Origin of the sequence: Mesorhizobium delmotii (assembly GCF_900149755.1) — a bacterium.
Lineage (GTDB): Bacteria > Pseudomonadota > Alphaproteobacteria > Rhizobiales > Rhizobiaceae > Mesorhizobium > Mesorhizobium delmotii.
Map to the genome: position 1 here is coordinate 120,841 of NZ_FUIG01000070.1, position 57,671 is coordinate 178,511.

At 61.2% G+C, this 57,671-nt stretch carries 50 protein-coding genes, 1 tRNA gene and 1 pseudogene (1 of these 52 running past the window's edge); 21 read left to right on the plus strand and 31 right to left on the minus strand.

Features of this window, described 5'->3' with window-relative positions:
• The 3 genes from BQ8482_RS38825 to BQ8482_RS33285 all read left to right on the plus strand — a co-directional run.
• The coding region (locus tag BQ8482_RS38825; RefSeq protein WP_208867937.1) for a hypothetical protein at positions 1–260 on the plus strand (260 nt) is incomplete at its 5' end.
• An 834-nt stretch (positions 261–1,094) separates the two neighbouring features.
• On the plus strand, positions 1,095–3,914 hold the full coding sequence (locus BQ8482_RS37910) for a hypothetical protein (protein WP_133254884.1): 2,820 nt from the start codon (positions 1,095–1,097) through the stop codon (positions 3,912–3,914).
• Positions 3,915–4,526: 612 nt separating this feature from the next.
• Positions 4,527–6,359 (plus strand): M64 family metallopeptidase, encoded by a 1,833-nt coding sequence (locus BQ8482_RS33285; protein WP_123151441.1) that lies wholly within the window; start codon positions 4,527–4,529, stop codon positions 6,357–6,359.
• Between the two features lie 356 nt (positions 6,360–6,715).
• On the opposite strand, the gene BQ8482_RS33290 is transcribed toward BQ8482_RS33285, so the two are convergent.
• A complete protein-coding gene (locus tag BQ8482_RS33290; protein ID WP_165848820.1) occupies positions 6,716–7,780 on the minus strand; it encodes a glycosyltransferase in 1,065 nt (354 codons plus the stop codon).
• Complete coding sequence (locus tag BQ8482_RS33295) at positions 7,777–9,102, minus strand: MATE family efflux transporter (protein ID WP_165848821.1); 1,326 nt, start codon at positions 9,100–9,102, stop codon at positions 7,777–7,779. The genes BQ8482_RS33290 and BQ8482_RS33295 overlap by 4 nt, the downstream gene beginning before the upstream one ends.
• Positions 9,103–9,313: 211 nt before the next feature.
• On the opposite strand from BQ8482_RS33295, the gene BQ8482_RS33300 reads away from it, so the two are divergent.
• From BQ8482_RS33300 to BQ8482_RS33315, 4 genes and pseudogenes are all read left to right on the plus strand, one after another.
• Complete coding sequence (locus BQ8482_RS33300; protein WP_123151444.1) at positions 9,314–10,648, plus strand: UDP-N-acetylglucosamine 1-carboxyvinyltransferase; 1,335 nt, start codon at positions 9,314–9,316, stop codon at positions 10,646–10,648.
• A gap of 6 nt (positions 10,649–10,654) precedes the next feature.
• Entirely contained in the window at positions 10,655–11,593 is a 939-nt protein-coding gene (murB, locus tag BQ8482_RS33305; RefSeq protein ID WP_123151445.1) for a UDP-N-acetylmuramate dehydrogenase, read from the plus strand.
• 226 nt (positions 11,594–11,819) lie between these two features.
• Positions 11,820–12,987 (plus strand): annotated as a pseudogene (locus BQ8482_RS33310) (IS3 family transposase).
• A gap of 330 nt (positions 12,988–13,317) precedes the next feature.
• Positions 13,318–15,189: a calcium-binding protein gene (locus BQ8482_RS33315; protein WP_123151446.1), complete on the plus strand. Its 1,872-nt coding sequence runs from the start codon at positions 13,318–13,320 to the stop codon at positions 15,187–15,189.
• 389 nt (positions 15,190–15,578) lie between these two features.
• On the opposite strand, the gene BQ8482_RS33320 is transcribed toward BQ8482_RS33315, so the two are convergent.
• Positions 15,579–15,668: transfer RNA gene (locus BQ8482_RS33320), tRNA-Ser, on the minus strand.
• Between the two features lie 416 nt (positions 15,669–16,084).
• On the opposite strand from BQ8482_RS33320, the gene BQ8482_RS33325 reads away from it, so the two are divergent.
• The 8 genes from BQ8482_RS33325 (at position 16,085) to BQ8482_RS33360 (ending at position 24,210) form a co-directional block, all read left to right on the plus strand.
• A complete protein-coding gene (locus BQ8482_RS33325; RefSeq protein ID WP_123151447.1) occupies positions 16,085–17,305 on the plus strand; it encodes a septal ring lytic transglycosylase RlpA family protein in 1,221 nt (406 codons plus the stop codon).
• Between the two features lie 114 nt (positions 17,306–17,419).
• Positions 17,420–18,586, plus strand: a complete 1,167-nt coding sequence (locus BQ8482_RS33330; RefSeq protein ID WP_208867939.1) for a D-alanyl-D-alanine carboxypeptidase family protein — start codon at positions 17,420–17,422, stop codon at positions 18,584–18,586.
• Between the two features lie 159 nt (positions 18,587–18,745).
• Positions 18,746–19,420: a dTMP kinase gene (gene tmk, locus BQ8482_RS33335; RefSeq protein WP_123151448.1), complete on the plus strand. Its 675-nt coding sequence runs from the start codon at positions 18,746–18,748 to the stop codon at positions 19,418–19,420.
• Positions 19,417–20,472, plus strand: coding sequence for a DNA polymerase III subunit delta' (locus tag BQ8482_RS33340; protein ID WP_123151449.1), 1,056 nt, complete (start codon positions 19,417–19,419; stop codon positions 20,470–20,472). The genes tmk and BQ8482_RS33340 overlap by 4 nt, the downstream gene beginning before the upstream one ends.
• Before the next feature lie 82 nt (positions 20,473–20,554).
• On the plus strand, positions 20,555–22,108 hold the full coding sequence (gene metG, locus BQ8482_RS33345) for a methionine--tRNA ligase (protein WP_123151450.1): 1,554 nt from the start codon (positions 20,555–20,557) through the stop codon (positions 22,106–22,108).
• Positions 22,108–22,902, plus strand: a complete 795-nt coding sequence (locus BQ8482_RS33350; RefSeq protein ID WP_123151451.1) for a TatD family hydrolase — start codon at positions 22,108–22,110, stop codon at positions 22,900–22,902. Before metG ends, BQ8482_RS33350 begins: the two co-directional genes overlap by 1 nt.
• A 3-nt stretch (positions 22,903–22,905) precedes the next feature.
• Entirely contained in the window at positions 22,906–23,724 is an 819-nt protein-coding gene (locus tag BQ8482_RS33355; RefSeq protein ID WP_123151452.1) for an MBL fold metallo-hydrolase, read from the plus strand.
• Positions 23,725–23,739: 15 nt separating this feature from the next.
• Complete coding sequence (locus tag BQ8482_RS33360; RefSeq protein WP_123151453.1) at positions 23,740–24,210, plus strand: YbaK/EbsC family protein; 471 nt, start codon at positions 23,740–23,742, stop codon at positions 24,208–24,210.
• A gap of 58 nt (positions 24,211–24,268) precedes the next feature.
• On the opposite strand, the gene BQ8482_RS33365 is transcribed toward BQ8482_RS33360, so the two are convergent.
• A complete protein-coding gene (locus BQ8482_RS33365) occupies positions 24,269–24,922 on the minus strand; it encodes a TetR/AcrR family transcriptional regulator (protein WP_123151454.1) in 654 nt (217 codons plus the stop codon).
• A gap of 244 nt (positions 24,923–25,166) precedes the next feature.
• On the opposite strand from BQ8482_RS33365, the gene BQ8482_RS33370 reads away from it, so the two are divergent.
• Positions 25,167–26,114, plus strand: coding sequence for a homocysteine S-methyltransferase family protein (locus BQ8482_RS33370; RefSeq protein ID WP_123151455.1), 948 nt, complete (start codon positions 25,167–25,169; stop codon positions 26,112–26,114).
• 105 nt (positions 26,115–26,219) lie between these two features.
• On the opposite strand, the gene BQ8482_RS33375 is transcribed toward BQ8482_RS33370, so the two are convergent.
• The 4 genes from BQ8482_RS33375 to BQ8482_RS33390 all read right to left on the minus strand — a co-directional run bounded on the left by BQ8482_RS33375 (position 26,220) and on the right by BQ8482_RS33390 (position 28,630).
• The gene (locus BQ8482_RS33375) at positions 26,220–26,471 is read right to left on the minus strand and encodes a DUF2076 domain-containing protein (protein ID WP_123151456.1); all 252 of its coding nucleotides are present in this window, start codon (positions 26,469–26,471) and stop codon (positions 26,220–26,222) included.
• Between the two features lie 126 nt (positions 26,472–26,597).
• Positions 26,598–27,308 carry a Bax inhibitor-1/YccA family protein gene (locus BQ8482_RS33380; protein WP_123151457.1) on the minus strand — a complete coding sequence of 237 codons (711 nt, stop codon included), beginning with the start codon at positions 27,306–27,308 and terminating at the stop codon, positions 26,598–26,600.
• Positions 27,309–27,329: 21 nt separating this feature from the next.
• Positions 27,330–28,103, minus strand: a complete 774-nt coding sequence (locus BQ8482_RS33385) for an anti-sigma factor family protein (RefSeq protein ID WP_123151520.1) — start codon at positions 28,101–28,103, stop codon at positions 27,330–27,332.
• Positions 28,104–28,111: 8 nt separating this feature from the next.
• A complete protein-coding gene (locus BQ8482_RS33390; protein ID WP_244603092.1) occupies positions 28,112–28,630 on the minus strand; it encodes a sigma-70 family RNA polymerase sigma factor in 519 nt (172 codons plus the stop codon).
• A 363-nt stretch (positions 28,631–28,993) separates the two neighbouring features.
• Here BQ8482_RS33390 and BQ8482_RS33395 point away from each other — a divergent pair, with 363 nt between their 5' ends.
• The 3 genes from BQ8482_RS33395 to mazG all read left to right on the plus strand — a co-directional run bounded on the left by BQ8482_RS33395 (position 28,994) and on the right by mazG (position 32,488).
• On the plus strand, positions 28,994–30,148 hold the full coding sequence (locus tag BQ8482_RS33395) for an OpgC family protein (protein WP_244603093.1): 1,155 nt from the start codon (positions 28,994–28,996) through the stop codon (positions 30,146–30,148).
• 197 nt (positions 30,149–30,345) lie between these two features.
• Complete coding sequence (locus tag BQ8482_RS33400) at positions 30,346–31,530, plus strand: amino acid aminotransferase (protein ID WP_123151521.1); 1,185 nt, start codon at positions 30,346–30,348, stop codon at positions 31,528–31,530.
• Positions 31,531–31,663: 133 nt separating this feature from the next.
• On the plus strand, positions 31,664–32,488 hold the full coding sequence (gene mazG / locus BQ8482_RS33405; protein WP_123151460.1) for a nucleoside triphosphate pyrophosphohydrolase: 825 nt from the start codon (positions 31,664–31,666) through the stop codon (positions 32,486–32,488).
• Between the two features lie 6 nt (positions 32,489–32,494).
• Here the strand turns inward: mazG and hflX are convergent, their stop codons facing one another.
• From hflX to dusB, 8 genes are all read right to left on the minus strand, one after another.
• The gene (gene hflX / locus BQ8482_RS33410) at positions 32,495–33,886 is read right to left on the minus strand and encodes a GTPase HflX (protein WP_123151461.1); all 1,392 of its coding nucleotides are present in this window, start codon (positions 33,884–33,886) and stop codon (positions 32,495–32,497) included.
• Positions 33,887–34,132: an RNA chaperone Hfq gene (gene hfq / locus BQ8482_RS33415; protein WP_006202172.1), complete on the minus strand. Its 246-nt coding sequence runs from the start codon at positions 34,130–34,132 to the stop codon at positions 33,887–33,889.
• A gap of 145 nt (positions 34,133–34,277) precedes the next feature.
• On the minus strand, positions 34,278–35,138 hold the full coding sequence (locus BQ8482_RS33420) for a D-amino-acid transaminase (RefSeq protein ID WP_123151462.1): 861 nt from the start codon (positions 35,136–35,138) through the stop codon (positions 34,278–34,280).
• 191 nt (positions 35,139–35,329) lie between these two features.
• On the minus strand, positions 35,330–36,691 hold the full coding sequence (gene ntrX / locus BQ8482_RS33425) for a nitrogen assimilation response regulator NtrX (RefSeq protein ID WP_123151463.1): 1,362 nt from the start codon (positions 36,689–36,691) through the stop codon (positions 35,330–35,332).
• Positions 36,681–38,966: a sensor histidine kinase NtrY-like gene (locus BQ8482_RS33430; RefSeq protein WP_165848822.1), complete on the minus strand. Its 2,286-nt coding sequence runs from the start codon at positions 38,964–38,966 to the stop codon at positions 36,681–36,683. The genes ntrX and BQ8482_RS33430 overlap by 11 nt, the downstream gene beginning before the upstream one ends.
• A gap of 223 nt (positions 38,967–39,189) precedes the next feature.
• Positions 39,190–40,650, minus strand: coding sequence for a nitrogen regulation protein NR(I) (ntrC, locus tag BQ8482_RS33435; protein WP_023799224.1), 1,461 nt, complete (start codon positions 40,648–40,650; stop codon positions 39,190–39,192).
• Complete coding sequence (locus BQ8482_RS33440) at positions 40,647–41,789, minus strand: two-component system sensor histidine kinase NtrB (protein WP_123151464.1); 1,143 nt, start codon at positions 41,787–41,789, stop codon at positions 40,647–40,649. Before BQ8482_RS33440 ends, ntrC begins: the two co-directional genes overlap by 4 nt.
• Positions 41,786–42,814 carry a tRNA dihydrouridine synthase DusB gene (gene dusB, locus BQ8482_RS33445; protein ID WP_123151465.1) on the minus strand — a complete coding sequence of 343 codons (1,029 nt, stop codon included), beginning with the start codon at positions 42,812–42,814 and terminating at the stop codon, positions 41,786–41,788. Before dusB ends, BQ8482_RS33440 begins: the two co-directional genes overlap by 4 nt.
• A 236-nt stretch (positions 42,815–43,050) precedes the next feature.
• On the opposite strand from dusB, the gene BQ8482_RS33450 reads away from it, so the two are divergent.
• Together BQ8482_RS33450 and BQ8482_RS33455 are read left to right on the plus strand one after the other, a co-directional pair.
• Positions 43,051–44,280 carry a bifunctional 2-C-methyl-D-erythritol 4-phosphate cytidylyltransferase/2-C-methyl-D-erythritol 2,4-cyclodiphosphate synthase gene (locus tag BQ8482_RS33450; RefSeq protein ID WP_123151466.1) on the plus strand — a complete coding sequence of 410 codons (1,230 nt, stop codon included), beginning with the start codon at positions 43,051–43,053 and terminating at the stop codon, positions 44,278–44,280.
• Positions 44,277–44,786 (plus strand): CinA family protein, encoded by a 510-nt coding sequence (locus BQ8482_RS33455; protein ID WP_123151467.1) that lies wholly within the window; start codon positions 44,277–44,279, stop codon positions 44,784–44,786. Before BQ8482_RS33450 ends, BQ8482_RS33455 begins: the two co-directional genes overlap by 4 nt.
• Here the strand turns inward: BQ8482_RS33455 and BQ8482_RS33460 are convergent.
• The 15 genes from BQ8482_RS33460 to BQ8482_RS33530 all read right to left on the minus strand — a co-directional run.
• Positions 44,762–45,220, minus strand: a complete 459-nt coding sequence (locus BQ8482_RS33460; RefSeq protein ID WP_123151468.1) for a type II toxin-antitoxin system RatA family toxin — start codon at positions 45,218–45,220, stop codon at positions 44,762–44,764. The genes BQ8482_RS33455 and BQ8482_RS33460 overlap by 25 nt on opposite strands.
• Before the next feature lie 12 nt (positions 45,221–45,232).
• On the minus strand, positions 45,233–46,198 hold the full coding sequence (gene lipA / locus BQ8482_RS33465; RefSeq protein ID WP_095494865.1) for a lipoyl synthase: 966 nt from the start codon (positions 46,196–46,198) through the stop codon (positions 45,233–45,235).
• A gap of 133 nt (positions 46,199–46,331) precedes the next feature.
• Positions 46,332–46,589 (minus strand): GlsB/YeaQ/YmgE family stress response membrane protein, encoded by a 258-nt coding sequence (locus tag BQ8482_RS33470; RefSeq protein ID WP_095494866.1) that lies wholly within the window; start codon positions 46,587–46,589, stop codon positions 46,332–46,334.
• A gap of 96 nt (positions 46,590–46,685) precedes the next feature.
• On the minus strand, positions 46,686–48,149 hold the full coding sequence (gene lpdA, locus BQ8482_RS33475; protein WP_123151469.1) for a dihydrolipoyl dehydrogenase: 1,464 nt from the start codon (positions 48,147–48,149) through the stop codon (positions 46,686–46,688).
• Between the two features lie 18 nt (positions 48,150–48,167).
• Positions 48,168–48,806, minus strand: a complete 639-nt coding sequence (locus BQ8482_RS33480; protein ID WP_123151470.1) for an SGNH/GDSL hydrolase family protein — start codon at positions 48,804–48,806, stop codon at positions 48,168–48,170.
• A gap of 145 nt (positions 48,807–48,951) precedes the next feature.
• Positions 48,952–50,364: a pyruvate dehydrogenase complex dihydrolipoamide acetyltransferase gene (locus BQ8482_RS33485; protein WP_123151471.1), complete on the minus strand. Its 1,413-nt coding sequence runs from the start codon at positions 50,362–50,364 to the stop codon at positions 48,952–48,954.
• Between the two features lie 9 nt (positions 50,365–50,373).
• The gene (locus tag BQ8482_RS33490) at positions 50,374–50,667 is read right to left on the minus strand and encodes a DUF5076 domain-containing protein (RefSeq protein WP_036262673.1); all 294 of its coding nucleotides are present in this window, start codon (positions 50,665–50,667) and stop codon (positions 50,374–50,376) included.
• A 4-nt stretch (positions 50,668–50,671) separates the two neighbouring features.
• Entirely contained in the window at positions 50,672–52,060 is a 1,389-nt protein-coding gene (locus BQ8482_RS33495) for a pyruvate dehydrogenase complex E1 component subunit beta (protein ID WP_123151472.1), read from the minus strand.
• Positions 52,061–52,075: 15 nt separating this feature from the next.
• Positions 52,076–53,116 carry a pyruvate dehydrogenase (acetyl-transferring) E1 component subunit alpha gene (pdhA, locus tag BQ8482_RS33500; RefSeq protein WP_123151473.1) on the minus strand — a complete coding sequence of 347 codons (1,041 nt, stop codon included), beginning with the start codon at positions 53,114–53,116 and terminating at the stop codon, positions 52,076–52,078.
• A gap of 172 nt (positions 53,117–53,288) precedes the next feature.
• Positions 53,289–53,612 carry an FtsB family cell division protein gene (locus BQ8482_RS33505; protein WP_123151474.1) on the minus strand — a complete coding sequence of 108 codons (324 nt, stop codon included), beginning with the start codon at positions 53,610–53,612 and terminating at the stop codon, positions 53,289–53,291.
• A 185-nt stretch (positions 53,613–53,797) separates the two neighbouring features.
• Positions 53,798–55,072, minus strand: coding sequence for a phosphopyruvate hydratase (gene eno / locus BQ8482_RS33510; RefSeq protein ID WP_123151475.1), 1,275 nt, complete (start codon positions 55,070–55,072; stop codon positions 53,798–53,800).
• A 407-nt stretch (positions 55,073–55,479) separates the two neighbouring features.
• Positions 55,480–55,845, minus strand: coding sequence for a PRC-barrel domain-containing protein (locus BQ8482_RS33515; RefSeq protein WP_123151476.1), 366 nt, complete (start codon positions 55,843–55,845; stop codon positions 55,480–55,482).
• A 95-nt stretch (positions 55,846–55,940) separates the two neighbouring features.
• Positions 55,941–56,144, minus strand: a complete 204-nt coding sequence (locus tag BQ8482_RS33520; RefSeq protein ID WP_027154003.1) for a dodecin family protein — start codon at positions 56,142–56,144, stop codon at positions 55,941–55,943.
• A 103-nt stretch (positions 56,145–56,247) separates the two neighbouring features.
• The gene (kdsA, locus tag BQ8482_RS33525) at positions 56,248–57,078 is read right to left on the minus strand and encodes a 3-deoxy-8-phosphooctulonate synthase (protein WP_123151477.1); all 831 of its coding nucleotides are present in this window, start codon (positions 57,076–57,078) and stop codon (positions 56,248–56,250) included.
• On the minus strand, positions 57,075–57,671 hold the 3' portion of the coding sequence (locus BQ8482_RS33530) for a VOC family protein (RefSeq protein WP_123151478.1). Its footprint extends 312 nt past the window's final position; only the last 597 of its 909 coding nucleotides appear in the window; its start codon lies beyond the right edge, outside the window; the stop codon is at positions 57,075–57,077. The genes kdsA and BQ8482_RS33530 overlap by 4 nt, the downstream gene beginning before the upstream one ends.

Here is a 57,671-nt window from a genome sequence, read left to right on the forward strand (position 1 = left end):
CGACGAAACTGTTCGACTCGAACAATGATGGCAAGATTGGTTTCGGTTCCAACCATCTTCTTGACCTCTCGGGCGGGGTTGGCGGACCGGGCGATCCAGGCTTGCCGGGCGAGGTCGGCAACCTCGACATCCAGAACACTGCAGGGCACGCCGTCACCACGCTCGAATTTGACGGCCAGGTCGACCATGGCGAAGTCGATTACTACGTCTACTCGACCCTCGGCAGCGCAGCGGGCACGGGTGATCTGCTGTTCGCGTAAGCCAATACTGGAAACGTTCTGATTGAAGATAAGCTAGGACGACTAGAACATACGGCGATGCCGAGGCATCAAAGGCTACTAGCTTTCCGGCGAAGTCGTGTCATAGCCGCGATCAATGCGGCGAAAGCTAAGGTCGTCCGCATGATCCGAGGGTACCTGCCATGGCCATAACGCAAATTGCTATCGACAACAACGTGTATCTTAAAGCGTTGCTGGATGGCGGCTATAAGTGGTCAAATGCGACTGATGCAAATGGAAATACCATCATTACTACACCCTTTGTTGGAACTACAAATCAGGATCCAGAGAGGACCTTCTTCTGGGAAGACGCAGGGCTTTTCTCTGCGATAAACGCGTGGGAACAAGTAGCAGCGATCGATATAAGACACGTCGCAGCTGCAGGAAATATTCGAATCGAAACTGGCACCCAAGTTCAAGAAGGCTTGGATAACTTTGAGTTTGGAACAACTGAGCGGCTATTTTCAAAAGTAATGGTCGATTTTACCCGCGTAAGATTTAACAACTGGCGAGGGCGGCACCGTCGACATCAAGGATACCGTGGGCGACGCCATCACGGCGCTCGCATTCGACGGCCAGGTAGACCACAATGGTGTCCACTACTTTGTCTACTCGCTCACAGGCAGCGCCGCGGGAACGGCAGGCCTAGCGTTCGCTTAAGGACAAGAACGGGCACACTCGCGAGTTGTTTCGTCGAGGCTTGAAACATTCGCAGTGGTTGACGAGAGAAGCTGAGAAAAGATCGGCTGCTTCCATCAGCCTGCCATCGCAGCATAAGACAGACTCAGGAGACTTGAAAAGCGGAGGATTTTTATCGTGGGCGTCTATAATGCCACCTATACTCAGCCAGAGGGAGGCACCACCCATCTCCACGTCGATGACGAGGATATTGAATCCTATTCTTACTCCGCCCACACCGAAGATGGAACGGCTGAGGCTGGCAAAGATTATACAGAAGCAACATACTCTGGATCAGGGACAGCTCCAGTAAACATAGACGTTGGAAGCCTTGACGACGATGTTTGGGAGGGGCCAAAACCAGAGACGTTCTTTATCAAGGGCTCCGCCGATATAGTATCTGAGGATGATGACGGCAATCTGGTGAGCGAGCACTGGACTGGCACGCTCACATTCGAGATCGATGACCACGAGGACAAACCTAAAATCAGCATCGGGAGTGTCTTGAGCGAAGGCTCGCCTGTTGCGCTAGAGATTTCGGCAACTCACCCTTGCACCGAACCTTACACCATCCACGTTCATATCGACGATTCCGCTGCTCCCTTTGAGCAGACCGACTTCAATGTTGAAATGCCCGCGTTTGAAACTCAGGCGCATATAACGCTCGTCCCCAAGCTGGACCAGTTTCCCGTGGAGCCATCATCCTACACTATATCAGCTACAGCCGATGCCTTCGGGGAGTCCCTAGACGTCTCTTCGGGACAAGTGGATCTAAGTGGAATCGTTGTCTCAATAACGGCCAGCAAGGAACACGTGGAAGAAGGATCGAATGGCACTGGAGAGACCCTTACATACACGATAGATCGAACGGGGCCCACCGACAAAGCTTTGGTTGTTAACTATCGCTTTGAAGACACGTTTTTCTCCGCGGGAGGTAGCGAAAGGGCTCGAGCGACCGTCGACTTGCATGGTGTTTTTAACCCACAGGACAATATTATTATTGAGGCTGGTTCGAAATCTGTCGATCTGAAGTTTGAGACGTTTGGAGACAACGTGCCGGAGCTCAATGTTCCTGTTGGCATCTCAATGGTTGCTTCACCGAAATATTCAATCGGCACAGGAATAGCGACAATCACGATTGATAATGACGACGGCGGTCAAACATTCGATAATACAATGCGTGGTGTATTTAAGAGTGTTATTGACGCCGCGTATCCATCGCATGCGGCACTGCCAAGCAACGAAAAAGCTTTCATTAGTGAGTCGTGGGGTGCCGTTCTCGATATCCGCGATGCTTATCCGCATTTGCTGTCACTGAGAGACGCGGATTATTATCTTCAGGAAATAAAATTTCTGCAAGACGCACCGATCTTAAAAGCGCCACTAGACGCGTTCTTTTCGGCCATTTTGGCTTTGGGGTATGATTTAGATAAGGCTGCAGGAACGAAGATTTATGAAACCCTGATGGGCAATGACAATCCAAACAATCCTCAGACCCCCGCCGGAGGTGCTGCGTTTGCGCTGAGAGGCATAGTTGACTTTTTCACCGATGGCTGGAAGGCATATTTGCCTGCTAGCACTTTCGCTGCAACCGGGGTTCAGGGGTACGAAGTCACCGCGCTCGATGCGCCTGCCGATAACTTCTCGTTTCCGAGCTTTGATACTATCTTAATCCGGTCGTCGGCCACGGTATTTCCCTTGGCGACCTTCAATTCACCGCTCGGTCAGCTGGTTCGTGTCGATGACTTTCCTGCCGTTATGCCGGGAAAATCGCTTCTTGTAGATCTCGATGGCGGCCCTGCAACTCTTTCGGATGTATCTGAAATCTTGGTCGCGGGTATTAAGTCTGGCGACTATCACCTCGAAGCAGGCGATGACACTTTTGTTGCATTCGCGGGGTCTCATCATGTGGATGCCGGGACCGGCTCTGACCAGATCGCATTGGGAGACGGAGGCGGCGAGGCCAGAGGTGGAGCGGGCGACGACCTTATTTTTGGTGGCAAAGGCGTCGACGTCGCTATCTTCGAAGGAGGCCGTTCCGACTACAAGGCATCACTAGAATCGGATGGGTTCATCGCCATAGCCGACTCTCGCCCATTAGCACCCGACGGGACAGACAGGATTCTAGGTGTTGACTTTCTCAGGTTTGCTGATGGGGCATTCTCTGTTGCCGATCTTTTTCCCACCTCCACCTGCCCCGTCATCGACCGCCCGGGCACGCAGGACGGCTCGGCCTCGACCAATGACACGCTGACCGCCCCTGCCTACCACAACACTTTTTTCGTTTCGGAAGAGGGGGTGAGCGGGAAGGATCGCATCACCAACTTTGGCAAGGACGATGTCTTTGCCAGCTCCAAGGCGCTCTTTGATTCCAATGGTGACGGCATCATCACCTTTGGCACCAACAAGGTGCTCGATCTTGATGGTCCCGATGCTGGCCTAGACACGGTGTCCTTCGATGGGCTCGATGCCAAGAAGGGCCTGCGATTCCTCGGCGAGGGCTGCGAGGACGTCTTCGTTTACGCCACGGCCACCGTGCGGCCCAAAGGCGCGCTGGAAGGCAAGCTCGGCGATGATGCGCTTGCCGGCGACAACCCCGATGCGAAGGCCAACACCTTCTTCTTCGACACCGCCCTCGACCTCAATCTCGGCCATGACAAAATCACCAATTTTGGCGGCAAGGACATTTTGGTGACGACGACGAAACTGTTCGACTCGAACAATGATGGCAAGATTGGTTTCGGTTCCAACCATCTTCTCGATCTGTCGGGCGGGGTTGGCGGACCGGGCGATCCGGGCCTGCCGGGCGAGGTCGACAACGTCGACATCAAGAACGCGACGGGCAACGCCGTCACGACGCTCGAATTTGACGGCCAGGTCGACCACAGCGGCGTGAATTATTACGTCTACAGTGGCATCGGCAGCGCCGCCGGATTGGGCGATCTGCTGTTCGCGTAAGTGGACCGTGGGGCGCGCCAGACCGAGTCAGTAGACCGTTGTCGGGAAACCTATCATCATAGCGCCGAACTAGCTCAAGAGGGGGGCCGGGATGGGCAAACTGGGTGATGGATATGGCAGCGAATACCACCTGCTTCAATCTGGATGGCGGTCGAGATCATGCTGCTTTGTGATGTATGGTATGGTTAGACTGAAAAATGGAGGTAGTGTTGTAGCTGGCGGTATCGCGTTGCTCCTTGTCTCCATGGCGTTCTGGCTTTCCGCTTCGGCGAAGAACCTTCAGAGAGGAGCTGAAATGGGCACTCAGATAGTTTTCACCCTGCCGCCCGAGCGCGACCGTGGCACTGGTTCTCCGCGGCCGCCCAACGCACCCGATGAGACTCCGGGGTTCGGTCTTTGGAGAATAACCACCCCCACGGTTGTGCGATCGGCGGCGACCGATGCCTCCCCCGAAGTGGTGCGGCTGCCGGTGGGTGCGGGGCTATGGCCGATCGAGGTCGGCCAAACCTGGAGCCGCGTTCGCGGGCGCGCAGGCACAGTCGTCTACACAGGCTATGTCCGCACCAGCTCCATGACACGAACCGATAGGTAATTCCACGAGGAGTGGCCATCATGAGCGCATTCGATACAACGATCAGCAACGGACCATCCCGTAACAGGGTCGACATCGCCTTCGCCGGCGACGGCTATCGTTCGTCGGAAATCGCGACGACCTACCCCAATCACGTCCGTGCGCTGACCGACTACATGTTTTCGGGCGATCTCCTCAGTGAGCCTTTCGGTCGCTACAAAAACTTCTTCAACGTGCACCGGGTCAACGTCGTGTCCGCCGAGTCGGGCGCCGACGACCCGAGCACCAACACTTTCCGCAACACGGCCCTGGACGCCAGCTACCTGTGGGATGGCGTCACTCAGCGGCTCCTGTATGTCAGCGACTCAAAGACGGACGCGGCCATCGCGAGTGCCCTTTCCGGCACCGAAATCAACGCCGAAATGGCATTTGTGACAGTCAACGATACTCAGTATGGCGGTGGAGGTGGCAAGTACGCTGTTTACGCTGGTGGCAATCAGTCTTCGCTCGAAATCGCATTGCATGAGGTCGGCCACTCCTTCGCCGCACTGGCCGACGAGTACGACTACGGTGGGCCCACCACGTACAGTGGTGGCGAGCCGATCCAGCCGAACGTGACGACGGATCCCACGGGAGCGAAATGGGCCCACTGGCTCGGCTACGAGCAGCCGGGGGTCGGCACCATTGGTGTCTATGAGGGCGGCTTGTACAGCAAGTTCGGCATTTATCGGCCGTCTGTGAACTCGAAGATGAACAGCCTTGGCCAGCCGTTCGACGCGGTCAGCCGCGAACAATTCATCCTCAGGATCTATGATTATGTGGACCCGATCGATGCGCATACCGACAATTCGGCGCGGCTGGTCAACAGGGATTCCGTCTTCGTCGATGTGATCGATCCCGCAGTCATCAAGGTGCGGTGGTCCGTAGACGGAAGGACGATCCAGGACGGCGGTGTTTACGCATTCGATCTGTCGGATCAGGGCTACGGCCTCGGCACGTTCGCTGTTACGGCTCTAGCCTATGACGACACGGGTTGGGTCAGGACGGACCTAGGCAAGCTGCAACAAACCGTCACCTGGACCATAGAGGTGCCCTCGGAGGCCTCGACCTGCCCGATCATCGCGCGCGACGGTACGCAAGACGGCTCGGCGTCAACCGACGACACGCTGACGGGACCAGCCTACCACAACACCTTCTTCGTTGCGGAGGAGGGGGTGAGCGGGCATGACCGCATCACCAATTTCGGCAAGGACGATGTCTTCGCCACCTCCAAGGCCCTCTTCGATTCCAATGGTGACGGCATCATCACCTTCGGCACCAACAAGGTGCTCGACCTTGACGGTCCCGATGCTGGCATCGACACGGTCAAATTCGACGGGCTCGATGCCAAGAAGGGCCTGCGCTTTCTGGGTGAAGGCTGCGATGATGTGTTCGTCTACGCCGATGCCACGGTGCGGCCCTTGAAGGCGCTCGAGGGCAAACTCGGTGATGATAGCCTTACCGGCGACAACCCCGATGCGAAGGCGAACAAGTTCTTCTTTGACACGGCACTAGACCTCAATCTGGGTCACGACACCATCTTCAACTTTGGTGCCAGGGACATCCTCGCGACCACGACAAAACTGTTTGACTCGAACAATGACGGCAAGATTGATTTCGGTTCCAACGATCTTCTTGACCTCTCGGGCGGGCTCGGAGGACCGGGAGACCCCGGCTTGCCCGGAGAGGTGGGAGATATCGCCATAAAGAACACGACAGGGAACACCATCACCACGCTGGAATTCGACGGCCAGGTCGACCATGGCGGCGTCCACTATTATGTCTACTCGACCGTCGGCAGCGCAGCCGGGACGGGTGACTTGCTGTTTGCTTGACCAATGTGAGGGTACGGAGAACGCGGCCACCTGCGGCACCATTGCCGCGACCGGCACCCTCGCCCTGGACCTTCGACAGCCTCGACCAAGGCGAGACCGGGACCGAGATTGTGACCTGCACCATCTTCGATGGCCACGGGACACGCGACGGCGACAGGGACCATCACCGTTGACGGACGGCAGGATATCGCGCGTGCGATACTTCGCCTACCAGCCTAGTGGGGTCGGCTGGAAATCGAAACGGGCGAACTCGCGTTGGTCTAGTTTAGCGCCGCGCTCACCTGAGGATCCCGAGGCGTTTATCACGGTCCTCAGCGCACGGCAGCGGTCATCTGCCAGATGACAACGCGCCGCTCTCAACGATCCGCGATCCGATCACACCGTTGCATGCGGGAAGTAATAAGAGAGCGCTTCAGCCTGACCAAGCCGGCCACAAGCGGTCGCAGGAACGCCCGATTGTGAAGGGCGACGACTGTGTATGAGAGGCAGGTCCTCAATGTCCGATGCTCTTTCAGGCCGGCCCGGACAAGCAGCCAAGCGCCGTCCGGGTCATGCAGCAATCTGTCGATACCTTTGCGGGCCAGCCGACGAGCAGTCTCCCACGAGCGAGCACGATAGTGAAGAGCGTCGGCTCCGTGGCGGTCCACGACGTCAAGGCCATCCGGCGTACGACTTGTCGCGCACTCCACCGCCAAAGCGGAAAAATAGCACTGCATCAGAATTTTAGAGGCGTCCATCGAGACCGACCCCGGAACGATGCGGCATCGGTACAGGACTTCGGGTACCGTGCTGAATTCGGTCCACCGGCTCATCCTCAGCCACAGATCGCGGTCCTGGGCATAGGTGAAGACCTCGCGGTAGCCGCCGACCCTGTCGTACATCTCCCGCCGAAACATGACCTCCCCGTGCAGGAAAGGATTGCTGGCCAGCAACTGTTCCGCCATCCGGCCGCGGGGTTCCGGCCTGCCGATCTCTCGCTCTCCCGAGGCCAAGTTCTCCCGCTCCCACCAGCTGTTCACGAGACCGATGTCGGGATATCTTGTCAGCATCGCCGCAAGGCGCTCTATGCGCTGCGGGTACGATAAGTCGCCGGCACCGTGGATCGCAACGAACTCGCCGCGGCTGCTCTCGATTGCCTGCTTCAGTGTCGAGGTGAAGCCCCGGTTTTCCTGGCGTCTCAGGATAGCGCGGCCTGCTAGAACGGACTCCAGGACCTGGAAGGTGCCGTCTACGGACCCGTCGTCGATCACGATGATTTCCAGGTTCGGATAGGTCTGCGAGACGAGGCTCTCGGCGGAGTCGCGCGCGTACAGCGCTCGGTTGTGAAAGACGCTCACAACCGAGACCAGCGGCCAGCGGGCGGACCGCGCGGCGGTCCAGCGCTCCCCGCCGCCTGTGATCGGCCCGGAGTGGCCCGTCATGTCGCCTGGCCCATCGCTCTGCCGAGCATCCCGGATAAGGCACGGCAAAGAAGCTTTACATCCGCGGTCGTGCAAATGAGAGCTTCCCGGGGGCTTTGCCCGCTCGACCGGCAGTAGATCATCACCATCGCCCCGGCACCCACGACGTAGCTGATGCTGGTCGCCTGCGCGGCACCGACGCTTCCGGACAGGGGCACTAGAACGCATCCGAGCACCACGTTCAGGGCGAGCGCGGGCAAGATCGCCACCAGGGTCAGCCACGGCTTCCCCTGGCCGGCCAGATTGACGTTCAGGAGCTTGAAGGCAGCGAAGCAGACCGCCCCAGGCATGAGCATCAGAACAACGAGGGAGCTCGCCGAGAAGCTTGCGCCGTAGACGAGCGGCACGATTTTGGGTGAGACGAGAGCCAGGCCAAGCCCGCAAGCGGCCGATGCGGCGAGAGTGATCCGCGTAAGAGCAGAAAGGTGCTCCGGCTGCTGCGAATGCCGTGTTGCGGAAGCGCTATGCGCGAAGACCAGCGGGCCGATGGCTCCCGGCACGACCCACACCAGGGTTGCTATGCTGTTGCCGAGCGAGAAGATTCCAACCTCGCGGAACGTACTAAGTTGGGTCAGTAGGATCACTGAAATGCTATAGTTCAGGGTCAGCGCAAAGAGCGCAACGGCATACACGATCCCCAACCGCACGATCCTCGCCGGAGCCCGCCAGGATAAGGTCAACCGGAGCGCGGCGACCAAGGGCAGCGTCGTCAAGGCGTATGCAAGCATTAAGATGCCGGCGACTACTTTCGCCCATAGAACGCCGGTGGGCCCGACCCCCAGGAAGCCGACGAGAAGAAGGATGATCGCGGCGGAGGCGACGGATGGAAACCACGCGGCAGCGTTGAATCGGGCTATCTGGAGAAGACCGAGGAAGATTCCGGAGACATACGACACTGCGACTGAGAGTGGTATGGTCGAGCAGGCGAGCGCTACCTGCAGCTGAGTAAATCGCTGCGATGGGCCCCATTCGAGATAGATCAGCGTGGCGAGGACGCCTAAGGAGCTTGTCGCGAGAGCGAGGAGTGACAGCGCGCCGAGCACCTCCGGGAGCGGCAGTATTCGCCGTGCGAGATAGTGCGACGCGGATTGCCGCACACCAAGCTCGCACAGCGCCACGGCCACGCCGGGCACGGCCATGAGAGCAGCGATCAGGCCTTTCCCGTCAGCGCCCAAGTACCTCGCCGTTACGACACTGACGAGCACGGAAAGGATGAGGGTCACGGCCCGCGTGCGCAGGATCGCGATGACATCGGTCGAGAGCCGGGACCCCTGAGAGTTCATCCTAAGATCGCCCAGAGGCCTCGCGGTTACAGGCAACGCCGTGAATCCTGCATATTGCAATACTGAGAAATTCCATCCACGTCCACTGGTTCGCTCCTGTCCGGAGCGGCTCTGGCGATCGGGTGAGCGTGTTTTGCCAACCAGACAGGTCTGGTGTTGTCGCAAGCCCGGTTGTAACCTCGCAGGAAGCACCAAGCGGAAGGCTCTCAGTATGGGCGATATCAGTGGCGAGCCGACCTCGTCATGCGAGTGTCCCTCGGGCTCTGAAACGCGGCACAGCCCTGACCTGTTTGGGAGGCGCGTACTCCATGTGAGCGCGTCGCGACTGAGAGGTCGTGTCGCCGTGAGCGGGGCAAAGAACAGTGCGCTGCCGCTGATGGCCGCCTCTCTCCTGACTTCCGAGCCCATTATTCTGCAGAATTATCCTAACGGAGCGCTCGATCCAGCCATTCAGGTCGCAATGCTGGAGAGGATCGGGAAGAGTTGCACCGTGGCGGGCACGCAACTGACGATCAGCGAAGATGCGGGATTGAGGACTTGCCTCAAGTGGCACGGAAGGTCGACCCGCTACACTCTTCTGATGCTCGGTGCGCTGGTTGCTCGCTTTGGGGAAGGCGCTGTCCCACTGCCCAGCGGTTGCGAGATCGGTGACCGCAAGTACGACATCCATGAGCTCGTCTTGAAGCGGCTGGGAGCCGAAGTGTGGGTTGAAAGAGGAATGCTCTGCGCCTCATCGGGAGGCGGCCTGACTGGTTGCGACATTTGTCTTCCGATCCGCTCGACCGGGGCGACGGAGAACGCGCTACTCTGCGCGTCGCTGGCGAATGGCGTGACAACGGTCTGGAACCCCCACATCCGCCCTGAAGTGCTCGATCTCGTGTCGATGCTGCGCAAGATGGGGGCCCAGATCGAGGTCTGCGGCCAGCAGTACGTGCGTGTCACAGGCCGGGATGCGCTTTCTGGCACTACTCACACCGTCATCCCGGATAATTTGGAAGCAATCACGTGGCTGATCGCTGCCACGGTCACGGGCGGTGAAATAGAAATTGAAAATTTTCCGTCGGCTCATCTCGAAGTTCCACTCATTTTCTTGAGAGAGAGTGGCGCTAGATTCCATCTAGAACGACCGAACCTGATGCGGGTCGCAGGCGGATACTGCTACCCGATTGATATCAGCACGGGTCCCTATCCCGGGATAAACTCCGACATGCAGCCACTGTTCGCAGCTTTCGGCGCACGTGCCCACGGTGAATCGCGTATCATTGACTTACGGTTTCCAGGTCGGTTCGACTACGTTCACGAGTTCTCAAAGCTCGGGGTGCGCGGACAGGTACGCGAAGGAATGCTGTGCATTGACGGGGGCTCGCCCATGAAAGGAACCGATGTCACGGCAGTCGACCTCCGTGCCGGCATGGCACTCGCGCTTCTCGGCCTCACGACGGGAGGCGAGACGCGAATCCATGACGCTTGGCAGATGGATCGCGGCTACGTCAATTTGACGGGAAAGCTGCGTAGCCTCGGAGCCAATGCCGCGGTTCACACCTGACAATCCATGCCGCTGAAGAGTGCGCCCTTCGGAACTTTTGATGCTACGCGGCTAGTCGAGAATGCACCCCTTTCCGCCTTCACAACCTGGCGGGTTGGTGGTGCGGCTCGATGGCTACTGCACGCCCGCGCCGACGAGTTGCCCTTCGTTTTCGACGCCTGTCACCGACGAGGCATTCCCGTCTACAAACTCGGCGCTGGGTCTAACTTGCTGGTCAGCGACTCCGGCTTACCGGGCCTCGTAGTGTGCTTTCGCCGGACCCTTCAGAAGATTTGGTTCCACGAAGACCAGATTACCGCGGAGGCGGGTGCGCTAATGCCGAGACTTGCGAGAACCGCCGCCAGGAATGGCTGTGCCGGTTTCGAGTTCCTCGCCGGCATCCCGGGCACGGTTGGAGGAGGAGTAGCGCTCAACTGTGGAACCGAGGCAAGCGAACAACGTGAACTCAAGCTCGTGTTAAAAGCCGTGGACGTGGTTGACGATCGCGGTCGCGAGCAAAGGATCGACGACATTCGACACCTTGGCATGTCTTATCGGACGACCCGAATAGCTGAGTATGGCCTCACAGTTCTCAGGGCCATGTTCCGCCCCGACATCCGAGGTGACCCCGGGTTGATATCGCTGCGAATGGGGCATCATCTCGACGAACGTCGTCGCAAGCAACCGATACGCGCTAAGACGGCTGGCAGCACTTTCAAGCGTGTTCCCGGCGGCCTTCCCGCTGCCTGGTACATTGAACAATGCAATCTCAAGGGTCTGGCAATTGGAGGCGCTCGCATCAGTCCGAAGCATGCGAACTGGATTGAGAACTGTGGTAGCGCAACCTCGGCCGACATCGAAGCTCTAATCGAAACCGTGCAGGGGAAAGTCGAAGCCCGTTTCGGGATCGTCCTGGAGCCAGAGATCCACTGGCTTGGGAACCGACCACCCTTGTTCCGCTTCTGATCGATGAAATTCACCGGAACGCCGTGCTTTGCCAGCGTTGCCGCGCGCGATTCCTTGGTCTCGACAGAAACGACAATCACCGGCCGCCGCGCACGATCCGGGCGAGCGGCATGCCTGTCATTCGTACCGCCATGGTGGCGGCCATGCCGGAACATCAAGTGTGGTCTGCCCCCAATGAAGTGGTCCTCAATTAGGTATGGTTTTGAGCCGATTGAGGAGAGACCAAATGGCCAGGAAACGGCATACAGCGGAAGAGATTGTTGCGAAGCTGCGTCAGGTTGACGTGTTGACGTCGCAGGGTCGACCGGTCGCGGAAGCGGTCCGGTCGATAGGGGTGACGGAAGCTACATATTACCGGTGGCGGCAGGAATACGGCGGCCTGAAAGGCGACCAGGTGAAGCGCCCGAAGGAGTTGGAGGCGGAGAACGCTCGGCTGCGGCGCGCGGCCTCTGACCTGACGCTCGACAAGATGATCCTTGCCGAAGCTTCGCGGGGAAACTTCTAAGCCCCGCGCGTCGCCGTGCTTGTGTGGATCATGTGGTTGGCGAACTCGGCGTGTCCCAACGACGGGCGTGCCGGGTTCTTGGCCAGCATCGATTCGACGCAGCGCAAGGTCCCGAAGACCTCGGATGACGAAGCGGCGCTGACCGCCGACATCATCGCGCTTGCCACCCACTATGGCCGCTGTGGCTATCGTCGCATCACGGCGATGCTGCGCAGGTCAGGCTGGGCGGTGAACCGCAAGCGGGTCGAGCGGATCTGGCGGCGCGAGGGGCTCAAGGTTCCACAAAAGCAACCGAAGCGTGGGCGGCTCTGGTGCAATGAGACCTCCTGCATTCGGCTTCGGCCGCAGCATCCCAACCATGTCTTGTCCTACGACTTTGTCCAGGACCGCACCCACAATGGACGGAGTTTCCGCATGCTCAACATCATCGACGAGTTCACCCGGGAGTGCCTGACGATCCGCATCGGCCGGAAGTTGAAGGCCGTTGACGTGATCGACACGCTCTCGGATCTGGTCATCCTCCGCGGCGTCCCAGGCCACATCCGATCGACAACGGCCCGGAGTTCATTGCCAAGGCGGTGCGCGAATGGATTGCAGCTGTCGGCGCCAGGACCGCCTATATCATGCCAGGTAGCCCTTGGGAGAACGGCTACTGCGAGAGCTTCAACTCGAAGCTCCGCGACGAGCTGCTCGATGGCGAAATCTTCTACACACTGGAAGAGGCCAAGATCGTCATCGAAGGCTGGCGGCGCCATTACAATACAGTGCGCCACACTCAGCCCTTGGCTGTCGTCCACCCGCCCCGGAGGCGGCCCAGTGGCCGGCTACGCACCCCAGACCCGCTTCGCCGGCCACGCCGGCCGTAGCGCCAACACCAGGCATGCACTAACATTCCAACCGGATCACCCATTGGGGTTTGGCCATCAGCGCTACCCCTTCCCAGGAATATTCGACCGGCCGGTGCCACCCTCCGCCGCCGCCACGTCGCCGCGCTTCCGCCCTCATCCACCAAAGGTTTCCGATTGCCTTCTCGTTAATCGAGTCTTACCGTATTAACACGCCCACGAGCGGGGGGTAGCTTTTACCAAGGATCGTAGATAATGCGCTTCACAGCGCGAACGGGTAAACTCTGTGCTAGCACCAGCGCACCTCACCCGCGGTTCTGAGCGCCAAAGGATTATCACCATGGCAACAGATATTTGTTGGGAGGCAAATACAAATGGCAAATATAATAGGTACTCCAACGGACGATAACATCCCAGGCACCGAAAACGCCGACACCATCGATGGCCTCGCAGGTAACGACACCATCAACGGTTTCGGCGGCGAAGACGAGATTATCGGCGGCGACGGCAATGATACATTGCTCGGCGGCGACGATTCGGACGTGTTCCGCGGCGGGCCAGGCAATGACACCATCAACGGGGAGGGCGAGTTCGACGACATCTGGTACGCCGACGAGGGTGGTCCCAACGGCGTCACCGTCGATCTGGCTGCCGGCACCGCAACCGATACGTTCGGCGGCACTGACACATTGGTCAGCATCGGTGGCATAGCCGGTTCGAACTTCGCGGACACGCTCCGCGGTGATGCTGATGACAACATCATCCGCTCCTTCCGCGGCAACGACATCGTTGACGGACGCGGCGGCAACGACGAGGCGCACTACACCAACGACACGAACCTTATCTCGGTGGCGGTGAACCTGGCCACTGGCACGGCGGTGGAGACTTACGCAAACGGTACATCAACCGACACCCTCATCAGTATCGAGCGAATCCGGGGCAGTCTCGGTAACGATTCACTCACGGGCGATGACGGTAACAACAGAATCCGTGGTATCGCCGGCAACGATACCATCGACGGTGGTGCCGGTCGTGACATGACCGATTATAGTCAAGACGCACGATACGGCGGTAACCAAGGTGTAAGCGTTAACCTAGTCAACGGCACCGCTACCGACGGCTTCGGTAACACCGACACGTTAGTTTCGATCGAGGACGCGCGCGGCACCGCATTCAACGACAACATCAGCGGCGATAACGGTGCAAACCAACTGGAAGGTGGTGATGGCAGTGACAATATCAACGGCGGTGGCGGCGACGATACCGTTCTCGGGGGTAACGGTGATGATCTCAACCTCATAGGTGCTGACGGTAACGACTTCATCGATGGCGGCCCCGGTAATGATATCATCAACGGCGGTGCCGGCAACGACACTATCGACGGCGCCGGGGGGAACAACACGGCCGACTATTTTGACTCGCCTACGGGTGTGACGGTCGATTTGTCGGCGGGCGCAGCATCCGACGGGTTCGGGAACACCGATAGTCTCGTGAATTTCGCCAATATCGCCGCTTCCTCTCATGCTGATGACCTGACGGGTAGCTCAGAGTCGAACTTCGTTGAAGCGCGTGAAGGCGACGACACCGTCGAGGGTGGCGGAGGAGACGACGATCTGGAGGGAGGCGGCGGTATCGACACCGCCATATATTCTGGAAACATCGGCGACTACATCATCACGGAGCTGAGTGACGGATCGATCAGGCTTGAGGACAATCGCGGGGGCGTGCCTGACGGCATCGATACCGCAAGCGATTTCGAGTTTTTTCAATTTGCGGACGGTGTCGTAAGCGTCGAAGATGTTGTTCCACCCGCGAATAGTCGCGTTCCGGTCGGTGCGATCGAGGCCGTGCCTGGTAACGACGTACTATTCGGCGACGCAGCGGGCGAGCTCGCAGACTTCTTCTTCTTCGATACAGAGCTGATCGCGAGCCTCGGGAAGGACAGCATCAAGGCGTTCGGCCCCAATGATGCGATCGTCACCACCAGCCTCATCTATGACTCCAACCACGATGGGATCGTGAAGTTTGGCGGCAACGGCAAGCTCGACCTGGCCGGCGCAACGGGTGACACGCCCGTGAACCCGCACGATGCGAGCACCGTCGGCCAGGTCGAGTTTCACGATCCATCCGGGCACAAGATCACCCAGTTGCACTATGACGGCTCGGTTGAGCACGACGACACCACTTACTATGTTTACAGTCAGTTCGGCAGCGGGGTGCATGTAAGCGATCTGGTGCTTGCGTAGGCTCGGCCCGAACTCCGAGAAGGGGCGAACCTGCAGCCGTGTCGGCCGGGCTGTTTCTGGCCGATTCGTTGACTCGTGGCCTTTCGGCGAATTGCGAAAGATCGGCGCGCAGTAGTCGGAAAGTATGCAGCAGCAGATGGTGGACGACGCGAACCGTTGTGTTGCGCCTTGGCCGGTCACGGTATCCGTTCTATTGGCCGGAATGTCGGCGCCATGACAAGTGCGCAGGACGATTTGGGTATGGGACCTGGTGTCCCGCTTGGGCGAGAGGACGGGCATTCGGCCGGAATGGATGGCGGCCCGGTTGACAGCTTTCGTTCAAATACCCGCAGTTCTGCGGGATTCATGTTCCTTCAGATTGACACAGAGAATGTTGGGGCAGGGTGCATTGGCGGAGGGAGTGGGATTCGAACCCACGGTGGGCTTGCACCCACGCCGGTTTTCAAGACCGGTGCCTTAAACCGCTCGGCCATCCCTCCATCGTGATTTTTCAACCACTTGGATGCTCGTCCTGATCTCAACTCATACCTGTCGGCACTGCTGCACCGCCCGGAGATCGTTCGCGCTTCATTGCTCTAGTGCGCCTAACGAAGTCCTGTCAACCGGCTGTCGCCGGCTCCCGCCAAGGGCAGGGGCACGGGCGCTTGACGGCGGTGCTGAAGCAAGGCGAACAGCGCAGCACCGAACGTCGAAAGCGGTGATTTTTCACAGCGATCGGCGGGACGGTTTGCGCCACAATCTCGCCCGGTTCCGACCACAATCGGTTAATACGGTGATAAACAATTCCTGTGCACAAGGGATTGCGAATCAAGGTGGCGCTGGCATTTGTCGAGTGGGTTTTGGCCCTGCCGACGGTCAAGTTGCGGTGCCTTTGTTGAGAGGGGACAATCGAAAAATGCAAAGCACGGCGCGCCCGCGTCTTCGTCGCGCTTCCGCTTTCGCGTTGTTTGCCCTGTCGGCTGCCTTGCTGGCGGCTTGCGCCGCGCCGCCACAGCCAAAGGCGATGGTCAACAAGAAACCCCGCTCCAAGGAATATTTTTCCGAATCCGAATACGGCGTGAAGGCCAGCCCGCGCGTCACCTTCAAGATGTCGGGCCTGCAGCGTGGCGGCGGACGCGACCAGCTCGGCAAGCCCTATCAGGTGCGCGGCAAGTGGTATTATCCGAAGGAAGACAAGCGCTATGCCAAGATGGGTCTCGCCTCCTGGTATGGCGAAGCCTTCCACGGCAGGCTGACCGCTAACGGCGAAGTCTACGACATGACACATCTGACCGGCGCGCATCCGACAATGCCGCTGCCGAGCTATGCGCGCGTCACCAATCTGAAGACCGGCAGCTCGGTCATCGTGCGCGTCAACGATCGCGGCCCTTACCATGACGGGCGCATCATCGATGTGTCGAAACGCGCCGCCGAAATGCTCGACTATGCCAATATCGGCACGGCCAAGGTGAAGGTCGAATATGTCGGCCGGGCGCCGCTTGACGGCAATGACGACCGGTACCTGATGGCCTCCTATAATCCAGGCAACAGAGTGCCGGATCCGTCGGACGGCTTGCCCACCGGTGTCATGATCGCCATGAATGGACCATCCCCGAGTACGGCGTTGGCCGCCGCCGCTCCATTTCCCGGCCAGTTGACGAATTCCGCATCGGCACAGCCTGTCATTGCGGCGCAGGCGCCGGCCTCCGGCAATGTGACGCTGCCCGATTTCGGGCCGATCGTGCCGGAACGCCCGCAGATCAATCTGCCGGCGCAATCGCCGTTCGGCGTAGCGGCGCTGTCTTACGCGGACGAACGCGTGCAGCGCGCCCGCAATGTCTTTGCCGCGCTGGATAGCGCTGGAATGTCGCCTGCCGAAATCCTTCAATCGTGGAAGCGGCAGGCTCCGTCGCCCGCTGAGTATATCGCGGCGGGCTCATTCGATGATGCCGCCGAGGCGCAGCGTGTGGCGAGCCAGCTTTCCGGCTTCGGCAGGACCGAAATCCAGCGCTCCGAATTCGAGGGCAAGAACTGGTATTCGGTCGATCTCTATCCGGACGGCCATGCCAGCCTGGACGAGATGCTGCAGGCGGCATGGTCGCATGGCGCGCCAGACGCGCTCGTGGTTCGGAACTGACCGGCAAACCTGAAGTTTTGCCCTGTTGTCCATCGCGCGGTTGATCGGCCGGGACAAAGCCTGATAGCTTGTAGAGCTTGCCCCAGAAATGCCGGCTGACAGGTCGAACCTCTCATGAAATTTCGTTTCGCCGCGCCTCTCGCCGGGCTCCTGGGTTTTGGCCTCCTGCTGCTTTCGCTGGCTCCGGCCGCGGCGCAGCTTTTCGAGACCAAGGCCGCGCAGGCCTTCATGATCGATGCCGAAACCGGAACGGTGCTGTTTTCCAAGGATGCCGACAGGCCGATTCAGCCGGCGTCGCTGGCCAAGCTGATGACGATGGAGGTGGTGTTCAACGCCATCAAATCGGGCCGCGTGACCCTCAACGATACATTCGTGGTGAGTGAGAACGCATGGCGCACCGGCGGCGCGCCATCCGGCACGTCGACAATGTTTGCCAAACTGAAGTCAACGATCCGGCTTGAAGACCTGATCCAGGGCGTGACGGTTCAGGCCGCCAATGACGGCTGCATCATCATCGCCGAAGGTTTTGCGGGATCGGAGGCGAATTTCGCGACTGAGATGACCGAGCGCGCAAGGCAGATTGGCCTCGAGAAATCGACATTCGTCAATGCAACCGGTCTGCCGGCCGATGGTCAGCAAACGACGGTTCGAGAGCTTGCGCTCCTTGCCCTGCATATCTGGCGCGAGTACCCGGACCTTTATCGCTACTACGGCCAGAAGGACTTCACCTGGAACAAGATCACCCAGAGGAACCGCAACCCGCTGCTGGCGATGGATATTGGCGCCGACGGCCTGGCGATCGGCAGGAGCGAGGCATCCGGCTTCGGCGTCGTCGGCTCGGTCAGCCACAGTGGCAGGCGGGTCATTGCGGCGATGAGCGGCCTGGCAAGCGACCGCGAGCGCGCCGAGGAAGCGCGAAAGCTGCTCGATTGGGGCCTTCGTTCCTTCCAGAAGACTGAGATTTTCGCCAAGGACGAGGTGGTCGGCGAGGCCCAGGTTTTCGGCGGTGCGAAATCCGGTGTGGCGCTGAAGGCAAAAGCGCCCGTGGTCATCTTCCTGCCCATCGCCAACCGCGACAAGCTGACCGCCAAGATCGTCTATGACGGGCCGGTTGCAGCCCCCGTGGAGGAGGGACAACCAGTGGGTGCGCTGCAGGTCTGGATCGGTGATACGCTGAGCCAGGAGACGCCGCTTTTCGCGGCCGAATCGGTTGGCGTCGGCACGCTGCCGCAACGCGCGCTCGATGCCGCCAAGGAACTGGCCGTCGGCTGGCTGCGTTGATGCACGTCGCCCAAAAGTGCGCAGCGGTTTTGGGGCCACGATATGCGTGAAAAGGGCCTATAGCGCGTCGCATATCTTCAGACGCGACGCGCTTTAGGACCACGGCGTGGACCTTTTCTCAAGTCAGGACTATTACGGTCCCGCAGCAGGACAAGGGCTTTGGCATACGGATTTTTCATCACCTTCGAAGGCGGAGAAGGGGCAGGCAAGTCGACGCAGATCGAGCGGCTGGCCAGTAAGATGCGCGCCAAGAAATACGATGTCCTTGTCACGCGTGAACCGGGTGGCTCGCCGGGCGCAGAGGCGGTCCGGCATGTCCTGCTTTCGGGTGCGGCCGAACCGTTCGGCCCCAAGATGGAGGCGCTGCTTTTCGCCGCCGCGCGTTCCGACCATGTCGAGCAGGTCATTCGGCCGGCGGTCGAGCGCGGCTCGATCGTGCTTTGTGATCGCTTCATGGACTCCTCACGCGTCTACCAGGGCGTCACTGGCGGTCTCGACCCGGCGTTCATGGAGGCACTGGAAAAGGTCGCCATCAACGGCATGGTGCCTGACATGACGCTGATCTTCGATATCGACCCCGCCGAAGGACTGCGGCGCGCCACGGTACGGCGGGGAACCGATGCTGGTGCCGATCGCTTCGAAAAGGAAACGCTCGATATCCATCAGCGCCGCCGCGAAGCCTTTCTGGCGATCGCCGCGGCAGAGCCCGAGCGCTGCATCGTCGTCGATGCATCCGCCGACCCCGACGCGGTGGAGAATGTCGTCACCGCCACCGTGTTCGCCGCCTTGGAGACGATGACGCCGGTGCACAGGAAACAGGTGTCGCCGGCATGATTTTCGAACGGATCGCACCAGAACAGCACGACACGCTCGACGGCGTGCCGGAGCCATCCGAGACGCCGCGTCTGGTCGGGCATGGCCAGGCGGCGAACATGCTCGCCACCGCCTATCGCTCCGGGAAGCTGCCGCATGCGCTGATCTTTGTCGGACCGGTCGGCATCGGCAAGGCGACGCTCGCCTTTCACCTGGCGCATCATCTGTTGAAGCATCCGGCGTTCGAACAGGCGCCGGAGGTCCTTGCCGTTCCCGATCCGGCGTCATCGCTGTTCCGCCAGATCGCCACCGGCGCGCATCCCTCGGTGCTGCATCTGACCCGCCCGCCGAACGACAAGACGAAGAGTTTTAAGACGGTCGTCACCGTCGACGAGATCCGCAAGGTCAGCCGCTTCCTGTCGCTGACCTCGCATGACGGCAGCTACCGGGTGGTGATCGTCGACCCGGCCGACGACATGAATATCAATGCGGCCAATGCCTTGTTGAAGAATCTTGAAGAACCACCGGCACGCACACTCTTCATCCTCATCGTCCATGCGCCTGGCAGCCTGCTGCCGACGATCCGCTCGCGCTGCCAGATGGTGCGGCTGGCACCGCTCGATGCCGAGAGCCTGATGACGGTTCTGGAGAGCGTCGAACCGCCGCCGCCGGACGATCCCGCGGCGCGCACGGCGCTGGCCAAGCGGGCAGGGGGCAGCGCGCGCAACGCCATCCTGTTGACGCAGTATGGCGGGCTGGAAATCGCCGAGGCGCTCGACGCCCTGGCGACAGCGGGAAAGAGCGATGTTGCCGGCGCCTATCGCCTCGCGGAGGCGGTCGCCGGGCGCGACCGGGCGATCCAGTTCGATATCTTCAATCGCCGTGCGCTCGACCTGCTCTCGACCAGTGCAAGCCAGGCCGCGCTGGCGGGCGATCTGGCGCGGGCCAAAACGCTGTCGGATACTTGGCACGAGGCGCTGAACGCTATATCTGAGACCGATACCTACAATCTCGACAAGAAGCAGCACGCCCTGACCATGATCGACCGCCTGAATTCTGCAATGCGAATGTGACGGCCCATCGGGATGGCAATCGCCGTTTCGATGCGATATCTCACCGCTACATCTTCATTCAGACATTCATGACGGCTCATCCATGGCACGCGAAAAATACTACGTCACAACGCCGATTTTCTATCCGAACGGCAAGCCGCATATCGGTCATGCCTACACTGTCATCGCCAGCGACACGCTGGCCCGCTTCCACCGGCTCGACGGCAAGGACGTCTTCTTCGTCTCGGGAACCGACGAGCACGGCTTGAAGATGCAGCAGACGGCGGATGCCGAAGGCCTGACGCCGAAAGCGCTTGCCGATCGCAATTCGGCGATCTTCCGCTCGATGTATGAAGCGATCGGTTGTTCGAACGACGTTTTCATCCGCACCACCGAGGAGCGCCACTACAAGGCCTGCCAGGCGATCTGGAAGCGCATGGCGGAGAATGGCGACATCTACCTCGACCGCTACAGCGGCTGGTATTCGGTGCGGCAGGAAGCTTATTTCGACGAGGCCGAAACCAAGGTCGGCGACGACGGCGTGCGCCGCGAGCCGCTCGGCTCGCCCGTCGAGTGGACCGAGGAGGAGAGCTATTTCTTCCGCCTTTCCGCCTATCAGGACAAGCTGCTCGCGCTCTATGAGAGCAACCCCGAATTCGTCGGACCGGTGGAGCGGCGCAACGAAGTCGTCAGCTTCGTCAAATCCGGGCTGAAGGATCTGTCGATCTCGCGCACCACGTTCAAATGGGGCGTGCCGGTGCCGGGCGACGACAAGCATGTGATGTACGTCTGGGTCGATGCACTGACCAACTACATCACGGCTGCCGGTTATCCGGATGCGGCCGATGACAGATGGTCCTTCTGGCCGGCGAACGTCCACGTCATCGGCAAGGACATCGTCCGCTTCCATGCCGTCTACTGGCCGGCCTTCCTGCTGTCGGCAGGGATCGAACTGCCGAAGCGCGTATTCGCGCATGGCTTTCTGTTCAACCGCGGCGAGAAGATGTCAAAGTCGGTCGGCAATGTCGTCGATCCGTTTGCGATGATCGAGCATTATGGTCTCGATCAGGTACGCTATTTCTTCATGCGCGAGGTGCCGTTCGGCCAGGACGGCAGCTACAGCCACGAGGCCATCGTCAACCGCACCAATGCCGACCTCGCCAATGGCCTTGGCAATCTGGCGCAGCGCTCGCTGTCGATGATCGCCAAGAACTGCGGCGGCGTAGTGCCGAAACGCAGCGATCTGGCGGAGGCCGACAGGGCGATCCTCGACCAGGCGGTGGAGGCGCTTGCTACTGCACGCAAGGTGATGGCGGAGCAGGGCATCCACCTAGCGCTGGCGGCGATCTTCGGCGTCGTGGCGGAGGCCGATCGCTACTTCGCCTCGCAGGAACCCTGGGCGCTCAGAAAGACCGATCCGGCGCGCATGGAAACGGTGCTGTGGACGACCGCGGAAGTCGTCCGACGCGTGGCGCTGCTGTGCCAGCCCTTCATTCCGGGATCGGCCGCTAAGCTGCTCGACCTGCTGGCCGTACCGGCGGACAGCCGCGATTTCGTGCATGTCCACGCGGACTATGCGCTGGTCCCAGGGGTTGCTTTGCCCGCGCCGGAGGGCGTGTTTCCGCGTTACGTCGAGCAGCCGGACGCGAACATCTGATGTTGGTCGACAGTCACTGCCATCTCGACTTTCCGGATTTCGCAGAGGAGCGGGCGGCCATCGTCGCCCGCGCTTTAGCCGCCGGAATCGGTCGCATGGTGACGATCTCGACGCGTGTGAAGAGATTCCATCAAGTGCTTGAGATCGCCGAATCTTTCGACGAAGTCTATTGCTCGGTCGGCACCCATCCGCACAATGCCGCCGAGGAGCTGGACGTGACTGTCGAGGCGCTTGTCCGGCTGTCCGCTCATCGCAAAGTGGTGGCGATCGGCGAGGCCGGGCTCGACTATTTCTACGATCATGCGCCGCGCGATGCGCAGGCGCAGGGCTTTCGCACGCACATCGCCGCAGCGCGCGAGACGGGCCTGCCTTTGGTCATCCATGCGCGCGACGCCGACAGCGACATGGCTGATATCCTCGAGGACGAAACAGGGAAGGGCGCCTTCCCCTTCGTCCTGCACTGTTTTTCGTCCGGGCGCAGGTTGGCCGAAGTCGGGGTGGGGCTCGGCGGCTTTGTTTCCTTTTCCGGCATCGTGACTTTCAAGAATTCGGCCGAGCTGCGCGCCATCGCCGCCGATGTGCCACACGACCGCCTGCTGGTCGAAACCGACGCGCCGTACCTCGCGCCGATACCGTTTCGCGGCAAGCGCAACGAGCCTGCCTATGTCGCGCATACGGCCAAGGTGCTGGCCGAAACGATCGGCGTCAGCGAGGCCGAAATCGCCGCCGTCACGACCGACAATTTCTTCCGGCTGTTCAGCAAGATGCCGCGCCCGACCGCGCTGAGCACCTGACGGATGAGCGACCGGCTGCGCCTCACCATACTCGGCTGCGGCTCATCGCCGGGCACGCCGCGCATCACCGGCGACTGGGGCAATTGCGATCCGGCCAATCCGAGGAACCGGCGCATGCGCAACGCAGCGCTCATCGAGCGGATCGCGGCAAACGGCGACAGGACCACAGTCGTCATCGATACTGGACCGGATTTTCGCGCGCAGATGCTGCTGGCATCGGTCAGGCGCATCGATGCGGTCGTCTATACGCATCCGCATGCCGACCATATCCACGGTATTGACGATTTGCGCGGCTTCGTGCTCGAGCAGCGTCATCGGATCGATATCCACGCCGACCAGCCCACCATGCTGCGGTTGCGGCAGGCGTTCGCCTACTGTTTTGAAACACCGCAAGGCAGTTCCTATCCGCCTATCGTAGAGCCTCATATCATCGACCACGCCAGGCCGGTGGTGATCGAAGGCGAGGGGGGTACCCTCGCCCTCGAGCCGCTGCCGCAGATCCATGGCGATATCATATCGCTTGGTTTTCGCATCGGCGGGCTCGCCTATTGCCCCGATGTCAGTGATTTCCCCGACGCCACCGCCGAACGGCTGCGCGACCTGGACGTGCTGGTCATCGACGCGCTGCAGTACAGGACACATCCGAGCCATCTGTCGCTCGGCCAGGCACTCGGCTGGATCGAAAAACTGACGCCGAAAAAGGCCGTTCTGACGCACATGCATGTGCCGCTCGACTACGCTGCGGTGATGGCCGAGACGCCGGCCGATGTCGAGCCGGCCTATGACGGCATGACGATCGAAATCCCTTATGAATCTGCATGATAGGTTCGGTTCTTCATGGCTGGAAGCATTGATCGTGTGACCAGGGCAGCGGCCGACGCCGCCCTCGAGATCGAAATCTCGCGCATGGGTGCCTCGACACGCACCGCCGAGGAAGCCGCCGCGCAATGCGACTGCACAGTCGCCCAGATCGTCAAATCCTTGGTGTTCCAGGGGGAAACCAGCGGAAAGCTGTTTCTCTTCCTGGTTTCCGGGTCCAATCAGCTCGATCTGGCCAGGGCTGCCGCACTGACCGGCGAGCCGCTGAAGCGCGCCGACCCGCGGCAGATCCGAGACGAGACCGGCTTTGCAATCGGCGGCGTAGCGCCGATCGGCCATTTGATTGCGATCCCGGCGTTTGCCGACGAGACGCTGCTTGGTTTCGACCGCGTATGGGCAGCGGCCGGCGCGCACGACGCCGTGTTCGCCGCCGAGCCGCACGCAATGATCAAGGCAGCGCAGGCTGTCGTAGCGACGCTGGCAGTCTGAATCGAACGCGCCTTAGATCGCGGCCTCGGGGCTGCAGCGACCGCCGCCCGGCGCACTCCTATTCGGCGGCGATGGCGGTGGGCGGCAGCATGACGTCAGGCGCCGCCGGCGCGAACAACATCTTTACGACGTTGCGGAAGGCGAGGATCTGGCGTTCGAGGACACGGGGATCGCCAAGCCCCCGCGACATGATGATGCCGCCATCGATCACACAGGAGAACATGATGGCCACGTCGTCGAGGTCCATGCCTTTGCGGGCAGGATAAACGGTCGCGATCTCGTTCAGCGCATCGCGAAACCGCCCGTTCCAGGAGCGTACGGCGTCGGCGGCGATGTCGCGAACGTTACGGTCGAAGAGGCGCTCCTGATAGGTGAACGTCGCGATCAGGCAGCCTGGGTGGCCGTTCGGCAGATCACCCATCAGCTCGGCAAGCAGCTTGAGCGTGATCAGGAACGACTGCAACGGATCATCGGACAATTGCCGGCCGCGGTGAAACACATCGTCGAAGATGCGGTCGTTCTCCTCGACGTAGCGCAGCATCAAGGCGCGGGCGAGTTCGTTCTTGTCCTTGAAATGATAGAAGAAGCCGCTCTTGGTGATGCCGGCTTCGGCGATCACCTCCTCGATGGACGTCGCGCCGAACCCCTTGGCGAGCACCGAGGCCTCGGCGATCTCCAGAATGCGTTCGCGCGTTTCCGCACCCTTGCGCATGACAGAATGCCCTCAAATCTACTGTACCTGCGGTATGGTTTTCACACCCGCCAGCATCGGCACCGATAGCAATACGGCCGGCCCGGCGCGGCTATCCGTCTGTAATTGCTGCGGTTCCCGCTTCGGTGGAGTACCGGACCACAAGCCTTCTATCGCACCGGCGGCACGCGCTGCTAAAACTTGGCTATTCCGAACCGGCCGCCACCAGGGCAGCACGAATGTCATCTTACCACTGGAGACAAACATGGCCAAGTACCGCCAGAACCTGCCGCAACTCGCCAACAGAACATTCCTGAGCGATGGCGGCATGGAAACGACTTTCATCTTTCACGAAGGCCTCGACCTTCCGCACTTTGCTTCATTCACGCTGATGGCAACGCCTGAAGGCCGGCAGAAGCTGAGGGAATATTACGTCCGTTATCTGACCATTGCGCGCAGAAGCGGGACCGGCTTCATCCTCGACACGCCGACGTGGCGAGCCAACCCCGATTGGGGAACCTTGCTCGGCTACGGGCCGGAAGCGTTGCGGGCCGTCAACGAGAGCTCGATCGAGCTTCTTCTCGACCTGCGCAATGAGTTCGAGACCGCCGAAACGCCGTGCGTCGTCAGCGGCGCGATCGGGCCGCGCGGCGACGGCTACAAAGCCGGCAAGATGGACGCCAACGAGGCGGAAGCCTATCACGCGCCGCAGATCGAGAGTTTCGCGCGGACCGAGGCCGACATGGTTGCGGCCTATACGCTCACCAATTTCCACGAAGCAATCGGCGTGGCGCGGGCGGCCAAGGCGCATGCCATGCCGTGCATGATCTCGTTCACGGTGGAAACGGACGGCAAGCTGGTGACCGGCATGGCGCTCGGCGAGGCGATCGACAGGGTCGACGACGCGACAGACGGTGCGCCGGCCTACTATATGATCAACTGCGCCCATCCATCGCATTTCATGCAGGCGCTGAACAAGGGCGAGCGCTGGCTCGATCGCGTCTATGGCGTGAAGGCGAATGCTTCGGCCAAAAGCCATGCCGAACTGGACGAATCGGAGACGCTCGACGCGGGCGACCCGGACGATCTCGGGCGGCGCTACAGCAGGCTGACAGCCTCGTTTCCGAAGATGCGCATCCTGGGCGGCTGCTGCGGCACCGACCACCGGCACATCGCGGCGATCTGCGAAGCCTGCGTGCCGCAAGCGGCGTAGGACCTGTGTGCGTCCCGGGAGACGCCACGCTATCAACCGCAGTTCCGCTTAGTCCCAAGGAACAAGGAACTGCGGTTGGGCCGAAAGGCATCTCAGTTCCATAATCTATCTTATGCGACTTCCGGATGGGTGGAAATCCCAGCTTGAACCGACGAAAAAACTCTCTGATTGCGCCGCGTTCAGCGCCTGTTCCTGCACAACGATCGTCTGCGCCATGTCGTATGGCGCGCCGGGCTGCCGGGCAATCTGATCGTTGATGAAGCGTTCCGCTTCGGCATCGCGCGGCGGCGTCTGTCGCTCCACGTTCGCAAGTTTCTCGAAAAGATTCCCGATCGCCTGCTGGTCGTTCCTGTCCATGGGAAGCAACTCCGGTTATCCAGGCGCGCCGCATCCAGGAGATTGTCGCGACGCACTCTAAGTCCCTGTTTTATGCATTGTCGCGGCTCCAATACCGCTGCCGCGACATGCATTGATTTGACGCGGCTATTCGCGCTCGCCGGTGAAGTTCAGCAGCAGCTGGAAGATGTTGATGAAGTTCAGATAGAGCGAGAATGCACCGAAGACGGCGAGCTTCTGCTGCGATTCCGCACCGAAGTTTTCCGCAAACTGCTCCTTGATCGTCTGGGTATCCCAGGCGGTGAGACCAATGAACACGGCGATGCCGATCACCGAGATGGCGAACTGGAGCGCGGTCGAGCCGAGGAAGATATTGACGATGCTGGCGATCACCACGCCGATCAGACCCATGATCAGGAAGGACGAGAACTGGGTCAGGTCGCGTTTGGTCGTGTAGCCGTAAAGGCTGGTTGCGCCGAACATGGTGGCGGCGATGAAGAAGGTGCGCGCGATGCTGGTCCCGGTGAACACCAGGAACACTGAAGCCAGCGACAGGCCCATGACCGCACAGAATGCCCAGAACATCGCCTGAGCGCCGGCCGCGGACATCGTCTGTATCCGGAACGAGAACAGCAGCACGAAGGCGAGCGGTGCCAGCATCACCACCCACTTCAACGGGCTGGAAAAGATCGGCACGTAGAGGGCTGGCGTGGAAGCCACCACGAAGGCGATCACGCCGGTAACGACGAGGCCAACGCCCATATAATTGTAGACGCGCAGCATGTGCTGGCGCAAGCCTTCGTCGTAGACGGCGCCGGTTTGGGCTCCGACGCCGGTGCGGTATCCTAGATTGTTCATGCCGGTTCTCCTTTGTGAGGGTCAGTAAAGCGTGTTGGCGAGCGTTTCTGCGGTGCGATCGAGATCGCGGACACCGCTTCGGGCGACGACTGCGTAAGCAACTTCGCCGATCTGGAAATAGGCCGAGGAAATTTCGCCCGACGGGGCGACGGTCGGCTGGACCACGTCGAACGTTCCGGGCCTGATCGCGAACAGCGAGACCAGTCCCAGGTCTCTTGTTTCGACAGCCATCTCGACGCTCGGGCCGAACTGCGACGGATAGATCTGGACGTCACGCACCTTCCAGTCCTTCGGCAGCGACGGCATGACGATCGCCGTGGCGGCGCGGATTTCGTCCGCATCGTAATCCGGCGCTTCGGGCTGGGAAGACATGGCCTCGCGTATGATCGTCGTCCTGTGTGCCCGGATCGCCTCCTCCAGATAGACGGGCGGCTGGGTCGAGGCGACGACTTTTGTCACCGATATCGGCCCGACGATCCCGTTGGCCAACCAGCCCGCAGCCACCAGGACTGCGACCGCCGCAGCCCGCTGCAACGTGCGCAAGGCGCGCCCCCGGGCCAGTCCCCGTTCCAGCCGCCGTGCCGCATCAGCCGTTGCCGGCCGCGCCATGCCCTTGCATCCGGCAAGCGCCACGCGCAGTTCGTCGCGCGTCCTGAGGTCGGACATCACGCGGGCGGCAGCCTCGGGACGGGCGGAAAGAAACGCCTCGACCTCAATGCGGCGGGCAACGTCCAGCTGGTCGTCGACATAGGCGTCGAGGTCGGCATCGGTCACCGGGTCGCGCAGTTCGCTCATCATCGACATCACGGGCCTCCCACGATCTTGAGGTGGCTTTTCGCACGTGCCGGCAATTTGTCTTCCATCTCGCGGAGCGCTGCGCGCGCCCTGCCGATGCGCGACATCAGCGTACCCAGCGGTACGCCGCTGGCCTCGGCCGCCTGGCTGTAGGTAAGTCCCTCGATGGCGACGAGATGCAGCGCCGAACGCTGCTCATCCGGCAATTTGAAAAAAGCATCACGCACCTGTGCCAGGCGGACGGAATGCTCCTGGGGTGCCTGCATGCTGGCGTCGGCAAGATATCCGGCCTGCTCGACGCGCACCGCTTCGGATTTGCGGGACCGCAAGCCGTCAATGAAAGCGTTGCGGACGATCGACAGCAGCCATGCGCGCAGGTTTCCGCCGGATCGAAAGGTGCCGCGCCGCTCATAGGCACGCACCAGCGCGTCATGCACCAGATCCTCTGCTTCTGCGCTGTCGCGCGTCAGCGAACGCGCGTAGCGGCGCAGAGAACCAAGCTGTCCTATGATATCGAAGCGTGGCATCGACCCTCTCACGTCCTGTTTACGGAGCATGGCAGGTTTTAATCCCGCTCTTTGAGTTTTTTGCGATCCGGGATGTCCGGCACAACCGGTACAACGCCACCAGCGCGCCTACGGCTTCCTTGTCCGGGAACGAGCGGCCCTCCCCGCAGCCGCCACAATTCGCCGTGCGGTTTTAGCCACGGGGATTTCGATGTTTACACCTGAATTAATTTGTGACGCGAAAAATCGCGTGGGTGTCATCATTTTCGGGGCACTTGCGAGTTATAGGCGGGAAACATTCACCACCGAATCTTGCCTTCGCCGACGGCCCCTGTGGGCCGCTTTTGTTCAACGAATCATCGACCCGACATGACAAGCCCCCACATGACAGGCAATGTGCCAGCCCAGCGGGATACCCGCATCGATGTCTTCCGCGCGCTAGCGCTGCTGACGATCTTCGTCAACCACGTGCCGGGGACGATCTTCGAGTATGTCACGCACAAGAATTTCGGCTTCTCCGATTCGGCCGAAGCCTTCGTGCTGATTTCGGGGATTGCCGTTGGGCTCGCCTACGGACTGAAGTTCCAGCCGGGGAATCGGTTTCTCATCACCCTAAAGGCCTGGCGGCGTGCCGGTGTCCTCTATGTCACCCACGTCATGACCACTGTCGCGACGCTGGCGATCTTCTCGGCGGCTGCATTGCATTTTTCGCGGCCCGACCTTTTGAAGCTGATCAATATCCAGATGATCATCGAGGACACGCCGGAAGCGCTGCTCGGCATCGCGGCGCTCGGGCATCAGATCGGCTATAACAACATTCTTTCCATGTATGCCGTCGTACTTCTGATGATGCCGCTTTTCTTGTGGATCGGCACTTTCAGCCTGCGCCTTATGCTTGCTGCGTCCGCTCTCCTCTGGCTCATCGTCGGAATTTTCCAGATCGCGCCTTCGAATTTTCCCGGCGACGGCTTCTGGTTCCTGAACCCGCTCTCCTGGCAGTTTCTTTTCGTCATCGGGATCGCCGGCATGCTGCATGTCAAGCGCGGCGGCGAAATCCGCTTCAACTGGATGATGGCGAGCGCGGCTGTCGGGTATCTGGTCGGTGCGCTGATTTGGGTGCGGCTGCCGCTGTGGGGCATCGAGACGGCCTCCGGCCTGCCTACCGTGCTGACCGGCTTCGACAAGACGTTCCTGTCGCTGTCGCGCCTCATGCACATTTTGGCGATCGCCTATCTGATCGTGGCAATCCCGGCGCTTTCCAACCTGGCGAGGACCAGGCCCGGACACCCGCTCGCGGTTCTCGGTAAGCATTCGCTGCCGGTCTTCATCGCCGGAACGATCTTCGCCATGATCGCGCAGGTCATGAAGGTCGTCAGCCCAGGCGGGCTCCTCTACGACGCAATCCTGATCTCAACAGGCATCGCGCTGCAATTCGGCTTCGCCTATTACCTCGAATGGTTGCCGCGGATCGGTTGGGGCGGCAAGAAGCAGCAACCTGTCGCCGCCTTGCCGTCGGCCGCCCTCAAGCTGGCGTCATAGAACGGCGTCGACCAACTGACATGCGGAAAGCCACATTTGCCTGCTGCGTCCTCCTCGCCGTGTCGTGGAAATGACGAGTACGATGAGCCGTGCCAATCGAGGCTTGTGGTTTGGCGGTTTTCAGCTTGGTGCAAATGAAACCGCTGGCGCAGCACGGCCGATTTGCGTATCACTCCGCCGCCAACGGAACCGCGCCGATGTTTGAAGACCTCCAGCCTGCCCCAGCCGACAAGATCCTCGCCTTGATCGGCCTCTTTCGCGCCGATCCCCGCCCCGGCAAGGTCGACCTCGGCGTTGGCGTCTACAAGGATCGCGATGGCAAGACGCCGGTGATGCGCGCCGTGCGCGAAGCCGAAAAGCGATTGCTGCAGAGCCAGGATACCAAGACCTATCTCGGCCTTGCCGGCGATACCGGCTTCAACACGGCGATGGCGGGGCTGGTCTTTGGCCCTGCGGCCGAGCTGACGCGCATCCGTGCGGCGCAGGCGCCCGGCGGCTCGGGCGCGCTGCGACTGGTGGCTGAGCTGCTCAAGAGGACGCGATCGGACGCGACGATCTGGCTGTCGGACCCGACCTGGCCGAACCACATGCCGGTGATGCGAGCCGCCGGCCTGCAGATACGCGTATATCCCTATTTCGACACCGCCTCAGGTGCTGTTCGCTTCGCCGACATGATAAGTGCGCTGGCGACCGCCAAGAGCGGCGACGTGGTGCTGCTGCATGGTTGCTGCCACAATCCGACAGGCGCCAATCTGGACACCGCGCAGTGGGCTGAAATAGCCGACCTCGTCGTCGAGCGCGGCCTGCTGCCTTTTGTCGACATTGCCTATCAGGGCTTTGGCGAAGGCCTCGACGCTGACGCCGTTGGCTTGCGCCTGCTGGCGGCGAAAGTCCCGGAAATGGTCGTTGCCTCGAGCTGCTCGAAGAACTTTGCCGTGTATCGTGACCGTGTCGGCGCGGCGATGATTCTGGCCAAAGACAGCACGCAGGCGGATGTGGCAATGAGCCAGATGCTGTCGGCCGCCCGCGCCATGTACTCGATGCCGCCTGACCACGGCGCGGCCGCGGTGCGCATCGTGCTTGAAGACGCCACGCTGCGCGCCGACTGGGAAGCTGAGCTCGAGGAGATGCGCCTGCGTATGCTGCGGCTTCGTGTCCAGCTCGCCGAAGCGCTGCGGCGGCACTCCAATTCCGATCGCTTCGATTTCGTCGCCAGCCATCGCGGCATGTTTTCCCGGCTTGGCCTGTCCGAAGCGCAGGTCGAGCGGCTGCGCGCCGAGCACGGCGTCTATATGGTCGGCGACAGCCGCATCAACGTCGCTGGCCTGCCGGAGGACGGGATGGACGCGCTCGCCAAGGCGATCGTCTCCGTGCTCGACTGAGCACTTTGCTTGACTATGATCTTTTCCGAAAACCGGCTTCCACTTTTCGGATCATGGCCCGCAACTGTGGACAATGCGCCCTTGCCGGCTGACAGCATTTGCCGAGTGATCGGTGCACGATAGCATTCGACAGATGAAACCCTCGAAAGATATTTCCCGGCTGATCGAGATCATGGCGGCGCTGCGGGCGCCGGAAACCGGCTGCCCGTGGGATATCGAGCAGGATTTCTCGACCATCGCGCCCTACACGATCGAAGAAGCCTACGAGGTGGCGGATGCGATCGCGCGCGGCGACCTGGGCGATCTACGCGACGAGCTCGGCGATCTGCTGCTGCAGGTCGTCTACCATGCGCAGATGGCCGAGGAGGCCGGTGAATTCGCCTTTGGCGACGTGGTCCAGGCCATCACCACAAAAATGATCCGCCGCCATCCGCATGTCTTCGGCGACGACAAGGCGCGCAGCGCCGGCATGGCCAAGGGCATGTGGGAGAAGATCAAGGCCGAGGAAAAGGCGGAAAAGCGAAACGCCCGCCTCGCCCGCGGGCACGATCCTGAGGATCATGGCAAGGGTTTTCTGGACAGCGTACCGGTCGCCCTGCCCGCTTTGACCCGAGCGCTCAAGCTACAGGAAAAAGCGGCCCGCGTCGGCTTCGACTGGAGCGAGGCCACGCCGATCCTCGACAAGATCGAGGAAGAGATCGGCGAGTTGCGCCAAGCCCTTGCCAAGGGCGATACGGCTTCGATCAAGGACGAGTTCGGCGACATGCTGTTTGCCGTCGTCAATCTCGGGCGTCATCTCAAGGTCGATTCCGAAGCGGCGCTCAGCGGCACCAACGAGAAATTCCGGTCGCGGTTCCACTATGTCGAGCACGCGCTGGAAGCGTCCGGAAACACCCTGGAAAAGGCGACGCTCGACGAGATGGAGGCGCTTTGGCAGCAAGCCAAGAGCGCGAAGTAACAGCGATTACCCGTTGTTTTTACGGCGCAATCTGCTTTCTATCTCTTCATGCGCGCTTTGCGTCGCCTTGAGCGCGACGGTCACGCCGCCGTCTTCATTGTCGGTGCGCGAGACGACGTCGCCATTGCGGTAGAGCCAATCGACGAGCCCGAGCTGCTCAGGCTTGAGCGTGACGGTCAGCGTTTCCAGTTCGCCAGACACTCTTGTCTCGATGATCGCCTTCAGCACATCGATGCCCTTGCCGGTGGCGGCCGATATGGCAATCGGCGGCGCCTTGTTGCCGTCGATGCCGTCGGCGAGCAATCGCGCCCGGTTGCCTTCATCGAGCCGGTCGATCTTGTTCCACACTTCGATGACACGCTTGGTGTCGCCGGCATCGACGCCGAGATCGGCGAGGATGCGCTCGACATCCTCGGCCTGGGCGGCCGTGTCGGGGTCCGAAATATCGCGCAGGTGGATGACGAGATCGGCCTCGACCACCTCTTCCAGCGTTGCCCGGAAGGCTGCAATCAGATGCGTCGGCAGATCCGAAATGAAACCGACCGTGTCCGAAAGGATGACCGGCGTGCCGTGCGGCAGTCGCACCCGACGCAGTGTCGGGTCGAGCGTGGCAAACAGCATGTCCTCGGCCAGAACCCCTGCTCCGGTCAGCCTGTTGAACAGCGTCGACTTGCCGGCGTTGGTATAGCCGACGATCGCCACCACCGGGAACGGCACCTTCTTGCGCTTGGCGCGGTGCAGGTCACGGGTGCGCCGCACGGTTTCCAGCTCGTGCTTCAGCTTCTTGATCTTGTCCTGCAGGGCACGGCGGTCCGACTCGATCTGTGTTTCACCAGGACCGCCGAGGAAACCGGCGCCGCCGCGCTGGCGCTCGAGGTGGGTCCAGCTTCGCACGAGCCGGCCCTTCTGATAGTTGAGGTGAGCCAGATCGACCTGCAGCGTGCCTTCCTTGGTCCGTGCGCGCTCGCCGAAAATTTCCAGGATCAACCCGGTGCGGTCCAGCACCTTGGCGTTCAATTCCTTTTCCAGGTTGCGCTGCTGCACCGGCGTCAGCGGATGGTCGACAATGACCAGTTCGGCACGGCCCTCTTTGACGATCTCCGCGAACTCCGCGACCTTGCCGCTTCCGAGCAGGGTTGCAGGCCGCGGATCGTTGACGGTCACCACCGCGGTATGGATCGGGTCGAGGTCAATGGCTTGGGCAAGGCCAACCGCCTCGTCGTGGCGGGCCTCGGCAGAACGCGTCAGACGCGGACGATTCGTGTCTTCGTCGCCTCGTGGCTGGCGGGTAAGCACGGGCACAATGACCACGGCCCGGGTCGAGCCTTCGGCTTCCGTCCCCGGCGGATATGCTGGTTTTTCGCGAACGCTGCGGTCCGCGTCTTTCTTACGTGCCAATCAGGCGCCCTGGCTTTCCTCGCCATCGAACATCTGAACCGGCTGGCTCGGCATGATCGTGGAAATGGCGTGCTTGTATACGAGCTGAGAATGGCCGTCTCGACGCAGCAGAACACAGAAATTGTCGAACGAAGTGACCACGCCGGTCAGCTTCACGCCGTTGATGAGGAAGATGGTGAGTGGGTTTTTGCTTTTGCGAACTGAATTCAGGAACAGGTCCTGAAGATTTTGCGATCGTTCCGCCATTGTTCTTGTCTTTCGCCGATCCCCTTCGGTTTGCAAGCCAATGCGCCAAATTACCCGGCACGTGTCAAGCGCGCAAACACCATCTTGCCGTCAATAACGACAAGCAGAACGAGATATATTGATGTTCATTCCACCTGTGCGGTTATCAGGCTGGACTTTTTTCCGCAACGTCAAAAAAGGCTTGCCGCAAGGAAAGTGTTATCGAGCCCGGATGGCCGTTGGCGACGGGTGCACCGTCGATCGCCACGATCGGCATGGCGATCGTGGTCGCGGAGCTGATGAAAACTTCGCGCGCGGCTTTGGCTTCGGCGACCGAAAAGCCCCGCTCCTCGATCTTCAGGCCGAGCTTGGCGGCCACTTCGAACAGCGTGGTGCGGGTGATGCCGCGCAGGATGCCGTGCTCTGCCGGACGCGTGACCAGCACGCCATCCCTGGTGATGATCCAGGCGTTCGACGATCCACCTTCCTTGACGATGCCGTCAGCATCGACGAACCAGGCTTCCTGGGCACCGGATTCCTTGGCCTTCTGCTTGGCGAGCACATTTGGCAACAGGCCGACCGACTTTATATCGACCCGATCCCAACGGTTCTCCGGCACGGTGATAACCTTGATTCCGCTTTCGGCTCTCTTCGTGGCAGCAGCGGGGTCGGCTTTCCTGGCCGTTACCACCAGCGACGGCTTCGTGCCCGCCGGAAAAACAAAGTCACGGCTGGCGACGCCACGCGTCACCTGGAGATAGACCAGGCCATCGGTGACATGGTTGCGGCGGACCACCTCGCGCATGATGATCGGCAACACGCCCCGCGTGACCGGCCAGTCGATCGACAATTCGGTCAGCGAACGGTTCAGCCGTCCGAGATGGCGAGGCATATCGACGATGAAGCCGCGCGCCACCTCGCAGACCTCGTAGACGCCATCGGCGAACTGATAGCCGCGGTCTTCGATATGCACGAAAGCGTCGGCGAGAGCGACATAGCGCCCGTTCACATAGGCAATGCGCGGCATGGGTCACCCCTGGAGAAGTCAGCGCATGACCCCGAAAATCGGAATCGATTTTTTTTCGGGGTCATGCACAAAAATCGAATGCTACAGTGTCCTTTGCGCGTCCCAAGAGACGCGCGGCGCTGTAGCGCTTTCTTATGCGATTCCGCCGCCGCCGTAACCGATAATTGCGTAAGCCACGATTGGATTGGCTATCAGACGCCCAGCGACTTCAGCTTGCGATGAAGCGCCGAGCGCTCCATGCCGATGAACTCGGCCGTCTTCGAGATGTTGCCGCCAAAACGGTTGATCTGGGCGATCAGATAGTCCTTCTCGAACTGTTCGCGCGCTTCACGCAACGGCAGCGCCATGATGTGCTGATCGGATTGATTGGGCGTGCGCGGCATGACATCGCCGATCTCGGCAGGCAAGAGATCGGCGGTGATCGGTGCATCGATATCGTCGCCGCGCGCCAGGATCATCAACCGCTCGACATTGTTGCGCAACTGGCGGACGTTGCCTGGCCAGTTGTGTGCCTGCAGCACCGCCAGCGCGTCGTCGCCGATGCGCCGCGGCCGGATGCCGGCCTGGCGGGCGATCTGCTTCATGAAATTGTCGACAAGATAGGGGATGTCCTCCCGCCGCTCGGCCAATCCCGGCACCATGACCGGAACCACCGCCAGACGATGATAGAGATCCTCCCGGAAACGACCGTCGGCGATCATCGCCTCCAGGTTCTGCGAGGTCGACGAGATGATACGGACATCGACCTTGACCCGTTTGGTGCCCCCTACCCGCTCGAACTGCTGTTCGACCAGCACGCGCAGGATCTTGTTTTGCGTTTCGCGCGGCATGTCGGCCACTTCGTCGATGTAGAGAATGCCGCGATGGGCTTCCTCAAGCGCGCCGACCTTGCGTTCGACACCGTTGGATTCGGTGCCGAACAGCTCGACTTCCATGCGTTCGGGCGTGATGTTGGCAGCGCTCAGCGTGACAAATGGGGCGCTCTTGCGCGCCGACAGCGTGTGGATGGCGCGTGCCGCGAGTTCCTTGCCCGAGCCGGACGGGCCTATGATCATGACGCGGCTGTTGGTCGGCGCGACGCGCTCGATGGTCTGGCGCAACTGGCTCATCGCCGACGACATGCCGATCAGGTCGAAGGTCTCGCCGCTGCGCAGCTTGAGATCAGAAACCTCGCGTCTCAGTTTCGAGGTTTCAATTGCACGTTCGGCGATGAGGATCAGCCTGTCGGCCTTGAACGGTTTCTCGATGAAGTCATAGGCGCCGCGGCGGATGGCCGAGACCGCCGTCTCGATGTTGCCGTGGCCCGAGATCATCACCACGGGCAGGCTCGGATGCATCGTCTTGATCTCGTCCAGCAACGCCAGTCCGTCCAGACGTGAGCCTTGCAGCCAGATGTCAAGGAAAATCAGCCTCGGCGCCCGGTCGGCGATCGCCGCCAGGGCGCTGTCGGCATCGAATGCCGTGCGGGTTTCGTGACCTTCGTCGCTCAGGATACCGGCGACAAGTTCGCGGATGTCTTCCTCGTCATCGACGATGAGAATGTCAGACGCCATTACCGACCTTTTCAGTTTGTCTTTCGTGTTCCGTCCTGCCTTCGCCGCGCGAAGGCACGGTGGCGGCGAGCGGCAGGATGATGCTGATCATCGCGCCTCGCCCGTCGTGGAAATCCGCCGGCGCGTCATGCAATTCGAGCCGGCCGCCATGGTCCTCCACTATCTTCTTGACGATAGCGAGGCCGAGCCCCGTGCCCTTCTCGCGTGTCGTCATGTAAGGCTCGAGCAATCGCTGACGATTCTCGCGCGGCAAGCCCTTGCCGTTGTCGATGACATCGATGCGAATCGCACCATTCTGGCGCCCGGCTTGAATCCGGATTATGCCGTGCGAGCGGTCCTTCTGATCAAGTCCGTCAATCGCCTCGGCCGCGTTCTTGATGACATTGCCAAAAGCCTGCGCCATCAGGCGGCTGTCGAAAGTGCCTTTGAGCGGTTCGTTGCCGAACACGCGCTCGAAGGTAATATCGGAGCGGCTCACTTCGACGAGGAACGAAGCTTCGCGCAACGATTCGCGCAAATCGAGGGCCTTCATTTCGGGCTTGGGCATGCGTGCGAAAGCCGAGAACTCGTCGACCATCCGGCCGATGTCCTCAACCTGCCTGATGATCGTGTCGGTGCACTGATCGAAAACCTCGCGATCTTCGGTGATGACCTTGCCGTAGCGGCGCTTGATGCGCTCGGCGGAAAGCTGGATCGGTGTCAGCGGGTTCTTGATCTCGTGGGCGATGCGCCGCGCCACATCCGCCCAGGCCGAAGAACGCTGCGCCTGGACCAGATCGGTGATGTCATCGACCGTCACGACATAGGATTTCTCGTCCGCACCATCGTCGCCGGCCTCGACCGTGATCTGCACGTTGAAGGTGCGCTCCGTACCGGCGCGATAAAAGGTCACCTGCTCGCGGTGGACAGGCTTGCCCGACTTGCGGCCGATCTCGAAGACGCGGCCGACATGCGGCAGCACCGCGGACAGGTTTTGCCCGAGTGCGGCGGTGGCGGATATGGCCAGCATCGTTTCGGCCGACCGGTTGACGATGGTGACGATGCCATATGGATCGACCCCGATGACGCCGGCGGTGACACCGGCAAGCACGGCCTCCGAAAAGCGCCGCCGCTCGTCGATCAAATCTTTGGCGGACAGAATCTCGTTGCGCTGCGATTTCAGTTCCAGCAGCATCTTGTTGAAGGTGTCGCCGAGCGAGGCGACGTCGCCGTCGGAGGGCCGAACCGGCACGGCAACGTCAAGATTGCCGGTCGCGACCTCGTCGGCCGCGCCGATGAGCTGGCGGATCGGCCGCACCAGGCGGTCTGCCACGGCGATGCCGGTCCAGATGGCGGACAGAATGATGATCAGCGTCAGCGACAGGTAGGGAAGTGCGAAGGCGACCTGCGAGGTGCGGCGATTGTCTTCCAGACCGCGATATTCGTCGGTGTTGGATCTGACAATCTGCCGCGCCTTGATCACCTCGGGATCGACGAGCCGGATGGTGTAGAGATAGAGCCCTTCGATCTCGCGCAGCTTGACAATGGCGCCCATGATGTTGCGCGTCTTCGGCTCGATCAGCACCGGCCTGCCGTCGGCGGCACTGCTCATGGCGCCTTCCGGCGGCTCCGGCATGGCAAAATCGGCGTCGGTCTTGGCGCTCATGACGAATGAACCGTCGGGCCTGACCAGTGCGGCATGGGCCAAGGAGCGTCCGACGGCTTCCTTGTTCATGAGATCGAGGAAGCCGGTTCGATCGAGGCCGTAGAGCGTGCGGGAGGCGTCGAGATCGTAAGCCATCGACAGGGTCGTCCCCTGGAGATTGCGCGCGTTCTCCTGCACATAGGCGTCGGCGATCGAAAGCGACGAATTGACGATCGTCTTGGTGCGGATCTCGAACCAGCGATCGAGGCCGATATCGAGTGTGATCGAGGCGATGATCGCCACCATGATGGCGGGAATCGCGGCGACCAGCGCGAACATGGCGACGATCCGCACATGCAGCCGCGACGCCGCCTTGCCGCGCCGGCGCGCCATCAAAATGCGATGCACTTCGCGGCCGACCAGCGCGATCAGGAACAGGATGAACGCCGCATTGAGGGCGATAAGCGCCAGCGTCGTCCCCTCGTCCGGCGTGATCGGCGTGGCGCCGACGAGAATGGCGAAGGAGATCGCTGCCGTAACCAGCGCACCGGCAATTGCCACCACGCCCGGCAGCGCGAGCAGCCGGCGCCCGTCCCGTGTGCCAGGTTCGCTGAAAAGCGTTTCGCTCGGTGTCGGTGCCTGTGAAGCCATGTCGCCGTCTAGAGCCAGTGATTGCGTCGGATGTATGCAACGCATTGTGGCGATTATGCAACAAGTGTGGCCTGTACGGAAATGTTTCGGCGATCGATCCCCGGAAAAGGCTTCGCTCTGTCGCACCAGCCCGAAAAATCGGAATCGATTTTTTCGGAAAGCACGATACGACAACTCAAAGTGCTAGAGCGAACTTCGTACGTCCGAACGGACGGACGTCGCTCTAAGCCTGCCTGGTCGATTTATAGACGTTGACGCCGAGTTCGCGAATTTTCTTGCGCAGCGTGTTGCGGTTGAGCCCGAGGAGTTCCGCAGCCTTGATCTGGTTGCCGCGGGTTGCCGTCATCGAGGCCAGGACCAGCGGATATTCGACCTCGGAGAGAATACGCTGATAGAGGCCGGCGGGCGGCAAATCGCCGGCGAACGAAGCAAAATAGCGCTGCAGGAAATGTTCCACCGCCTGGCCGATGGACAGATCGTCGGGTATGAGGTTGCCGCCACCGGGAACGACCGGCCTCTCGCCGGTCTTCAGTTCCGCCTCGATGACTTCGGCGGAAATCTCATCCTGCGAATAGAGCGCGGCCAGCCTGCGGACAAGATTTTCGAGCTCGCGCACGTTGCCTGGCCACGGATAGCGCTTCATCAGCTCGATGCCGCCTGTGGAAATGCGCTTGGTCTGCAGGCCTTCGCTGGCGCCGAGCTTGAAGAAGTGCCGGACGAGATCCGGAACGTCCTCGGACCGCTCGCGCAGCGCCGGCAGCCTTAGCGGCACGACATTCAGGCGATAGAACAGATCCTCGCGGAAAAGCCCTTGATTGATCAGCGTGCGCAGATCCTTGTTGGTGGCGGCGACGATGCGCACGTCGGTCTTGATCGGCGTACGGCCGCCGACGGTGGTATATTCGCCTTGCTGCAGGACACGCAGCAGGCGCGTTTGCGCTTCCATCGGCATGTCGCCGATCTCGTCGAGGAAGAGCGTCCCGCCTTCGGCCTGCTCGAAACGGCCGGTGGAGCGGTTTTGCGCACCGGTGAAGGCGCCCTTCTCGTGCCCGAACAGTTCCGATTCGATCAGGTCGCGTGGGATCGCCGCCATGTTGATCGCGACGAACGGGCCGCCGCGGCGGCGGCCGTATTCGTGCAGCGCGCGCGCCACCAGTTCCTTGCCGGTGCCCGATTCGCCTGAAATCATCACCGTCAGGTCGGTCTGCATCATGCGCGCCAGCATCCGGTAGATATCCTGCATGGCGGCCGAGCGGCCGACCAGCGGCATCGTTTCCGGCGGCTCGTCGGCCCGCGCATCGATCTTCGGCCGTCGGGGCTCGGAAAGCGCCCGGTTGACGATGTTGAGAAGCTCGGTCAGGTCGAACGGTTTCGGCAGATATTCGTAGGCGCCGGTCTCGGAGGCGCGAATCGCGGTCATGAACGTGTTCTGGGCGCTCATGACGATGACGGGCAGTTCCGGCCGTGCCTTCTTGATGCGCGGCAGCATGTCGAAAGCGTTTTCGTCCGGCATGACCACGTCGGTGATGACGAGATCGCCCTCGCCCGCCGCCACCCAGCGCCACAGCGTCGAGGCGTTGGACGTCACGCGCACCTCATGGCCGACGCGCGAAAGCGCCTGATTGAGGACGGTGCGGATGGCCGCATCGTCGTCGGCGACGAGAATATTGCCGCGAACCGTCATTTGCGGTCTCCTTCACCATCGTCGTCTGTGCCGAACGGCGCTTCTTTCCAGGCTGGCATCAGGATGCGGAAGGTGGTTGCGCGCGGCGTTGAATCGCATTCGATGATGCCGCCATGCTCGCCGACGATTTTCGCGACCAGCGCCAGACCAAGCCCCGACCCGTTAGGCTTGGTGGTGATGAAGGGATCAAACAGGATCGGCAGGATATCTTCGGAGACGCCAGAACCGTTGTCGCGCACGCAAAATTCCAGCGGCAGCGACACGCGGCCCTGCGTTCCCGGAACGGAAACACGGATGCCCGGCCGGAACGCGGTCGACAGAGTGATTTCGCCTTGCGGATCGCCGCCAATGGCCTCGGCCGCATTCTTGACCAGGTTGAGGAACACCTGGATGAGCTGGTCTCGGTTGGCGAAAACTGGAGGCAACGATGGATCATAATCCTCCAATATCTTGATCCGCTTGGCAAAACCGTTCTTGGCAATCGCCTTCACATGGTCGAGCACGACATGGATGTTGACCGGATAGCGGTCGATGGGCCGCTCGTCGGAAAACACCTCCATGCGATCGACCAGCGAGACGATGCGGTCGGTCTCGTCGGTGATCAGCCGGGTCAGCGCGCGATCTTCGTCGGAAGCGGATAGTTCGAGCAGCTGGGCAGCACCCCGGATGCCGGATAGCGGGTTCTTGATCTCGTGGGCGAGCATCGCAGCAAGGCCGGTCACCGAGCGTGCCGCACCGCGGTGCGTCATCTGACGATCGATCTTGTCGGCCATCGATCGTTCCTGGAACATCACCACGACGGAGCCCGGGAATTCCGACACCGGCGCGACATAGAGGTCGACGACCTTCTCGATGCCGAGGCGCGGCGACGATACGTCGACCCGGTATTCGTTGACGGGTGCCCGGCGCTCGCGCACCTGGTCGACGAGCGTCAGCAGTGGGCTGCCGAAGGGAATGAGCTTGGGCAATGTGTTGCGGGCGAGCATGGTCGCGCTCGAGCGGAAGAAATCTTCGGCATCGGCATTGGCGAAGGTGATGACCCCTTCAGCATCGACCATGATCACCGGGCGGCGGATGGTGTTGAGTACGATGTGGGCGGCGTCCGCCATACCCATGCTCTGTGCAATGGTGGCATTCATGCTGCGCTCCGCAGGTTCATCGCCTCGGCAGCGCGTGAAAACACCTCGCGCAACGCGGCAACGACGCGGACGGGCTCGAAGGAGGTGAGGATGGCCTTTCGCCGCTCATCAATGACGCCAGCGGCGTGGCGGTCGAGATACCAGCCAAGATGCTTGCGCGCCTGGCGCACGCCGCTTTCGATGCCGTAGAGCGTTAGCATGTCCTCGTAGTGGGCAACGATGTAGTCGGCCAGCGCTTGCGGACTTTCGGGCACATCAGGCGCCGCCTCTTTTGCCGCGGCTGCCGCGATGCTGCCTGCCGTCCAGGGCGCGCCATAATGCGCGCGGCCGATCATCACCGCGTCGGCGCCCGACTGGTCGAGGATCATTGCTGCCTCCGCCGGCGAGCCGACATCGCCATTGGCGACGACCGGGATCGACACAGCCTGCTTTATGCGCGCGATGGCGCGCCAGTCCGCCTTGCCCTGGTAGAACTGGCAACGCGTGCGGCCATGCACCGTCACCATCTTGACGCCCGCCTGCTCGGCGCGGCGCGCCAGCAGCGGCGCGTTGAGCGCGCTTTCGTCCCAGCCGAGCCGCATTTTGACTGTGACCGGCACCTCGACGGCGCCGACCACCGCCTCGATCAGCGACAAAGCGTGATCGAGATCGCGCATCAGCGCCGAGCCGGCATAGCCGCCCGTCACCTTCTTGGCCGGGCAACCCATGTTGATGTCGATGATGTCGGCGCCCTCGCCCGCGGCGATTCGAGCGCCCTCGGCCATATGCGCTGCATCATGGCCGGCAAGCTGGACCATGTGCACAGGCAGCCCGGAATGGCGGATGCGAAGGCCGCAACCGGTCCTGCCCCTGGCAAGCTCGCCGCTCGCCACCATCTCCGACACGACCAATCCGGCGCCATGCGCATAGGCACGCTGCCGGAACGGCTCATCTGATATACCCGACATGGGCGCGAGAAAAGCGCGATTGCGGATTCTCACACGACCCACATCCAGCGGCGAAGCCAATTTGGTCAGGTCAAGCATGCACAAAAACCAAGCATTTCTAATTGCTGCACATTCTCTAGCCAGAATGGCAGCAATGTGCAACGCGCAATGACGTCACATTAAGGCGCATTTGGGAAAAATGCTGGCGTTCGGCCCATACCGCGTCCAAAGCGCCGTGCGTCCTTGGGAAAGGACGCTTTGGCGCTTTGCATCTGCGCATGATCTCTTCCGAAAAGCGATTCCACTTTTCAGGATCATGCGCTAAGCGTCTCGGCATGACAGATGCAAGCGAAAAGCAGGCCTTGGCTGCGGACGACAAGGTTGCCGTTGTTATCGTCGCCGCTGGCCGCGGCGCGCGCGCCGGTCAGGCCGACGGACCGAAGCAATACCAAAGGATCGGTGGCCGTGCCGTCATCGCGCGCACACTGGACATGTTTCTGGCGCATCCGAGAATCGGTCCTGTCGTCGTCGCCATCCACGCCGACGACAGCGCGCTTTTTCGCAGCGCCGCCGGAGCCAACGCCGATCGGGTCATCACGGTGACCGGTGGCGCGTCCAGGCAGGACTCCGTCCGGCTCGGGCTGCTTGCGCTGAGAGGCTATGCACCGAGCCAGGTTCTGGTCCATGATGCCGTTCGCCCGTTCGTCGACGCGGAATTGATAGACCGTACGATCGCCGGCATCGGCGAGCGCCAGGGAGCGCTGCCTGCCCTACCCGTCGCCGACACGCTGAAACGTGAGTCGGCCGCCGGCATGATCGGCGAGACGGTTTCCAGGAACGGGCTTCATGCCGCCCAGACGCCGCAAGGCTTTCCGTTCTGGCCGATCCTGGCCGCCCATGAAAAGGCCCATCATCTGGGCAAGACGGACTTCACCGACGATGCCGCGATTGCCGAATGGGCGCATATTCCGGTGAAAATAGTTCAGGGTTCGCCGGACAATGTCAAGCTGACCTGGGCAAGGGATATTTCGATGGCGGATCAGCGGCTTTCCGGCGAGTGGCCGCGTTTTCCGGACATCCGCACCGGCAATGGCTACGACGTCCATGCCTTCGAGCCCGGTGACCATGTCGTCCTGTGCGGCGTCTCCATCCCGCACGACAAGAAACTATCCGGCCATTCGGACGCCGATGTCGGCCTGCACGCCTTGACCGACGCGCTGCTCGCCACCTGCGGCGCCGGCGATATCGGCACGCATTTCCCGCCGTCGGATCCGCAGTGGAAAGGCGTGGCCTCGCGGATCTTCGTCGAACATGCGGCAAGACTAGTGCGCGCGCGCGGCGGGCGCATCGCCAATGCCGACGTCACGCTGATCTGCGAGGCGCCACGGGTCGGCCCGCATCGCGAAGCAATGACCGAAGCCCTTTCGGCAATGCTGGCAATTTCCCGGGACCGTATCTCGATCAAGGCGACAACCAACGAAAAGCTCGGCTTTATCGGCCGCGAGGAAGGCATAGCCGCCATCGCGACCGCCAGTGTCGTGTTTCCAGGGGACGTCCCCGAATGAGCAACAGCGACCTCGCAGATGCCCTGCTTCAAGCCTGCCAGCAGCGCGGCATCCTGCTGGCGACGGCCGAGAGCTGCACCGGCGGCATGATCATCGCCGCCCTGACCGACATCGCCGGCTCGTCCACGGTGGTCGACCGGGGTTTCATCACCTATTCCAACGAGGCCAAGACGGAGATGCTCGGTGTTTCCGCCGCCACGCTTGAGGGGCACGGCGCGGTCTCGCGGGAAACGGCTGTGGAGATGGCGCAGGGCGCCCTGACCCGTTCGCGCGCCGGACTCACCCTTGCCGTCACCGGTATTGCCGGTCCAGGCGGCGGCTCGACGGAAAAGCCCGTCGGCCTGGTCTGGTTCGGTGTCGCCTTGACTGGCCGGCCGGTCGTCAGCGAATGCCAGTTGTTCGCCAATAAGGGCCGCAATTTCATCCGCCGGGAGACGGTCAGGCATGCGCTTGAATTAGGCTTGCGCGCACTCGCTGCGGATCAGGCTGCCGGCGCTGGCCCATAGATGATGTCGGCGCGCTTCTCGAACGCCTCAGAGAACATGCGGAAGGCGCGATCGAACATCGTTCCCATCACCGCGCCCAGAATACGGCTCTTGAACTCGTAGTCGATGAAGAAGCGGACATTGCAGCCGCCATCGGCCGGCTCGAAGCGCCAGACATTGCTCAGATATTTGAACGGGCCGTCGATGTATTTGACGTCGATGGCGTTCTCGTCAGGCTTCAAAAACACCTGCGTCGTGAAAGTCTCGCGGATCGCCTTGTAGCCAATGCTCATGTCGGCGATGAGCAGGGTGCGTCCGTTGCGTTCCTTGCGCGAGCGAACCGTCAGTGCCTCGCAAAGCGGCAGGAATTGCGGATAGGATTCGACATCGGCGACCAGAGCGAACATCTGTTCAGGCGTATGCGTGACGCGGCGATGGGCTTCGAATTGTGGCATGAAACCAGTTTGTTAGGCGGATTTCCTGAGAAACGCTTCTCGCGCCGCGCGCAGCCTGGCGAAATCGTCGCCGGCATGGTGCGACGAGCGCGTCAGCGGGCTTGACGCCACCAGCAGGAAGCCCTTGGTCTTGCCGATTGTCTCGAAGGACTTGAATTCCTCCGGCGTGACGAAGCGGATCACCGGATGGTGCTTTTTCGATGGCTGAAGATACTGGCCGATGGTCATGAAGTCGACATTGGCCGAACGCAGATCGTCCATCAACTGCAGGATCTCGTTCCGCTCCTCGCCCAGGCCAACCATGATGCCGGATTTGGTGAAGATCGACGGATCGAGTTCCTTGACCCGCTGCAGCAGCCTGATCGAATGGAAATAGCGGGCCCCTGGCCGGACCGTCAGATAGTTCGACGGCACGGTCTCCAGATTGTGGTTGAATACGTCCGGCTTCGCCGCCACCACGATCTCCAGCGCTCCTTCCTTGCGCAGGAAGTCGGGCGTCAGGATTTCGATCGTCGTCGAAGGCGTTGCCGCCCTGATGGCGCGGATGACCTCGGCAAAGTGCTGAGCTCCGCCATCGGCGAGATCGTCGCGGTCGACTGAGGTGATGACGACATGGGTCAGACCCATTTGCTTGACGGCGTGGGCGATGCGCGCCGGTTCATCGGGATCAAGCGCGGTCGGAATGCCGGTGGCAACGTTGCAGAAGGCACAGGCGCGCGTGCAGATCTCACCCATGATCATGAAGGTGGCGTGCTTCTTCTCCCAGCACTCGCCGATATTGGGGCAACCGGCCTCTTCGCACACCGTCACCAGTCTGTGCGACTTCACGATCTCGCGCGTCTCGGCATAGCCTTTCGACATCGGCGCCTTGACGCGGATCCAGTCGGGCTTGCGCAGCACATCCTGGTCAGGCTTGTGCGCCTTTTCAGGGTGCCGCAGGCGCGGCGCATTGGCGATCGTGTCGAGGACGGTGACCATCAGAAATCCAGTTCATTCGCGATCGCCTTCCGGCGTTCGCTTTCACAAATCATCTAGGACTTTTCGCAGCAAAGAAAAAGGCCGCGGCGGCGCATGCCGCCACAGCCGTTTTCGCATGGCAAGAGTTCAGCAACTAACGGCGCACCATGCGCCCTGCCCAGATCAACAGGCAGGCGCCAATGAAACCGGTGATCAGATAAGCGATCCAGCCGGCGCCGAAAGCGCCAATGTTGAGCGCCTGCAGGATGGCATTCAGCACGATCGCGCCGACGATGCCAAGAACGATGTTCATCAAGATGCCCATGTTGCTTTTCATGAACATCTCGGCAAGCCACCCCGCTAAACCGCCGATGATGATGGCTGTAATCCAGCCCACGCCATTCACGTCCATATGCCCTCTCCTTGTGTGATGAATGCATCCGGAAACGAATTACCTTGCCGTTGAGTTCCTTGGCTTTCACGTGTCGAGTCTCACGCGGTCAATTTATCACGCGTTCAGCGCGCGGCCATAGGCGTCGAGGACGCTTTCCTTCATCATCTCCGACAGCGTCGGATGCGGGAAGATCGTATGCATCAGCTCTTCCTCGGTGGTCTCCAGGTTCATCGCCACGACAAAGCCCTGGATCAGCTCGGTCACTTCGGCGCCGACCATATGCGCGCCGAGCAACTGCCCGGTCTTCTTGTCGAAGATGGTCTTGACGAAACCCTGGTCTTCACCGAGCGCGATGGCTTTGCCGTTGGCGGCGAACTGAAAGCGGCCGACGCGGATGTCCTTGCCCTCGGCCTTCGCTTTCGCTTCCGTCAACCCGACGGAGGCAACCTGCGGGTTGCAATAGGTGCAGCCCGGAATCTTCAGCTTGTCAGTGGCGTGCACGCCGGGGAAATTTGCGATCTTTTCCACGCAGACCACGCCTTCATGTTCGGCCTTGTGGGCGAGCATGGGCGGGCCGGCGACATCACCGATGGCGTAGATGCCGGGCACATTGGTGTTGCCGTAGCCGTCGACGACGACGCAGCCGCGCTCGGTCTTCACGCCGAGCGCTTCGAGGCCGAGGTTCTCGATGTTGCCCTGCACGCCGACGGCCGAGATCATCCGGTCGGCGGTGATCTTCTCAACCTTGCCGTCCTTCATCTCGACATGCGCGGTTACCGAATTCGCACCATTCTCGACCTTGGTGACCTTGGCCTCGAGGATGATCTTCATGCCTTGCTTCTCGAACTGCTTCTGCGCGAATTTCGAGACCTCTGCGTCCTCGACCGGCATCACCGCCGGCAACAGCTCGATCACCGTCACCTCCGCGCCCATGGTGCGGTAGAATGAGGCGAATTCGATGCCGATTGCGCCCGAACCCATCACCAGCAGCGATTTCGGCATCTCTTTCGGCACCATCGCTTCAAAATAGGTCCAGATCAGCTTGCCGTCGGGCTCGATGCCGGGCAGCGCACGCGGCCTGGCGCCGGTCGCCAGGATGATGTGCTTGGCGGTGTAGGTGCCCTCACCCTTGACGCCCTTGGGCGCCGGCGGCTGCGGCTCCATCGGCTTCTTCGACGATTTCGACACGACGATCTCGCCCGGCTTATCGCCGGAAGCCGCCTTGGAAAGCTTGGCCTCGCCCCAGATCACGTCGACCTTGTTCTTCTTCATCAGGAAGGCGACGCCGCCGTTCAGCCGCAACGAGACCTTTCGCGAGCGGTCGACCACGGCAGCGGTATCGACGCTGACCTTACCGTCGATCTTCAAGCCGTAGTCCTTCAGATGATCGGAATAGTGCATAATCTCGGCCGAGCGCAGCAGCGCCTTGGTTGGGATGCAGCCCCAGTTGAGGCAGATGCCCCCGAGATGCTCGCGCTCGACGATTGCCGTCTTGAAGCCGAGCTGGGCGGAACGCACCGCCGTGACGTAGCCGCCGGGGCCGGAGCCGATGATGATGACGTCGTAGTTCTCAGCCACGGATTTCTCCCTGATTCCCTAGAGTTCCAGCATGACGCGCACGATTGGCGCCAATGCCTGCCCGATTTTCCGCGTGTTCTCCGCGTCGAGATGGACACCGTCGAGCGGCGTGGTCTCGGCCACCGAGCCCGCATCGAAGAAGCCGCAGCCGGCCTCGTCGGCAAGGGCGGAATATTGCGGTGCCAGCCGCTTCGACGCTTCATCGCCGCCGGCGAACATTTCCTTGAACTCGGCGTTTTCCGTGCGGCTGACCGCGGGCGGCGCGACGATCAGGATCTGCGGCGCCGGCCAATCGAATGGGTAATCGTGCCCGCGCACGATATCGATCAGGCGCTGGACGCCCTGCTTGGCGGCGACCGGATTGCCGTGGATCCACGGCTTCATGTCGTTGGCGCCGAGCATGATGATGATCAGGTCGATCGGCGCATGCGTCATCAGGATCGTCGGCAGGATTCTTGCGCCGTTACGGTCGGCGCCGGCCAGATGGTCGTCGAAAGCTGTTGTGCGGCCGTTCAAGCCTTCGGCGATGACCTCGATACCGCCTCCCAACGTCGCCTGCAGCACACTCGGCCAGCGGTCCTTGAGCGGGTGGCGATCCAGACTTGCCGCATCATAGCCCCAGGTCAGCGAATCGCCGTAGCAAAGGACTGTTTTCATGCGCTTGCCCCGCTCCTGCCAAAGCCTGCTTGTGTGCGCTTCACCCGCCAACACATGAACAGCCATTGCACGATGATCGTCACGATGCCTGGAAGGCTGAAGGGAAAAAGGCTGGTGAAGAATTTCCGCACCGCCTTCTTCCTTTCTAGACCAGCATGTCCATCGGATTTTCGATCATGCGCTTGAAGGCGCCGAGCAGTTCGGCGCCGAGCGCGCCGTCGACGGCGCGGTGATCGGTCGACAGCGTCACCGACATGATTGTCGCGATCTTGATCTCACCGTTCTTGACCACCGCACGCTCCTCGCCGGCGCCGACCGCCAGGATCGTCGCATGCGGCGGGTTGATGACGGCGGCGAAGTCCTTGATGCCGAACATGCCGAGATTGGAAACCGCCGTGGTGCCGCCCTGGTATTCCTCCGGTTTCAGCTTGCGGCTGCGGGCACGGCTGGCAAGATCCTTCATCTCATTCGAGATGACCGACAGCGTCTTTTCGTCGGCGCGCCGGATGATCGGCGTGATCAGGCCGCCGGGGATCGATACGGCAACGCCGACATCGGCATGCCTGTGCTTGACCATCGCGCTCTCGGTCCAGGAGGCGTTGGCATCCGGCACCGCCATCAGCGCCTTTGCCATCGCTTTGATCACCATGTCGTTGACCGACAGCTTGTAGGCCGGCGTTTCACCCTTGTCGGTCTTCTTCACCGGGGCGGCGGCATTGATCTGCGTGCGCAGCGCCAGAAGTGCATCGAGTTCGCAATCGAGCGTCAGGTAGAAATGCGGGATGGTGGTCGTGGCCTCGACCAGCCGGCGCGCAATGGTCTTGCGCATGTTGTCATGCGGGACAAGTTCGTAGGAGCCTTCGGCAAACAGTTTTAGCACCTGGTCGTCCGACATTGGCTTTGGCGCGACAGCCGGAGCCGGAGCGCCGGCAGGTGCGGCTTTCGCGGCTGGTGCCGCCTTGGCGCCGCCACCGGAAATCGCTGCATCGACATCGGCCTTGACCACGCGGCCATGCGGGCCGGAGCCGGTCACCGCGGAGACATCGACACCGGCTTCCCGGGCGATGCGACGGGCAAGCGGCGAGGCGAAGATGCGGCCGTCCGACTGGCTGATCTCCCCCCTTGTGGGGGAGATGGCCGGTAGGCCAGAGGGGGGCGCCTCGCTCCTTGCGCCTGGCGGGACAGCGCCCCCCTCTGTCGACTTCGTCGACATCTCCCCCACGGGTGGGGAGATTGGCGCCTTATCCTGCTTTGCCTCGGCTTTTGCCGGCGCGGCAGCGCCGTCACCGCTCTTGGCAGCAGCCGCCGCATCCTCGCCTTCGGCGGCGAGAACGGCGATCAGCGCATTGACCTTGACGCCTTCGGTGCCGGCCGGAACCACCAGCTTGGCCACCGTGCCCTCATCGACGGCCTCGACTTCCATCGTCGCCTTGTCGGTCTCGATCTCGGCGATCACATCGCCCGGCGAAACCTTGTCGCCCTCCTTGACCAGCCACTTGGCAAGATTGCCTTCTTCCATCGTGGGCGACAGGGCCGGCATGGTGATGTTGATCGGCATTTTTCCTCCTCAGTTCCGCCCGGTTAGCGAACGGTGCTGGATATTGAACTGCTCCGACATTCTGCCTCGATAGCCTTCTTCCAATGCCTGAAGCGTCTCGATTTCAGGGATGCCATCTTGTTCCAGTCTCATCCTGGCTATGTGCATGCCGACATCAGCGAGCACCATGCCCCAGTTGTGAGCGTTTGGTCCAAAGAGGTCTTGCATCGTGACGACCGCGTCCGAACCAATCCAGACGCGGAGTATTTCATCGAATTCGCTGTTCTCGACGACCACCGCGGGAACTTCTAGTTCGCGCGACATCTCGTTAACCCCGGTACGTCACGGCTTTCACCGCCTCGATGACTCCCGCGACATTGGGCAGCGCCAGCTTTTCGAGGTTCGCCGCATAGGGCATCGGCACGTCCTTGCCGGCAATGGTGATGACCGGCGCGTCGAGGAAATCGAAGGCGCGCTGCGACACCTGGTTGGCGATGTGATCGCCGACCGAACTTTGCGGAAACCCTTCTTCCACCACCACCAGCCGATTGGTCTTCTTGACCGAGGCGATAATGGTGTCGAAATCGAGAGGGCGGATGGTCCTGAGGTCGATGACCTCGGCATCGATACCCATGCCGCGCAATTCGGCCTCGGCCTTCACCGTGTAGGTCATGCCGATGCCGAAGGAGACGATGGTGACATCCTTGCCGGATTTGTGGATGCGCGCCTTGCCGATCGGCAGCACGAAATCGTCCATCTTCGGCACGTCGAAGGACTGGCCGTAAAGGATTTCGTTCTCGAGGAAGATGACCGGGTTCGCGTCGCGGATCGCGGCCTTCAGCAACCCCTTGGCGTCCGCGGCGGTGTAGGGCATCACCACTTTCAGGCCGGGAATGTGGCTGTACCAGGCGGCATAGCACTGCGAATGCTGGGCGGCGACACGGGCGGCCGCGCCGTTCGGCCCGCGAAACACGATGGGCGCGCCCATCTGGCCGCCGGACATATAGAGCGTCTTCGCGGCGGAGTTGATGATCTGGTCGATCGCCTGCATGGCGAAGTTGAAGGTCATGAACTCGACGATCGGTCTCAGGCCGGCCATCGCCGCGCCAACGCCGACGCCGGCAAAACCGTGTTCGGTGATGGGCGTATCGACGACGCGCCGCGCCCCGAATTCCTGCAGCAGCCCTTGCGTGATCTTGTAGGCGCCCTGGTACTCGGCGACCTCCTCGCCCATCACGAAGACGTCGTCGTCACGGCGCATTTCCTCGGCCATCGCGTCACGCAGCGCTTCGCGCACGGTGGTCGAGACCATTTCCGTGCCGGCCGGGATGTCGGGATCGGCGGCGATTTCGGTTCTCGGCGCCGCGGCGACAGGTGCTGCGCCCTCGCTTTTGGCCGCAGCAGGCGCTGGCGCTGCTGTTTCAGCCTTGGCAGGTTCCTCGCCGATGCCTTCGCCTGCCTTGTCGATGTCTTCACCATCAACGGCGAGCACGGCGATCAGCGTGTTGACCTTGACACCTTCGGTGCCGGCAGGAACCACGATCTTGGCTAGCGTGCCTTCGTCGACGGCCTCGACTTCCATCGTGGCCTTATCGGTTTCGATCTCGGCGATGACATCACCAGCGACAACCTTATCGCCCTCTTTCTTCAACCATTTGGAAACATTGCCCTCTTCCATGGTCGGCGAGAGAGCGGGCATGAGAATTTCGATCGGCATGTCCTTGCCCTCTCGTTACAATACGATGTCGGTCCAGAGCTCGGACGGATCCGGCTCTGCGTCATTCTGGGCAAATTCGGCGGCGTCGGCGACAATGTCGCGAACCTCCTTGTCGACGGTCTTGAGCTCGTCCTCGTCGGCCCACTTCTTGTCGAGCAGGCGCGCCTTGACCTGCTCGATCGGGTCACGCTCGGAGCGCATCTTCTGCACTTCTTCCTTGGAGCGGTATTTTGCCGGATCGGACATCGAGTGACCGCGGTAGCGGTAGGTCTGCATTTCGAGAATCAGCGGCCCCTTGCCGTCACGGCACCATTCGGTTGCGAGATCGCCGGCTGCCTTGACTGCACGGACGTCCATGCCATCGACCTGGATACCGGGGATCTTGAAGGAGTCGCCGCGGTGCGAAAAATCCGTCTCGGCCGACGAACGCGATACCGAGGTGCCCATGGCATAGCGGTTGTTCTCGATGATATAGATCACCGGCAGCTTCCACAGCGAGGCCATGTTGAAGCTCTCATAGACCTGACCCTGATTGGCGGCGCCGTCGCCGAAATAGGTCAGTGTCACATTGTTGTTGCCGCGATAGCGATTGGCGAAGGCGAGGCCGGTGCCGAGCGAAACCTGCGCGCCAACAATGCCGTGGCCGCCGTAAAAATGCTTCTCCTTGGAGAACATGTGCATGGAACCGCCCTTGCCCCTGGACAAGCCGCCGCGGCGCCCGGTCAATTCGGCCATGACGCCGCGCGGCGACAGTTCCATCGCCAGCATGTGACCATGGTCGCGGTAGGCGGTGATCATCTGGTCGCCGTCGATCAGCGCCATCTTCATGCCGGTGACAACTGCTTCCTGGCCGATATAGAGATGGCAGAAGCCGCCGATGAAGCCCATGCCGTAGAGTTGGCCGGCCTTTTCCTCGAAGCGGCGGATAAGCAGCATGCGCCGGTAGGCGTCAAGCTCCTCGTCCTTGGTGAAGTCGACAGGTTTGGGGGCTGAAAGCCCCGCCGATTTCCCGTCGGATCTGGATTTGGCAGGCGCTTTTCTGGCGGCGGTGGCCATGCATCACTCCCTGTTGGCGTCTCTTGCGGACACTGAGGGAGATCAGTTCTCCCCACCGATTTGGGAAAGGCTAACACGCGGGAAAGCGTTTCGCCATGCTGAAAAATGCATGGCTGACATGCGTCTAAGCGATTAAAATCGTTGAAAATATCGGCGATTAACTTGAATTTGGTTATCTTGTCGTAGCCGGTAACATGATGGTGATTTCGTCGGCGTGGGAGACATTGAGCGCCTTGCGCGCCTGCTCGTCGAGCATGTCCTTCTCCAGCGTGCCCTGATGCATCAGCTGAACACGCCGCTGCAGTTCGAGCCGGCGCGCCTTGACGGCATCGAGCTTACCTTGCAGGGCGACGGCTTCGGCTTCCAACCGGTATTTGGAATAGATGCCGAATTCGCCGTGATAGGCGTGAAAGCCGAAATAGGCGAGGAACGCCACGCACAGCGAGGGGATGATTAGCCGACCGGTATTTCTCTGCTTGTGCTGACGTGTCCACATGATCCAAATCCCTTAGAGCGCCGCGCGTCCTCTTGGACGCGCAAAGGACGCTCTAACACTCTGCGACCTCGCCCTTTCTCGCTCGATTGTGCTTAATGGACGGTTACGGACGACCGGATTTGGCGGTGTTGAAACAGAAAAGGCGGGGAATGCCCCGTCTTTTCATTCGGGTTATTTATGTGGACTCAGCCTTTCACGATCGACTTGCCGGCGTAGAGCGCCTGCTTGCCGAGCTCTTCCTCGATGCGGATGAGCTGGTTGTACTTGGCCATGCGATCCGAGCGCGACAGGGAGCCCGTCTTGATCTGTCCGCAATTGGTGGCAACGGCGAGATCGGCGATGGTCGAATCTTCGGTTTCGCCCGAGCGGTGCGACATGACAGCGGTGTAGCCGGCCTTGTGCGCGGTCTCGACGGCGTCGAGCGTTTCGGTCAGTGAGCCGATCTGGTTGACCTTGACCAGGATAGAATTGGCGACGCCCATGCGGATGCCGTCGCGCAGCCGCGCCGTATTGGTGACGAACAAATCGTCACCGACCAGCTGCGTCTTCTTGCCGATGAGGTCGGTCAGCGTTTTCCAGCCATCCCAATCGTCTTCGGCCAGCCCGTCCTCGATGGTGATGATCGGATAGTCCGCGGCGAGCTTGGCCAGATACTTGGCCTGGGTCTTAGGATCGCGGGTCTTTTTCTCGCCTTCATAGACGTAGTTGCCGTCCTTGAAGAATTCGGTCGCGGCGCAGTCGAGGCCGAGCGCAACCTCTTCGCCCGGCATGAAGCCGGCCTTCTCGATCGATTCCATGATGAAATCGAGCGCAGCGGGCGCGCTCTTCAAGTTAGGCGCGAAGCCGCCCTCGTCACCGACATTGGTGTTGTGGCCGGCGTCCTTCAGCCGCTTCCTCAACGTGTGAAAGATTTCCGAGCCCCAGCGCACCCCGTCACGCAGTGTCGGCGCACCGATCGGCAGGATCATGAATTCCTGGAAATCGATCGGGTTATCGGCATGGGCGCCACCGTTGATGATGTTCATCATCGGCACCGGAAGCACATGCGCCTTGCTGCCACCGACATAGCGGTAGAGCGGCAGGCCGGCCGCTTCCGCCGCAGCCTTAGCGACAGCCAGCGAGACGCCGAGGATGGCATTGGCACCGACCCGGCTCTTGTTGGGCGTGCCGTCGAGCTCGATCATGGTCTGGTCGATGTGGATCTGGTTCTCGGCTTCCATGCCGCCGATAGCTTCGAACAGCTCGCCGTTGACGGCCTCTACCGCCCGCAGGACGCCCTTGCCGAGGTAGCGGGCGCCGCCGTCGCGCAGTTCGACCGCCTCATGCGCGCCGGTCGAGGCGCCGGAAGGCACCGCAGCGCGGCCCATCGAGCCGTCTTCGAGCACGACGTCGACCTCGACGGTCGGGTTTCCGCGGCTGTCCAGGATTTCGCGCCCGACAATATCGATGATGGCAGTCATTGCGATGTCCCCGATTGATCTGACGAAGCGTCGCGCACGTCTTAGCCAAAGTGCTGCAAAACGCAATCGGGGCGTCCGCAAATATTGCCGCCACCTCCGCCATGCCGGTTCACGAAGCACAAATTGCTGTCATCATAAGTCATGTCAGTCATAGGTCTTGGCGGCATGCGGCTTTCTGGTTTATGCTCGCGCTGCGCGGGGCGAAACAGGAGGAGTTTCGCCATGTCTCAGTTGAGCGGTATTGTGAGTTTGTTCCTGATCGCGGCGGCGTTTTTGACGTCGTGTGACACTCAGCAGCCTCAACAGGGCGCGGTAGAGTTGTCGACCCTTGCGGCGGAGTAGATAGATATCCTGCAAAAAAGGCCCCCGGTCCAACCGGGGGCCTTTTTGATTCCGGCAGAGCAAGGTCAATGCCAATAAGGCTCGACCTTGTAGTAACTGTATGAAGCATCACGCGCGGTCTCGCCGTCGGCGCCCGTCAGTTCATTGATCGAATAGGCGGGAGCAGCCTTCAGTTGCTCCTTCGTGAACGGCACGACATAGCCGCCCTTGTTCTCGTCATAGTCGAGGCTCGCCCACGGAATGGCGTGGTACTTCTCGCCGATGCCGAGAAATCCGCCAAAGCCGATCACGGCAAACATGATTCCATTCGACAACTTGTCGAGCATGACATCCTCGATGTCGCCGATGTGCGTGCCCTCCGTGTTGTAGACGGATGTGCCGATCACCCGCGAGGCAGCGATGGCTTCAGTGTGTCCTGTCTGGGTTGTCATGATGTGCTCCTTTTGTCGTTCACTTCAGGTCGACAATGAGGAGAGGGCTGCGAAGGTTCCCGACTTTATGAACGCGGCCATACGTGCAGGGCTGATCACTCAGCGAGGATGAAGGTGACCTTCATGTTGACGCGGTAGGCGGAGATCTTGCCGTTCTCGACGACTACCTTCTGGTCCTGGATCCAGGCGCCTTCGACGTTCTTCAAGGTCTTTGCGGCACGGGCAATCCCCTGTTCAATGGCATCCTGAAAGCTCTTATTCGACGATGATGTGATTTCGGTGACGCGGGCGACGGACATGGCTTCCTCCTCCAAGGCACTCGGTTGCCTGGGCAGCGTACAACCGGCGCCTGTTGATCACAAGGTTTCGGGGTCGGACTTAGAGCTGGACCGCTGAACTTGCTCAGCCCTTGGCGACGCGATCGAATGCCATCAGCCTTTGAAGCAGCGCCTGAAGGTCCTTCAGCGGCACCATATTGGGACCGTCGGAGGGGGCATTGTCGGGATCCTGATGCGTCTCGATGAAGACGCCGGCGACACCGACCGCAACCGCAGCGCGCGCCAGCGTCTCGACGAAGCGCCGATCGCCACCTGACGAGCCGCCCTGCCCGCCCGGCTGCTGCACCGAATGCGTGGCGTCGAAAATCACCGGCGCGCCGATCTCGGCCATGATCGGCAGGGCGCGCATATCGGACACCAGCGTGTTGTAGCCGAAGGACGCGCCGCGCTCGGTGACCAACACATTGCCGTTGCCGGAACCGGTGATCTTGGCGACGACGTTCTTCATGTCCCACGGTGCGAGGAACTGGCCCTTCTTCACATTGACGACCTTGCCGGTTCTTGCCGCCGCGATCAGCAGATCGGTCTGGCGGCTGAGGAAAGCCGGAATCTGCAGGATATCGACATGCGGCGCCACGAGCGCGCACTGTTCCTCGGTGTGGATATCGGTCAGGATCGGCAGCGAAAACGCCTTGCGCAAATCGTCGAAGACGGGCAGCGCCGCGTCGAGCCCGGCGCCGCGCGTGCCGCCAAGCGAGGTGCGGTTGGCCTTGTCGTAACTGGTCTTGTAGACGAGGCCCAGCCCGAGCTTCTCGGTCAGTTCCTTCAGCGCGCCAGCCATGTCGAAGGCGTGCTGGCGCGATTCAAGCTGGCACGGGCCGGCGATCAGCGACAGCGGCGCGGTGTTGCCGAAGACGACATTGCCGACGGTTACGGACGAATTGGGCTTGCTCATGCTTTCTCCTGGAAAACGAAGGCCGCACCCTGCCCGGATGCCGGCCGCACGACAATATCATCGCCGCGTATGTCGTGTTCGACGGAACTTGCTGCAAGCAGCTTGGCGACCGTGTCGGCGAAACGAACTGAAAAGACGATCGCCGCGAAGCGGAGTTCCGATGGCGCGCCGGCACGTATGCCGAAGCGCGTTTCGAAAGCGACGGGATCAAGCAGGGTCAAGGTCGCGTTCGGCAGGTCAAACGCAGTGCTGCTCCCCTGCCCGGTAGCCGGACTGCGCGTCGCGATCGAAATCAATCGGCGCTGTTCGGATGGCTCGTTGCTGACCGCCACGACTTCGATAATGCCGGTTGCGCCATTGGGGTGGATCTGCAACGCGGTGCGGTCTACTTTCGGCGTATTGATCCGCTCGCAGGCGAACAGGAATGCGTCCGTCGCCCCGGTGCCGGAGGCGAAGGCCAGTTTGAACGATGCCGTGTCGCTCTTTCCTGCCGGATCGGTGAAGGCGCGCGAAAAGCTCAGCATGTCTCCGGCAGACAGGCCGGCTTCGACATAGCGCACGTGATCGGCATCCGCATCTCCGGTGCCCAAGAC

Excerpts from the sequence above, each read along its gene's own strand:
- BQ8482_RS33290 (WP_165848820.1), bottom strand. The coding sequence starts at position 7,780 with ATGACGGGCCACTCCGGGCCGATCACAGGCGGCGGGGAGCGCTGGACC.
- BQ8482_RS33455 (WP_123151467.1), top strand. The coding sequence starts at position 44,277 with ATGAGCAACAGCGACCTCGCAGATGCCCTGCTTCAAGCCTGCCAGCAG.
- BQ8482_RS33365 (WP_123151454.1), bottom strand. The coding sequence starts at position 24,922 with ATGCGCAAGGGTGCGGAAACGCGCGAACGCATTCTGGAGATCGCCGAG.
- BQ8482_RS33370 (WP_123151455.1), top strand. The coding sequence starts at position 25,167 with ATGGCCAAGTACCGCCAGAACCTGCCGCAACTCGCCAACAGAACATTC.
- BQ8482_RS33490 (WP_036262673.1), bottom strand. The coding sequence starts at position 50,667 with ATGTCGCGCGAACTAGAAGTTCCCGCGGTGGTCGTCGAGAACAGCGAA.
- BQ8482_RS33300 (WP_123151444.1), top strand. The coding sequence starts at position 9,314 with ATGGGCGATATCAGTGGCGAGCCGACCTCGTCATGCGAGTGTCCCTCG.
- BQ8482_RS33485 (WP_123151471.1), bottom strand. The coding sequence starts at position 50,364 with ATGCCGATCAACATCACCATGCCGGCCCTGTCGCCCACGATGGAAGAA.
- BQ8482_RS33285 (WP_123151441.1), top strand. The coding sequence starts at position 4,527 with ATGAGCGCATTCGATACAACGATCAGCAACGGACCATCCCGTAACAGG.
- BQ8482_RS33360 (WP_123151453.1), top strand. The coding sequence starts at position 23,740 with ATGGCTGGAAGCATTGATCGTGTGACCAGGGCAGCGGCCGACGCCGCC.
- BQ8482_RS33420 (WP_123151462.1), bottom strand. The coding sequence starts at position 35,138 with ATGCCGCGCATTGCCTATGTGAACGGGCGCTATGTCGCTCTCGCCGAC.
- BQ8482_RS33350 (WP_123151451.1), top strand. The coding sequence starts at position 22,108 with ATGTTGGTCGACAGTCACTGCCATCTCGACTTTCCGGATTTCGCAGAG.
- ntrC (WP_023799224.1), bottom strand. The coding sequence starts at position 40,650 with ATGACGGTTCGCGGCAATATTCTCGTCGCCGACGACGATGCGGCCATC.
- BQ8482_RS33385 (WP_123151520.1), bottom strand. The coding sequence starts at position 28,103 with ATGAGCGAACTGCGCGACCCGGTGACCGATGCCGACCTCGACGCCTAT.
- BQ8482_RS33520 (WP_027154003.1), bottom strand. The coding sequence starts at position 56,144 with ATGTCCGTCGCCCGCGTCACCGAAATCACATCATCGTCGAATAAGAGC.
- BQ8482_RS33470 (WP_095494866.1), bottom strand. The coding sequence starts at position 46,589 with ATGGACGTGAATGGCGTGGGCTGGATTACAGCCATCATCATCGGCGGT.
- lipA (WP_095494865.1), bottom strand. The coding sequence starts at position 46,198 with ATGGTCACCGTCCTCGACACGATCGCCAATGCGCCGCGCCTGCGGCAC.
- BQ8482_RS33340 (WP_123151449.1), top strand. The coding sequence starts at position 19,417 with ATGATTTTCGAACGGATCGCACCAGAACAGCACGACACGCTCGACGGC.
- BQ8482_RS33355 (WP_123151452.1), top strand. The coding sequence starts at position 22,906 with ATGAGCGACCGGCTGCGCCTCACCATACTCGGCTGCGGCTCATCGCCG.
- BQ8482_RS33400 (WP_123151521.1), top strand. The coding sequence starts at position 30,346 with ATGTTTGAAGACCTCCAGCCTGCCCCAGCCGACAAGATCCTCGCCTTG.
- BQ8482_RS33395 (WP_244603093.1), top strand. The coding sequence starts at position 28,994 with ATGACAGGCAATGTGCCAGCCCAGCGGGATACCCGCATCGATGTCTTC.
- hfq (WP_006202172.1), bottom strand. The coding sequence starts at position 34,132 with ATGGCGGAACGATCGCAAAATCTTCAGGACCTGTTCCTGAATTCAGTT.
- BQ8482_RS33505 (WP_123151474.1), bottom strand. The coding sequence starts at position 53,612 with ATGTGGACACGTCAGCACAAGCAGAGAAATACCGGTCGGCTAATCATC.
- BQ8482_RS33480 (WP_123151470.1), bottom strand. The coding sequence starts at position 48,806 with ATGAAAACAGTCCTTTGCTACGGCGATTCGCTGACCTGGGGCTATGAT.
- BQ8482_RS33390 (WP_244603092.1), bottom strand. The coding sequence starts at position 28,630 with ATGCCACGCTTCGATATCATAGGACAGCTTGGTTCTCTGCGCCGCTAC.
- dusB (WP_123151465.1), bottom strand. The coding sequence starts at position 42,814 with ATGCTTGACCTGACCAAATTGGCTTCGCCGCTGGATGTGGGTCGTGTG.
- BQ8482_RS33375 (WP_123151456.1), bottom strand. The coding sequence starts at position 26,471 with ATGGACAGGAACGACCAGCAGGCGATCGGGAATCTTTTCGAGAAACTT.
- eno (WP_123151475.1), bottom strand. The coding sequence starts at position 55,072 with ATGACTGCCATCATCGATATTGTCGGGCGCGAAATCCTGGACAGCCGC.
- BQ8482_RS33380 (WP_123151457.1), bottom strand. The coding sequence starts at position 27,308 with ATGAACAATCTAGGATACCGCACCGGCGTCGGAGCCCAAACCGGCGCC.
- BQ8482_RS33460 (WP_123151468.1), bottom strand. The coding sequence starts at position 45,220 with ATGCCACAATTCGAAGCCCATCGCCGCGTCACGCATACGCCTGAACAG.
- BQ8482_RS33325 (WP_123151447.1), top strand. The coding sequence starts at position 16,085 with ATGCAAAGCACGGCGCGCCCGCGTCTTCGTCGCGCTTCCGCTTTCGCG.
- BQ8482_RS33330 (WP_208867939.1), top strand. The coding sequence starts at position 17,420 with ATGAAATTTCGTTTCGCCGCGCCTCTCGCCGGGCTCCTGGGTTTTGGC.
- BQ8482_RS33495 (WP_123151472.1), bottom strand. The coding sequence starts at position 52,060 with ATGCCGATCGAAATTCTCATGCCCGCTCTCTCGCCGACCATGGAAGAG.
- pdhA (WP_123151473.1), bottom strand. The coding sequence starts at position 53,116 with ATGGCCACCGCCGCCAGAAAAGCGCCTGCCAAATCCAGATCCGACGGG.
- mazG (WP_123151460.1), top strand. The coding sequence starts at position 31,664 with ATGAAACCCTCGAAAGATATTTCCCGGCTGATCGAGATCATGGCGGCG.
- kdsA (WP_123151477.1), bottom strand. The coding sequence starts at position 57,078 with ATGAGCAAGCCCAATTCGTCCGTAACCGTCGGCAATGTCGTCTTCGGC.
- BQ8482_RS33315 (WP_123151446.1), top strand. The coding sequence starts at position 13,318 with ATGGCAAATATAATAGGTACTCCAACGGACGATAACATCCCAGGCACC.
- ntrX (WP_123151463.1), bottom strand. The coding sequence starts at position 36,691 with ATGGCGTCTGACATTCTCATCGTCGATGACGAGGAAGACATCCGCGAA.
- BQ8482_RS33430 (WP_165848822.1), bottom strand. The coding sequence starts at position 38,966 with ATGGCTTCACAGGCACCGACACCGAGCGAAACGCTTTTCAGCGAACCT.
- metG (WP_123151450.1), top strand. The coding sequence starts at position 20,555 with ATGGCACGCGAAAAATACTACGTCACAACGCCGATTTTCTATCCGAAC.
- murB (WP_123151445.1), top strand. The coding sequence starts at position 10,655 with ATGCCGCTGAAGAGTGCGCCCTTCGGAACTTTTGATGCTACGCGGCTA.
- BQ8482_RS33440 (WP_123151464.1), bottom strand. The coding sequence starts at position 41,789 with ATGAATGCCACCATTGCACAGAGCATGGGTATGGCGGACGCCGCCCAC.
- BQ8482_RS33450 (WP_123151466.1), top strand. The coding sequence starts at position 43,051 with ATGACAGATGCAAGCGAAAAGCAGGCCTTGGCTGCGGACGACAAGGTT.
- BQ8482_RS33515 (WP_123151476.1), bottom strand. The coding sequence starts at position 55,845 with ATGACAACCCAGACAGGACACACTGAAGCCATCGCTGCCTCGCGGGTG.
- BQ8482_RS33295 (WP_165848821.1), bottom strand. The coding sequence starts at position 9,102 with ATGAACTCTCAGGGGTCCCGGCTCTCGACCGATGTCATCGCGATCCTG.